This is a genomic window from Stieleria tagensis, from assembly GCF_024129865.1.
Taxonomy (GTDB): domain Bacteria; phylum Planctomycetota; class Planctomycetia; order Pirellulales; family Pirellulaceae; genus Stieleria; species Stieleria tagensis.
Window position 1 is genome coordinate 1 of sequence record NZ_JAMYFE010000060.1, and the last position, 57,671, is coordinate 57,671.

General features: G+C 55.2%; 35 protein-coding genes and 1 pseudogene (1 of these 36 running past the window's edge). 26 read left to right on the forward strand and 10 right to left on the reverse strand.

Annotated elements, in window-relative coordinates; all coding sequences use genetic code 11:
- From NHH03_RS15035 to NHH03_RS15050, 4 genes and pseudogenes are all read right to left on the reverse strand, one after another.
- Positions 1-445, reverse strand: a pseudogene (locus NHH03_RS15035) (hypothetical protein); the annotation flags it as partial.
- A gap of 379 nt (positions 446-824) precedes the next feature.
- Positions 825-1,247, reverse strand: coding sequence for a hypothetical protein (locus NHH03_RS15040; protein WP_253157467.1), 423 nt, complete (start codon positions 1,245-1,247; stop codon positions 825-827).
- Between the two features lie 785 nt (positions 1,248-2,032).
- Positions 2,033-5,032: a toprim domain-containing protein gene (locus NHH03_RS15045; RefSeq protein ID WP_253157468.1), complete on the reverse strand. Its 3,000-nt coding sequence runs from the start codon at positions 5,030-5,032 to the stop codon at positions 2,033-2,035.
- A gap of 510 nt (positions 5,033-5,542) precedes the next feature.
- Complete coding sequence (locus NHH03_RS15050; protein ID WP_253157469.1) at positions 5,543-5,725, reverse strand: hypothetical protein; 183 nt, start codon at positions 5,723-5,725, stop codon at positions 5,543-5,545.
- 761 nt (positions 5,726-6,486) lie between these two features.
- On the opposite strand from NHH03_RS15050, the gene NHH03_RS15055 reads away from it, so the two are divergent.
- Positions 6,487-10,101, forward strand: a complete 3,615-nt coding sequence (locus tag NHH03_RS15055) for a hypothetical protein (RefSeq protein WP_253157470.1) — start codon at positions 6,487-6,489, stop codon at positions 10,099-10,101.
- A gap of 150 nt (positions 10,102-10,251) precedes the next feature.
- On the opposite strand, the gene NHH03_RS15060 is transcribed toward NHH03_RS15055, so the two are convergent.
- A complete protein-coding gene (locus NHH03_RS15060) occupies positions 10,252-12,612 on the reverse strand; it encodes a multicopper oxidase domain-containing protein (protein ID WP_253157472.1) in 2,361 nt (786 codons plus the stop codon).
- Positions 12,613-13,564: 952 nt separating this feature from the next.
- On the opposite strand from NHH03_RS15060, the gene NHH03_RS15065 reads away from it, so the two are divergent.
- The 3 genes from NHH03_RS15065 (at position 13,565) to NHH03_RS15075 (ending at position 17,365) form a co-directional block, all read left to right on the forward strand.
- Entirely contained in the window at positions 13,565-15,415 is a 1,851-nt protein-coding gene (locus NHH03_RS15065; RefSeq protein WP_253157482.1) for a right-handed parallel beta-helix repeat-containing protein, read from the forward strand.
- Between the two features lie 79 nt (positions 15,416-15,494).
- Positions 15,495-15,665 carry a DUF5123 domain-containing protein gene (locus tag NHH03_RS15070; RefSeq protein WP_253157484.1) on the forward strand — a complete coding sequence of 57 codons (171 nt, stop codon included), beginning with the start codon at positions 15,495-15,497 and terminating at the stop codon, positions 15,663-15,665.
- Between the two features lie 41 nt (positions 15,666-15,706).
- Positions 15,707-17,365 carry an alpha-L-fucosidase gene (locus NHH03_RS15075; protein WP_253157486.1) on the forward strand — a complete coding sequence of 553 codons (1,659 nt, stop codon included), beginning with the start codon at positions 15,707-15,709 and terminating at the stop codon, positions 17,363-17,365.
- A 401-nt stretch (positions 17,366-17,766) separates the two neighbouring features.
- On the opposite strand, the gene NHH03_RS15080 is transcribed toward NHH03_RS15075, so the two are convergent.
- Positions 17,767-18,720 carry a LysR family transcriptional regulator gene (locus tag NHH03_RS15080; protein WP_253157488.1) on the reverse strand — a complete coding sequence of 318 codons (954 nt, stop codon included), beginning with the start codon at positions 18,718-18,720 and terminating at the stop codon, positions 17,767-17,769.
- A gap of 152 nt (positions 18,721-18,872) precedes the next feature.
- Between NHH03_RS15080 and NHH03_RS15085 the strand changes: the two genes are divergently transcribed.
- Both NHH03_RS15085 and NHH03_RS15090 read left to right on the forward strand, forming a co-directional pair.
- Positions 18,873-19,970 carry an alkene reductase gene (locus tag NHH03_RS15085; RefSeq protein WP_253157490.1) on the forward strand — a complete coding sequence of 366 codons (1,098 nt, stop codon included), beginning with the start codon at positions 18,873-18,875 and terminating at the stop codon, positions 19,968-19,970.
- Between the two features lie 67 nt (positions 19,971-20,037).
- Complete coding sequence (locus tag NHH03_RS15090; RefSeq protein WP_253157491.1) at positions 20,038-20,175, forward strand: DMT family transporter; 138 nt, start codon at positions 20,038-20,040, stop codon at positions 20,173-20,175.
- A 72-nt stretch (positions 20,176-20,247) separates the two neighbouring features.
- Here NHH03_RS15090 and NHH03_RS15095 read toward each other — a convergent pair whose 3' ends face one another.
- On the reverse strand, positions 20,248-22,287 hold the full coding sequence (locus tag NHH03_RS15095) for a glycoside hydrolase family 32 protein (RefSeq protein ID WP_253157493.1): 2,040 nt from the start codon (positions 22,285-22,287) through the stop codon (positions 20,248-20,250).
- A gap of 39 nt (positions 22,288-22,326) precedes the next feature.
- The gene (locus NHH03_RS15100) at positions 22,327-23,655 is read right to left on the reverse strand and encodes a sugar porter family MFS transporter (RefSeq protein ID WP_253157495.1); all 1,329 of its coding nucleotides are present in this window, start codon (positions 23,653-23,655) and stop codon (positions 22,327-22,329) included.
- A gap of 359 nt (positions 23,656-24,014) precedes the next feature.
- Between NHH03_RS15100 and NHH03_RS15105 the strand changes: the two genes are divergently transcribed.
- A complete protein-coding gene (locus NHH03_RS15105; RefSeq protein WP_253157496.1) occupies positions 24,015-24,263 on the forward strand; it encodes a hypothetical protein in 249 nt (82 codons plus the stop codon).
- Positions 24,264-25,281: 1,018 nt separating this feature from the next.
- Here the strand turns inward: NHH03_RS15105 and NHH03_RS15110 are convergent.
- Both NHH03_RS15110 and NHH03_RS15115 read right to left on the reverse strand, forming a co-directional pair.
- Entirely contained in the window at positions 25,282-26,826 is a 1,545-nt protein-coding gene (locus tag NHH03_RS15110) for an outer membrane protein assembly factor BamB family protein (protein WP_253157498.1), read from the reverse strand.
- Between the two features lie 18 nt (positions 26,827-26,844).
- Positions 26,845-27,249: a hypothetical protein gene (locus NHH03_RS15115; protein ID WP_253157501.1), complete on the reverse strand. Its 405-nt coding sequence runs from the start codon at positions 27,247-27,249 to the stop codon at positions 26,845-26,847.
- 452 nt (positions 27,250-27,701) lie between these two features.
- Here NHH03_RS15115 and NHH03_RS15120 point away from each other — a divergent pair, with 452 nt between their 5' ends.
- The 19 genes from NHH03_RS15120 to NHH03_RS15210 all read left to right on the forward strand — a co-directional run.
- A complete protein-coding gene (locus NHH03_RS15120) occupies positions 27,702-27,995 on the forward strand; it encodes a hypothetical protein (RefSeq protein ID WP_253157502.1) in 294 nt (97 codons plus the stop codon).
- 89 nt (positions 27,996-28,084) lie between these two features.
- Positions 28,085-28,630 carry a hypothetical protein gene (locus NHH03_RS15125; protein ID WP_253157504.1) on the forward strand — a complete coding sequence of 182 codons (546 nt, stop codon included), beginning with the start codon at positions 28,085-28,087 and terminating at the stop codon, positions 28,628-28,630.
- A gap of 53 nt (positions 28,631-28,683) precedes the next feature.
- The gene (locus NHH03_RS15130; protein ID WP_253157506.1) at positions 28,684-29,889 is read left to right on the forward strand and encodes a DUF58 domain-containing protein; all 1,206 of its coding nucleotides are present in this window, start codon (positions 28,684-28,686) and stop codon (positions 29,887-29,889) included.
- The gene (locus NHH03_RS15135) at positions 29,870-32,083 is read left to right on the forward strand and encodes a transglutaminase-like domain-containing protein (protein ID WP_253157508.1); all 2,214 of its coding nucleotides are present in this window, start codon (positions 29,870-29,872) and stop codon (positions 32,081-32,083) included. The genes NHH03_RS15130 and NHH03_RS15135 overlap by 20 nt, the downstream gene beginning before the upstream one ends.
- Positions 32,084-32,085: 2 nt before the next feature.
- Positions 32,086-33,033, forward strand: a complete 948-nt coding sequence (locus NHH03_RS15140; RefSeq protein WP_390895570.1) for an AAA family ATPase — start codon at positions 32,086-32,088, stop codon at positions 33,031-33,033.
- Between the two features lie 74 nt (positions 33,034-33,107).
- Positions 33,108-33,530: a hypothetical protein gene (locus NHH03_RS15145; RefSeq protein ID WP_253157511.1), complete on the forward strand. Its 423-nt coding sequence runs from the start codon at positions 33,108-33,110 to the stop codon at positions 33,528-33,530.
- Complete coding sequence (locus tag NHH03_RS15150) at positions 33,527-35,125, forward strand: permease (protein WP_253157513.1); 1,599 nt, start codon at positions 33,527-33,529, stop codon at positions 35,123-35,125. Before NHH03_RS15145 ends, NHH03_RS15150 begins: the two co-directional genes overlap by 4 nt.
- A 64-nt stretch (positions 35,126-35,189) precedes the next feature.
- A complete protein-coding gene (locus NHH03_RS15155; protein ID WP_390895571.1) occupies positions 35,190-36,227 on the forward strand; it encodes a DUF1559 family PulG-like putative transporter in 1,038 nt (345 codons plus the stop codon).
- A complete protein-coding gene (locus NHH03_RS15160; RefSeq protein WP_253157516.1) occupies positions 36,224-36,724 on the forward strand; it encodes a carboxypeptidase-like regulatory domain-containing protein in 501 nt (166 codons plus the stop codon). The genes NHH03_RS15155 and NHH03_RS15160 overlap by 4 nt, the downstream gene beginning before the upstream one ends.
- Before the next feature lie 307 nt (positions 36,725-37,031).
- Complete coding sequence (locus NHH03_RS15165; RefSeq protein ID WP_253157519.1) at positions 37,032-38,018, forward strand: DUF1559 domain-containing protein; 987 nt, start codon at positions 37,032-37,034, stop codon at positions 38,016-38,018.
- Positions 38,019-38,047: 29 nt separating this feature from the next.
- Positions 38,048-38,476 (forward strand): hypothetical protein, encoded by a 429-nt coding sequence (locus NHH03_RS15170; RefSeq protein ID WP_253157521.1) that lies wholly within the window; start codon positions 38,048-38,050, stop codon positions 38,474-38,476.
- Positions 38,477-39,014: 538 nt separating this feature from the next.
- A complete protein-coding gene (locus NHH03_RS15175; RefSeq protein WP_253157524.1) occupies positions 39,015-42,680 on the forward strand; it encodes an alpha-L-fucosidase in 3,666 nt (1,221 codons plus the stop codon).
- Between the two features lie 355 nt (positions 42,681-43,035).
- Positions 43,036-46,821: a DUF1553 domain-containing protein gene (locus tag NHH03_RS15180; protein ID WP_253157527.1), complete on the forward strand. Its 3,786-nt coding sequence runs from the start codon at positions 43,036-43,038 to the stop codon at positions 46,819-46,821.
- A gap of 85 nt (positions 46,822-46,906) precedes the next feature.
- Positions 46,907-48,193, forward strand: coding sequence for a DUF1501 domain-containing protein (locus NHH03_RS15185; protein WP_390895572.1), 1,287 nt, complete (start codon positions 46,907-46,909; stop codon positions 48,191-48,193).
- A 474-nt stretch (positions 48,194-48,667) separates the two neighbouring features.
- Complete coding sequence (locus NHH03_RS15190) at positions 48,668-51,538, forward strand: PSD1 and planctomycete cytochrome C domain-containing protein (protein ID WP_253157530.1); 2,871 nt, start codon at positions 48,668-48,670, stop codon at positions 51,536-51,538.
- Positions 51,539-51,599: 61 nt separating this feature from the next.
- Positions 51,600-52,991, forward strand: a complete 1,392-nt coding sequence (locus NHH03_RS15195; RefSeq protein WP_253157532.1) for a DUF1501 domain-containing protein — start codon at positions 51,600-51,602, stop codon at positions 52,989-52,991.
- A 259-nt stretch (positions 52,992-53,250) separates the two neighbouring features.
- Entirely contained in the window at positions 53,251-54,483 is a 1,233-nt protein-coding gene (locus tag NHH03_RS15200; protein WP_253157535.1) for a DJ-1/PfpI family protein, read from the forward strand.
- 171 nt (positions 54,484-54,654) lie between these two features.
- A complete protein-coding gene (locus tag NHH03_RS15205; RefSeq protein WP_253157537.1) occupies positions 54,655-56,298 on the forward strand; it encodes a family 43 glycosylhydrolase in 1,644 nt (547 codons plus the stop codon).
- A gap of 125 nt (positions 56,299-56,423) precedes the next feature.
- Positions 56,424-57,671, forward strand: partial view of a PVC-type heme-binding CxxCH protein gene (locus NHH03_RS15210; RefSeq protein WP_253157540.1) — the 5' end (the start) only. Its footprint extends 1,914 nt past the window's final position; the window shows 1,248 of its 3,162 coding nt (coding positions 1-1,248); its start codon is at positions 56,424-56,426; its stop codon lies beyond the right edge, outside the window.

A 57,671-nucleotide genomic window follows, 5' to 3' on the forward strand; every position in this document is an offset into this window, starting at 1 on the left:
TGGGTTCTGACAGGCATCGCACCCACCAACTGATGCAGGACAGACGGCTTTTCTTTACCTTCAGTGCGGTCTTGTTTTTGGTCAACGCCGCAATCTCCGCTTTAGTTGGCTCTTCAACATTGCCGTGCTCATCGCGACGTTTGGGGAACAGGGTCAGCCAATGCTTTGCAACCTCTTTGTCGCTCCACGATTTCGCTTTATCCGGGCGACTTCGCAATACGACTTGGATCTGGTTGCAGTGCACCGAGTAGGTCAGGCAATCGATCGCGAATATGGGGATGAGCACCTTGATACGTTCGCGAACCCATTCTTTGCGGATGCTGCAGTCTTCGCCAGTGATCGGATTATTTCCCAGTAGCGATGCAAATCGGACGCAGTGTTGAACACAGCGTACCACTTGTATGGTTTTAGGATCGATCACATTTGCACGAGCTTGCCGCGGCATCGGGCTGTTCCTTTTTCAGTAGCGATCCCGCAAGCATCGTCGTTGGAGCAAGCGAAGTCAATCAAAAAAGGGGACATCCGCCAAATGGTACCATTTGGCAAGCAGCATAGATGCTTATTTCTGTTTTTCCTGAATTGATGTGCCGTCAAAAATGAATTCGAAAGCAGCGTTGACTGCTGAGAGACTTCATCTGTTTGCCGACCGGTCGGCAAGGAGGCTGCCTGCGCATCTCGGCATCACAATTTGTGGAAGCCGCGGCAGTGCGTCTGAGAGTCTGTGTGAGACAGACGTTGCTACTGACTGGAGAGAAGCCAAGCAGGGCGGACAGCCGATATGGATGGGGATTGGTCATCCACGTAGGCATCAGTCAGGTCATCCGCTATCGATAAGCGATCGTCAAGCAATAGTAGCGGACGAGCGTCAGTCCAGCGGAGCGGTCGGTGAAGCATGCACAGCCGGCCATCTTCCTTAGCTGGGTACCGCCTGGACATTCCCTGTAGCTCGACAGCTTGCGGGAGTCGCAGGAACCGTTGCACAGCCAAACACCAAGGCGGCCGAAACGGTTGCAGAGCAATTGAGCTGATAAAACGGAGAGGCCGAAGCCTTCTGCGGTGAAGACCACTTCGGCGTGGTCATAAAGGCGATAGCCGGATCCAGATTGAAAGACGCGGCTTTCTCGGCATTCCAGTTCGAGTCGCAAATGATCGACGTAACCAACCGGCGAATCAACGGCATTGAAAGAGCCGAGGCGAGACGCAGATCTGTCGAACGGCCAGTTGGTGAATGTTTGGGTGGCATGCATCGGGATTGTTCAGTGAGAATAAGGAAGTGATCTCCCTCATTTCACCGCAATCTCCAGAATTCACCAAAATCACCCACCAGGTCTCGAACCGCACGCGCAGAGGATTGAATTCGATCTGCTGCTAGCGTTGGTTCTTCAGGGTCTGGCAGCCCAGATTCAGCGCCAGCAAACCTTCATCGCACTCAGGATGATCGACGGCGAACAATGCCTGGAGAACACTGGTCGTCGCGCAGTGTCAGTGCCAGCTGACACATTCCCAAAATGCCCGAAGACGCATTGATGGAGTCTGGGTGATCACCGAAGACAAAACGATCAAAACAGAGAACTGATTCGGAATTCCGATTCCGCTCATCCAGGATCTGCAGGGGATGCGATGTCCATCACGCAACAGGGGCTGATAGAACATCGATCTGAAAGTTCAACAGGTCTAGCAAAGTTCAACAAAGAGTTCAGCACGCATGTTTTCCCGTGTTTTACGGCACAAAACGTGAAATATGTTGAACTTGTTGAACTTTTCTAGTCCTAAGGTTTTAAAAGTAGAGTTCACTAACAATTGCTCCTGACCGTGTGTCGTGTCACTGCCCTCCGGCTTTGACGCGACGATGGTAAAAGTTCAGCAAGTTCAACATTTCCGTTCGTTTTTCCCGCAAATCGCCGGGCCAAACACCTTGTTGAACTTTTTGTTGAACCTGCTGAACTCGCTGAAGCTGTTTTACCTTCCTACATCGAATCAGCGTTTAGGCGGCATCGGTTGAATCCGTATACGTAATTGCCAACGCTGCTTTCTAGTTTGTCTTAACAAGCTTGAACCGTTTGGCGCGACCTTCCGTCACCTGAATCTGGTGGCCGTTTCTTGGTCGCTTACTCAACTTGCACAGTTCCGCTCCAAACGTCCGTGATGTCACTTTTCCGTTTTTCGAGCCGATGGCTTCGACCAACTCTCGCAAGGCGTCTGACGACTTGCCATTGGATAGCCGCCCAGATTTGGCACCGTTGACGCCGTTGGCGGTCTCGGCTTTTTCATATTCGCGGAAGATTTCCATGGCAGTCATGCCGCCACCGAAAGCACCTTCGACAAGGTTTAGTGACTCAAAGGCGGCAATCACCAAATCGTAGGTGTCATTGACTGCGCTTGCCTTGGTTAGCGTTTCACGCGTCAACAGCGGCGATGGCATTCCGCAGAACTCAACAAACCCACCAATGAATCGAGACCACGGTTCAAAACCGGGAAGCGTCCTGCGGGACGCAGGCTGCGGTTGTCCAGCCTGGATGTACACCTGCAAGCACGCGAGCAACGCCATGTATATCTCGCAATGCAGTCGTTGCGCCTCGACCTGCAAATTGACTACCTTAAACTCTCTAGAAGAATAATCCGGGTCTGTGACGTTCAAGCGAACGGGAAGCGTTCTTCTCAGCGTGTCAGGCGTAAACGTGGCGTTGTTGGCGGTGATAATCATCGTCGCCTTGTTGTGTATCGCAATAATATCGTTCCCGCCAAGTAGCCTGTCACGCCACACTGGGGCCGTCAGGAACGCGTCAAGCGTCGCACCACCAATTTCATCATCTGCGTTGTCCAAGATCAGCACCGTGTCACCGCTCTTGAGTGCTGACGTGATTGTCTTGCGCAACTCATCTTGATCCTTGCGGTACGCTAGGAATCGTGGGGGGCTTCCGAACGCGACAATGTGTGCCAGCGATGCTAGAAACGATTTGCCGGCTCCTTCAACATTGGCCTGGTGCACGAACAACGGTGGTCGGTCGGAGAAGAGCTGCGGGGCCATCAGAGTGACGACCTCAGCGAGAAAGGCTGCTTGATCTTGCAGCAAGTCCAACCAGGGAAATTCGTCCAGCAGTTTCCAGAGCGGTTCCAACGTATAAAATGGCGAATCGTCGATCTGCGGAAGTTCTGGATACTTGTCGGAGGACTTGACCAGGATGTGCAGTTCTGGATCGTAGCCATCACGCAAGATACTGCCGTCGGCTCGGAGAATTGGGGCAGAGCTTACCCGTACTAGGATCCTGACACCGAAGGTGTGTGCCCGGTGACTAGAACCATGGACGTGCGGGGCAGCCCAACCGGGGACGCCAGCCGGTCCAAAATCAACGGCCTCATTGATCCGGCCGGGTAGCACGCTTTGCGTTAACTCCTTGAACCTGAGTTTCCCATTGCTGTCGTGATAGACTTCTACCAACCGATCCCCACAGACGAATATTTCTTCTCGCCGTCCTAGTTCCCTAAATATCGTTTTGATATTTTCCTCCGATGCATTGCTGTGGGGCCCTATCTGGGATTTCCCGTTGGAGCTCGTTAGTATCCAGTCATTCGGATCGTATTCACCAGCCGATTCAATGACCTCGCGGAGCTTTTCTTTACCATGCTTGGCGATACAGTCTCGCGTGTCTGGTCCTTTCGATTCAACGATGTCGAAGGGAAGAACAGCGACTTTGACTGAACTGGCTCCAGCGTCCAAAAGGTCCTGTCTGTTCTTTGACACCGATCCTGCGGCGGCGTTGTCCCGGTCTGGTACAAGGATCACATGACAGCCTTTGAACATCAAAGGCAATTTCGATTTGAATGGTCCCGCGAAACACCTGGTCGACAGGCCTGCCGTATTGAGAAAGCCTGCTCCATGCATCGCTGCGGCATCCTTGACTCCCTCGACGATGTACCACGTTTCATTTGGCTGCGGTTTCCTTCCCGGCAGAAATAGCCCGTGCTTGGCGTGCCTTTTTATTTTTCCGCCGATCATCCTGGGATTTGCGAGTGACATGCGAAAATAGCCCTTCATATCAAAACCGGCCCAGTCGATTCCTTCTAGGTCGGCGACCTCCGGATACCACAGCGGCACTCTAATTTCGTTCGCACCGTGTTGATCCTTTGCCACTGCGGCGCCGAACGCAACCAACGATTTTGGCGGCATCCCTTTGAGTTTGGAATATTGGACGATCAGCGAGTCGATGACGGGCTTCTCTTTTCCAGCCGGGATCTCCTTTGCCGAAATCTTTTTCTTGGCAACCTTTTTCTTGGCAACCTTTTTTGTTGCAGTTGGGTGGGCGGCTTCTGGCTTGGCACTTGGCCCGATCGGCACCGACTGGCAAGCCGGATCAGCGGACGAGTGCGTTGCCATTTCGGAGGCGATTTCCTCCGCCGTAGTAACTCCGGTATTCAATTCCGCCGCACAGGCCTGGAGGTTGAACTGCGAACTGTAGACAGGCAAATCATTGGGATCAAGCTTGAGCATGTCCCATTCAATGTCGTCCGCGAGCAGCGGGGGAGTGCCGATGACACCGGATTCGAAAATGCCGTCGATCACTCCATCAATAACATCTGGATCATTCTGGTCCTCACCTCGAAGCATCGCGATTGTCTCGACCACATTGCGGGTCGACTCTTCACACTTGGAGCAGTAGACGCGGCCCCCGAGTTTGAACGTCTGGCCCTTGTCCATCGAGGAGTTTTTACCTTTACCTCCGTACAAGGCGTAGATGCTGCTTTCGGTGCCGCAGTGGTGGCATGGCCAATTTTTTTGCCCTTCGGCGGCGAATCCGGTTCGACGAGGATCGCTCCTGAGAATCTTGGAATGATCGACGACTGGCGGTGCGCCAGACGTGAATTCTTTGACCAACGTGTCACATTTCCGCCTGGCATGTTTGGCGATCCATTTGACAGCGGCTTGGCGTGCGCTGTCGCCGATCATTACCCCGGCTTTTCGCCTACGGGATGCAAGCGTTTGCGGAGTAGCTGTGCTCTTGGATTTTGTTTTATTAGTCGGTTTGGTTATCATTGATTTAGTTTCAGATTGGTTCTGGAATTGCTGATGGGTCGATCGAACCTGCTCTTAAAAACTGGGTTCGGTCGGCTCATTCGTTTATCAACAGGATCGATCTCCTGGTTGCATTGATTGGTCTGGTGACGGAATGTCCGCCGGGTGCTCGGCAGTTGGACTCTCTTTTTGGTGGTATTGTTTGCGGGTGCGCGTCTGTGCATTGGTGGGTGGCCAAATCGAATGCTTGGAATGCATCGGACGCGTCTTCGGCATCCATACCGGTCCGCAGTGACCTTCGGTCGGAGGTGAGACGGACGCTAGGTGAAGATTTGCGACGCGTTCTCTCAGTCGGCGGGTCAATTTGGTCTTGCTGCCGGACGCCCACAATGGCTGCCCACATGGGCAATTCATGGGCACGTCTTTTTTTTCACTTAGCGACAACTGCAAAAGTGTGAGAACACGCGCGCGTTTCAACAGACTGTTGACGACAGTGTCGACCAACAAATCAGTGTGCGCTGAACCGGCTCGTCACATCGCCGGGTGGCTGTCGGCGTCCGTCACTGGGGCCTGGGAGAGGGTGCCAAATCCTTTGCGTGGCAGCAGCGTGACGTGGAGATCAAGAAACGCATCACCGACTCGATTGCGATCATCCTCGCTGAGCTCATTCCAATGAGCTTGAATACTTTGCGAAATCTGGCGAAGCTGGTGCATCCATTGGTGCATCAGTTCGGCGGCATCTGGTTTTTCCCGACGATTTCCCGTCCCAAAAACGCATCGCTCTTTCGTTCGGGACGTAGAGGTCGCAAGTTCAAATCTTGTCGCCCCGACTCGATTCACTCGGCAAATCGCCGCCTAAATCGAATTCTTTGCCAATCGCTTGCAAGTGGCCATCTGGCCACATTAACCTATCTACTTGCATTCAAGTGGCCAGACGCCTAAACAGCAAGGCAGAGAGATGCCATGGACCCCCAAGTTGCGGTGGGAACAATCCGCGAACAGCTGGCGTGTCCGCTATAAGAAAAAGACTCACCGCTTCTCCGGTGGACCTGTTAGGAAACTAAAACGCAAAGTCCAGTCCCCGCTGCACCAGCACATACGAAGTGGCGCTGTCCAGCTAGGGGCAAGGAATAATCTCTGCCCCCTTCGTTGACAGCAAGGTCGCGCGTCGAGCTGTCCCATTTAGTTCGGCGAGTGTCCCGCGAGCTCGGCCATTCCCCCCAGTCCCTACAGTTGCTGCAATCGTTGCGACACGCCCCCTCTACATGACGGGTGGCAAAAAACCCTTGATCATTGCGTCCGGGGGGATGCCAATCCGCCGAACTAGAGGAGCAGAACCGCTTTAATCGTTCCAAGCGGTCCTTTCAACAAATCTTTGGTGCCTGGGGACTGCGAAGATGAGGTGTTTGATTGGGTTGGTTTCGTGTGGTTTGATACTTGCGTCTGTGATTGGCTGTGGTCTAGACGGCAGGCACATGCCTGACACGCGGCACGGCGACCGCTTGGATGCCATTTTTGGCCAGCGTCACACACTGCACGTCGAAAAGCACCCGGCGCCCTGTTCGGTTGTCTCGTTGGCGAAAGAGGTCACTGAAATTGAAGACGCGATCCGTCGCGATGGGAGCATCACCGTCAAACAACCCGATGTTTGGGGCGATACCAGCCTGACCCACTTTATCCAAGAATACGATCGGGAAATGGCCAAATCGGTCGACGCTTTCGAAGCGACCTTGCAGGCCTACATTGCCCGCAGCGATGCCTTGGAAGTGCAGAGTTCGACAACCCTTGGTTTGGCGGGTACAGAGGGCGAGGTCAACGTCATTCCGCCCAACGCGACACGGACCGCCGCAACGGCCACTGAAAAGGCGCAACTTCAATTGAGTGTCGATGCATCGAAGCCCATCGAGATTTCTGAGGCCGACTTTAAAAAGCTCGTCGACTTGGCCCAGGGAGTCAAGCTTGCCGGGTCAACCAATGCCGGCGTTGGCGTGGAACCGACGGAACTGGAGCGTCAGAAGTCTACATACATCAATGTCAATCAAGCTCTTCGTCGTCGCAATATGGGCGGTGACACCGCGCGTGCCGCCGGTTATGGGCTCTACAAATTCCGGGTCCCGGTCTCGGTGTTGCCCGGTCGCGAGACACACGAGGGTTACATGGCATTGGCTTCCATGCGGGCACGTCTACACATTGATGAAGCCAACGTACGCAATGCATTCCCAAAGATGTTTATCGCGGATCTCGTCGACGCGGTCGCCCCGCGTATTCGAGCGACTTGGGACGAGCGCACTCAACAAGAGAAAGATAGGGACGCGTACGTCGCAAACTTGAAGAGCCAATTAGCAAGCATCGAAAAACTTAACAAGACTTTGAATCTCGAGTCTGTAGAGAAGTACTCAGAGCTTTTGGATGCAGTCATTAACAAAGTTGATTCGGTATTAGCCTGTGGGAGCCAGAATCAATCGATGATCGATTTAGTCGCCGAGTTGGCGTTCGCGGGCGACCTCGTGGCAGACGCGGTGGGCACCCAATGTAAATTGGCGGCAGACCTGAATCCAGATCGAGTCAATTGCCTAGCCAATTCGTGTCAATTGAGCCAAATCATGGCGGATAACCAAGCTAACGGTGCAAACTTGCTGTCGTTGATTGATGTTGAACCAAGCCAGATCACAGATGCATTACGTCAGATCGAGTGTAACAAGGACACGGCGAATCGAATTGCAGCAAACATGAAAATCACACTAGAAGGGAATGGAGGTTTCTTGAACGCACCGAGTGGCGCGTCGTTGAGCCAACTAACGGTTCGAACTCGTGAGAAGCTATTGGAAAGAACGCTTCGAAAGCCTGAGTCGGTAGTTCAAGAGAAGGCGATTGCAGCAATCGATACCGCGCCATCCCATTCGCAAACACCGGAAAATGCCGCAGATTTGCGTGGCGATGTCGACTATCCAATCGTCTTGATCAACCAAAACACATATGACGTTGATTCTGTTCGCCTGGTTGCGAAACGATACTTCGATGAAAATGGGCACACAAGTGCTCCGAAGATGCGTGAACTACGCGAGTTCCTAACGGAGTACTTTTTCAAGGTTCACATCGCACTGGAAGAAAGCAAAAAGTACGTCGAGCACGCTGACCTGATTTCAACCTTTGCCGAAGCGACCGAGCGTGGGGAGTCGGTCGATGCGACCCGGATTCGCCCCCTTCAGCGAGGGAATTGGAGAAACCGAATGCTGCCTGAATACAGCAGCGAGTTTGTGTCGATCAGTTGGTTGGTCGCCTCCCAAGCGGGCGTGACGGATCGCAACATGAAACGCTTGCTTCGTGACCTGCGACGGCAGGGAAAGATTTCGGAGGAATCGTGTTTGGAATCCGATGCCAATACGTTCTACTTTTTTGCTTATGAGATCAATCCCGATACGACTTTGCGGCTCTGGCGAACCATGGTCGAGGGTGCGTTTCCAATTCATGTCTTCGCACTTGATCCGCAGGTGGAAGAGCAGAACTCGTTCGATGTCTTGAATCGTCGCCGCGAGTTGCAAACCGCGCTCGCCATCAGTGTCTCGAAGGGAAGATTTGGCCTTGGGCAACGCATCGCCGCAAGTCGGGCATTGGGGCTGGACATCGCCACCATCGATTTGAATCGAACCATTGTTGGTTTCACGCATGGAAACGACACATTCGGTTGGTACTTCCGCCCACGGGTTCAAACACCACCGACTGAGTCTTCGAACATTGCCGCGCTGGCGCGAACGATTTGGTCCACTGGCCCGACCGAACGTTACGATCTTCGCCACCGCCAATTGGAGCCAGGGGTCCGGGAATGCGAGGTGTTGGTGGTCATGCCCAGTTTCGTGACTCGAGTCGACTTTGACATCACCACAAACTGGGAAAAACTTACCAAGCCGGGTGTGACGAAACGTAGCTACGAAGAAATGATCGCATTGGGAGCACGGGTACATCAAGCTCAAAATCGCTTGTGCAGTTTCTGTGACGAACAGTGCGTACGGCCCGGCGATAGTGCTCGCCTGATCTCTCGCGTCGAACAACTAGAAAAGATGTTGTCCTTGCAAACGCATACTAGCAGTGTGCCGTATGAATTCGGCATGTCCGGAACGGATCTGTTCAGCCGTGGAGACAAGCAACTCCGTCCGGTGCTGTATGACTACTATGGGCTGGATTTCGTGTCCACCGAAGACAACAACGTTCAAGAGTTCTTTGTATCCGGTCGAAATTTCCATCCAACTTTGACACATGTCGTATTGGGCGGTGTCGAAAGTGACACCATGGGCACCGACGAGGTCGAGGTGCTCAGTCGTGAGTTAATTCGAGTTCGTATCGCCGGTTTGAAAGAAGAACTCTCCGGAGACAAATTCCATCTTCGGGTGGGCACTCCCTCCGGACTTTCCAACCGTTTGGACTTAGCAGCCAAAGCAGCCAAAGCAGCGAAGACTCCCGCTCCAGCCGGTTGGCAACTGACCGTCGAGAACAAGATGGCTGATTACTGCATCGGGTGCGATTACCGCACATTGATCTTTCCCGCGGTTAGCAGCAAGAAACTGCCGCTCAATTACGTCCCCAAGCCGCTTCCGTTGAAGCCGACTACCGGGAAAATTGTTGCTCGTTTTTCAGCAGCCGACTCAGCTGGCACCCCGATCGCAATCGCTCCGGCAACCGACACCCAGCCCATCGAAATCCATGATGCGGGTACACACCTGTATGTTGACGAACAAGCACTGTTGAATCAGATATCAATCCTGTTTAGCAGCAATGAAACGGGAATCTATCCCACAAACATCGCTGTTCCTGCTGGTGTCAATCAAATCAAGTTGACCGCAACGTTCTATGTGACGTTTGACGCTTGGCCGGTCAGTCAATTGGTCAATAAACTGGAGATCGAGGTTGCAGTAAGAAACAACTGTGCAACGGCTTCTATCCCGGCAGAAACGACTTCGATTTTGCCAGAGCCCGCAGCCCCCACAAGCACCGGTGCGGTATTCGCTGCTCCCGGGACCCCGACGACCGAATTGAATACCGATCCACCCGGCTCACCCAATGGCATTGGAGGGTTGTTGCCGTCGGGGTGGTGAAAGCAGAGCGGACGCTTTTTCTCGTCGACTCACATTCCGTAACAAGCAACCGGAACCAGAGTTTGAGGGGAGCCACGTGCCGCTCTGTCTGAACGACCGAGCAAATCCACACGGCACGGGTTTGCTTGGTGTAGGAATTGTCGGCGGAACTTATTGTTCAGTCCCCATGAGTTCGATCTCGTTCAGTAGGTGCTCGATCTCCATGAAGGGTTCGTCCGAGATTTCTCGCCAGCGGACGCGTCCTTGGTCGTCCAGGATAAATGCACCATGCAGGGGAGACTGATGTGTTGCGAGGTAGCATTCGTAATCGCGGAACACGTCTCGTTGATCTGATGCGTCGAACACGACGTGGTGCGGAAACATCGGTCCGGGGAAACCGGCTTCTTTCGCGCCCGGAGCAACGAAGACAATCTTGACGCCGTCGGGAATGCTGGCGTTGCTGAAGTTTTGGATCTGCTCGTTACAAGCCGGGCAGCCTTGGCTTTCCAGAAACACCAGAATCGTGAACTCTTCCCCCATCAAGTCCGTGAGCGACTGGTCCGTCCCACTAGCGTCCGGAAGTGTCCAAGAGCTGGCCAGGTAAGGCTTCGCGAGTTTCGTGCCTACCTCGTAGTTGTCGTTCACCACCCGAACCACTTTCATCATTCCCTGGTCCTCGTGGTCCAGAATGTGACAGTGTAAGACGAAGTCGCCGATGTACCGGCGGTAACGAGTGCGGACGTCGTAGGTTGTGCCCGAACGAACCAACAGCGTGTCTCGCCAGACTCCTTGCGGCGTGGTCATGCCGGCGGAATTGGTTTCCGAAACGAAATAGAAGGGATTGACGTGGATATGGAACGGATGACTTCCCAGGTCGGTGGTTAGTTTCCATTGATCGGCACGTCCCAGTTGCAAGGTGATTGGGCGTCCATCGGGATCAAAGGGTTCACCGTTGATGCTCAGAGACGGTCGCAATTGCAGCTTTATCGCTTGCAGACCGAATACTTCTCCGTCTGGAATCGGATCTGGTCTGCGGACATTGGAAAAGTCGTGTGCCGAGGGCCATGCGTCGGCACTTGATCCCTTGCTGGGCCGGACTTCAATGATTGCTAGAACGGCCGGATCCTTTTCAGCATCGGGGGCGGAGGGATCAAGGCTGACATTGCCAGCACCATCCCACATCAAATAACGCTGGGTTTGCGATGTGTCGTTGGTCAGCCGCACGAGTACGTCGCTGCGATAGCCTGGAAACAAAGAGATCGTTTCAGTCTTTCGCATGCGTTCCAATGGAATTCCGTCGACCGCAATCTCCCGCATTCCTTCTTCGTTCAACGCTTCCACATCGTATGGAAGGCTTTCGTCATCGATTGCAGACTCAAGGGGTATCGGTGCTAACTGGACTCGGATTTCATCTCGCACGCCTCCATGGATGAACCGGAAACGCTGGATCCGCCCCGATTCGATTTTGATTACCGGCTGAACCTGACCGTTGATCGTGGTCCGCCAGCCATCTTCCACCTTGCCTCGGGGCCAGCGTCCATTGGCAAATGCGGCGCCAAAATCTTCTAGCGTGTAGGTCGTCAGCCCGAGGATGGAGCCGACCGCCGCCACGACTGCTTCTGCCTGTTCCTGGGGAATTGGATCGGGGGGCCAGACCGATTGGAGGGCCTGGCGAAGCCGCTCGATCTCTTCCGGTTTGTCCGCTAAGTCACTCTCGCCAAGGTCGGCACTCTTCAATCCGGAGGCGTCGAATACCCGAAAATGCAGCTTGCCGGCAATCTTGGCAACGACCGCCAATCCGTTGCCTTGAGTTGGAAGGCTATCGGTATCAGGCGCATCGGGCAGCAGTTGCAATTGGTAGCCCAGCGGCTCCGGGAGAAACGAGACCTGTTGAAACAAGCAAATGCGTTCTTCGACACCCGCGATTCCTGGAACGGATTCAATAGACGTTTGGTCCCCTTTGCGGGGTTCAATAATCAACGCCCCGGCCATTCCGCTGGAGACCTGAATGGATGTGGCTCCATGGACGTGCGCGTGATACCAGAAGGTCCCGGGAAGATGGTCCGTTGGGATCGCGATTTCGCTTTCAAACTCCTGGCCCGGATGCACTTCCAACAGCACGTTGTCTGAGTTCGCCGCAGGTGAGACATGAAGCCCATGCGTGTGCAGATTGGTACGATTGAAGCCGTGCGGCGTATTGAGCGTGGCAGAATGATTTTCGGGCTTCTCCACCGGCAACTGGTTTTTCAGGTGAACCCTGAGAACGTCGCCCGCTCGAACTCGCAGTGTCGGGCCGACGGGCAATTGGTCATAGGACCGCATCCGCAGGTTGACGATACCGGCATTGTTTTTGACCACGAGATCGCTGTTGCCATCCCGCAGGTAGGTAGTTGGACGCCAGCCCTTTCGGTTGTCGTAGATGATCGCCAACGAAGTGTCCAGAATCCCATTTTCAGAGACACGCTCTTCCCCAGAACGAAATTCTGGATGCTGATACTCCGACCGTTCGCTCCGTCGCTGTATCTCGCGCACCGATTCCGTCTGAGGTGCTGCTTGACGAGTTGGTCCCAAAATCCCTTCCAGATCGGATCGATTGATTCGTTCCGCAGCACGGGAGCCGATACGAGTCAAAGTGCCAGGAGGGGCTGCCGAAAGCGTTGATCCGGCAAATGTACCCACCATCAACCCGAACGAAAGTGGTCCAAGAAACCGACTAAATCCCAAGATGTACATTGAAATTTTTCCGTGGAATATGATTGATCATGCCGTTGCATTGGCCTCCAGCGAAAGTCCTCCTCTTTATGAGGGAGGCCTGGGCGGTGCGCCCCTAAACGGAATCCTTCCGATAGCGAGTGGTCGTGGTTGGCCCGTTCCGATTGCTCGAGACGAATGCTGCGGTTGAAGACGGGTTTCTGCTCGGAAACATCGACACTGCAACCCAGAATAGCGCCGATTGTGATGGCTAAAGATCTGCATGATGCAAAACATGAAACCTCCACCTTTCGGATTAAAGTTTTCAACGACCGGCAATGCCACGAGCGGATTCTTGAGAGTCAGGCTCTCGCATCACCACTCGCGAGCGCAGCCAAGCCCCCCCCCCCTGCAGCATAGGCACCAACCGGCCCTGTGGAAAGGTGCGTCTTTTGTTTTTCAAAAGAAATCTGAGCTCACGGGTGACGGTGATTGTCTCGCCTTGCAACCGTCGACCAACATGGAGGTCGCGAGAGAGCAGTTGGCCGCGATGACAAAGTCAAGCTGATGATCCCCCAAGCAATGCTGAGCATTTCGAATTATTCTTGCGGCGATCAGGTCGGCGAGGTTCGCAAAAAAGCAATTGAGATAGTCAAACTAGAAGTTATCGACTGGCTCGGGTGTAAGGTTCCAACGATGCCGCAATCAACTGAGCTCGACTCATTCCCTCGTCAGCAAACGTACTCATGAATGAAAATACGATCCTGGTAACAGAAATGAGAAGGAAGAAGAGATGAAACAGCTCGTGACACTAATATTGCTTATCATGACTTCTGGTCTTTGTAATGCCGCTGGGACGGACGCGGATTTTTATGTATCGCCAAAGGGTTCCGATGCGTGGTCCGGAACTTCGGCTGAGCCTTTCGCGACGCTGGCGCGCGCCCGCGATGCAGTTCGGGAGTTGAAGAAAAGCAAATCGACGGACATCGTGGTACTGGTGCGTGGGGGAACCTACCGGCTTGACGAGACCGTGGTATTCGGGCTGGAAGACTCGGGCGGTGGGGAATCGACCATCACCTATGCCGCCTATCCCGGCGAGAAGCCCATCTTTAGTGGGGCACGGGAAATCACGGGCTTTCAAAAGGTGACCGGGGACCTGCCCGATTTGCCGAAGGAGGCTCAGGGCAAGGTTCTTGTCGCAAAGGTTTCGGGTTCTTTTCGTGCGCTTTACGACGCTGAAGGTCTGCTGCCACGCACGCGCTCAGTCGGATTCCGGACGACTGCCGGCGGGAGTCTCGACGAGTTCAACTTTCCTGAGGGAATGTTGAAACACTGGTCGAATGTGGAAGACGTGGAAATTTTGATTCGTGCGGGTCATCAGTGGATGATGAATATTCTGCCTTTGGTGTCCGTCGATGAACAAGCAAAAACCGCTCACACGTCAATCGATGCCACCTATGGCATGAACAGCCAAGGGGAGTCGTGCTGGGTTGAAAACATCCTGGAGGAACTTAACGAGCCGGGTGAATGGGCACTCAATACCAAGGAAGGCAAACTCTACCTCTGGCCACGTGCTGAGTCACCCGTGTTGGCACCACAATTGACGGAATTGATCCGTGTCGAAGGCAAGATTGATGAAATGGGGCCGACGGATATTCCGGTGCGTAGCCTATGCTTCCGCGGCCTTACCTTTATGCATGGTGATCGCTACTTATTTGACCAGGACGATGCAGGCGTGCAGCACGACTGGGATGTGGTCGACAAGGACAACGCGTTGGTTCGCCTGCGTGGAACTGAGAACTGCGTTGTTGAAAAGTGCCATTTTCTTCACAGCGGCAGTGGTGCGGTACGTGTGGATCTATATGGACAGGAGAACAAGATCTCCAACAACCGTATCGAGCATATTGGAGGCACGGGTATTTTTCTCGGCGGATACGGGCCGGGTACCAAGGATGTCAACAAAAAGAACCTCGTCTACAACAACCACATTCATCATGTTGGGGAACTCTATTGGCATTCGCCCGGTATCCTGCTCTGGCAGAGCGGCGAGAATCGCGTGGCGAACAACCTGATCCATAATACCAACTACTGTGGCATGATCATTTGCGGAATGGTGACCCGATTCATCACCCGTGATATTCGAGAGGTCAGTCGATCCATCCGGAGGCATGAAGTCGGGCAAGTGCCGGCCAATCCGACGATCGACGACGTCCGTCCCTTCCTGCACTCCCATGACAATCTCATTGAATACAATGAGATCCATCATGTCATGCAGAAACTGGGCGATGGCAACGGTATCTACATTCGTGGATCAGGCCCCGGAAACATTATTCGCCGCAACTATATTCACCACTTGGTCGCGTCGACTGGTGCGCAGTCAGGGATCCGAACCGATGGCGGACAGATGGATACCCTCATTGCCGAGAACCTAGTCTATAGGTGCACGTCTCAGGGATTCATCCTGAAATTGAACACCCGTGCCGAAAACAATATCATTGCCTACATCCTTGATGGCGCGCGGCAGGGGAAGGGAAAGGATGTTTCTTACGTGAGATTAGCCGAGGGACCCTCGACCGGTGGTGCGATTAAGCACAACATCTTCTATCATCACGGGTCGAAAGCGACTTTCTTTACCCCAAAGTAGAGAGGCAGATGCCAAGGATGGCGACAAGGACTACAACATCTATTTCAGTGCCGGCAATCCTGAAGCGAGTCAGGCCGCGTTGGCTAGGATGCAACGCGAGGGAGCCGATGCCCACAGCTTGGCAATCGACCCGATGTTTGTCGATCCGGAGAATGGCGATTTCCGCTTCAAACCGGATTCTCCCGCGCTGAAACTGGGCATCGTGCCTCTCGATTTGTCCAAAGTCGGCTTGCGTATCGACGAAAAGTAGCGCGCCGTTCGAACTTAAATAACAGAAGGAAGGTCGCCATCATGATAACACGACACCTATCATGCGCATGCAAAGGAAATAGACTTCGAATTCAGCTGCATGGTTCGGGAGTGGAGTTCATGAGACATAAACGTAGCGTCTTGTATAGTTTTCTATTGTTGATCAGTCTCTTGTTTTTTTCCCCAATTGCGGCATTTTCCCAGTCAGGCGTGCTCCATCCGCACTGGGCGCCCAGGACCTGGCAACTCAGGCCGGATGATATCACGACCGTGATGGGGTTCCGAGCGAAGCTTGCTGGAAATCTGAATGTTGCGGATCACCCGACCGCTGCGGTTATAAACAATGCATTCATTCGCGGTTTCATGACCGAAGATGACGTCATGACTTGGGAAGTGAATGCGCCTGATGAAGCGGTCTATAACGTATCCCTTCTCTATACGGGAAACAAAAAGCTCCTCGCGCAATCGACTTTAGAAGTCGCGTCCGGGTCGACGACCATCACCGAGAAAACCAACGTACCCAATTGGAATACCCGGCCGACAGTGCAAAGGCACACTCTGAAACAAGCGTTGCCACTGAAGAAAGGAATCAACCAAGTCAGCTTTCGGTTGGCGGATTTCCAAGGAACGCAAGCGGACCGAGAAGCTCTGGAAAACACACCGAATGCCCGTGGCAACCCGACTCCCTTTGCCTTGTGGTCGATTGAGTTCGTGCAACCTGAAGCGCTGGCTGCCATCAAGAATCGAGCCAAGGCGATGAAGGCCGATGTGCAATGGATGGTGGATGGAAAATATGGATTGTTTGTGCATTTTTCGTCCGGTTCAACGCCTTTTCATGGCGGACCGAGACTGGGGGATCAGTACCAGAAATTGGTGGGTCAATTTGACGTCGATGCATTCGTCGCGGCAGTAGTCGAAACGGGTGCGTCATGGGTCTGCTTTACCTGTGCCCATGGCACACAACATTGGCCGGGCCCCAGCAAGACCATCGACCACATCAAACCCGGGTTTACCTGCGAACGTGACTTGATCCGAGACCTCATTGACGGTCTGGCCAAACACGATATTCGCCTGATGCTTTACTACAATCCCAATAGTGGCTTGGACGATCTGTATGGTCCTACCTACGGCAAAGGCGAAAGCCCGGATCCAACCGGCTATTTCAACTTCTTGGAGTCGCTGTTTCGTGAGATGAGCCTCCGCTATGGCGAAGATCTTGCGACCACCGCCGGCTATGTCGACAGCTGTGGTTGGAAACTGTATCAGCATGATCCGCCTTGGGAGAAATTTGCCGCAGCGATTAAGGCAGGCAATCCGAATGCACCGGTAGGTTTCAGCCAGAACCTGTTTGCCAACCTGACACCCTTCAGTGATCTCGTTGTTTCAGACGGGGCCGGTAGAGAGCCGGAGATCCTGCCTGCGGTTTTGTTCGAAGAGGGTGGGCAACTGGAGGGGCAATACCCTGCCAACTGGTGTTACATGGATGGTTGGTCCAGCCGCGTACGCAATGGAACCTTTACCGCTCCCCCCAGGTTTTCCGCTGAGCAGTACATAGAATTTTTCAAGAAAGCGGATGAAGCTGACATGCCGATCACCATCAATCTGTCGATGACCCCGGACGTCTCAGCGGATCACCCATTCTTTAATCCGGTATGTATCGAAATCATGAAGCAGGTGCGTCAAGCAGTCAAAGGTTACTAACATGAGCACTGTTCAGCGGCAATTAGTTCTCCGCTATCCGAACAGCAGGTTAGGCGCCTATGACGAACACAAGAAGGAACTCTAGCTGAGATTTGTGACCGATGCTGCCACGGGGTTCATGCGGTTGAACGGGGACCAGTCCATTTCGCATGGCTGACACGCTCCAGCAAACAGATCAAGCCATTACCGTCGCAACATGGCTACACACCAGCAGTTGCGATGTTTACATCTCGATGACGCCGTGGCAAAAAGTTCTAACCGTGCCTTGTCGCCCCGACTTGAATTCAAGACAGCTCGTCGCATTGATTTGCGATGGGCTGTTTTTCTTTATATGGCAAAGATTTACGTGGATATCTTGAAACTGCATATCGATGTGCGTGACAGCGCTCCTTGACGACTCGCTACTTCCTGGATCTGTTCTTCTTCGCGGATTCGTGCACTCCAGGCTGCCGCACGAACTCTTGCTGAATTTCCGCTTTTCGTTCTTGAACGAGCCGCAGAAATGCATCTCGCGTTGGACTTTCATGATCTTTCTGGCTGCACATGACCAACGGGATTGGCTCCATCGCTGGCGCGATTGACACGAAGGAAATCTGCTGACTGCGAAGGTTCTGAACGCCTTCGGGCACGATGCTGATCCCCTGTTCGGCGGCTACCATCGTCAACACGGTGGCCATCAGATCGGCACCCCCAGCGACCTCGGGCGAAAAGCCTGCCGACGAACACGCTGCGATGATGTGGTCGTAAAGGCTAATTGCAACAACGCGGTCCAGTAGAACGAATCGCTCTCCGGCAAGATCACTGAGCCGGACTCGCCGGCGTGAGGCAAGCGAGTGGGTCTCGGCCATGACGGCAAGCAGACGTTCACGAAACAGAATTTCCGTGGCGAGCTCTGGATGGCCCGGCGGCAATGGTCGCGTAAAAGCTACGTTGATTTTGCCGCGTTCAAGGGCAGCCAACTGTTTGTCCGGCGTCATCTCGAACATCCGTACGGTGACTTCCGGGTACTGCATTCGAAATCGTCTGATCAGGTCAGGAAGAAACAACATGGTGGGAGCAGCAAAAAATCCGATGGACAATTCACCGAATTCACCGCGCGATGCACGTAGCGCTTTCAGCTTTGCTGCTTCGGCAGCCTCCAGGATGGCTTGAGCTTCTTTAAGGAACACGGCCCCGGCCGCTGTCAGACGTACGACTCGTTTATTGCGAAAAAACAGTGGGGTACCGATTTCCCGCTCCAAATCAGCAATCTGAGTGCTCAGCGCAGGCTGGGCAACCAACGACTTTTCAGCCGCCCTGGAGAAACTCAGCTCAGACGCCACAGCGACGAAATAACGAAGATGTCGTAGTTCCATTCGCCCCGTTATACGAAGAAGCAATTACAGATGCAACAATTATGTATTTTACAAATAGACAGATGGTGCCGATAATCCTCGTGCAACGGCAGCCTTCGGTGAAGTCATCGCAAGGACGCACCACTGGGACACTTACATCCAGAGGATTCGAAATGACGGCAAAACACGATAATGAGACGCTATTTCGACCACTCCGCATCGGTGCGATCGAACTTCCGCACAGGATTGTGATGGCTCCTTTGACAAGAGCACGTTCCACAGATCGCGTTCCGAATGCATTGATGGAAGAATACTATTGCCAGCGAAGAAGTGCTGCCCTGATCATCTCGGAAGCGACCGCCATCAGCGAGCAGGGTTATGGCTGGCACGGTGCTCCCGGCATCTACACTGCTGAACAAATCGAAGGGTGGAAGCGGATTACCGACGCCGTTCACGCGTCCGGTGGGCGAATGTTTCTGCAACTGTGGCACATGGGCCGAGTGTCGCACCCGGACTATCAAGGCGGGAACTTGCCCGTTGGTCCCAGTCCGATCGCGGCGACCGGCGAAGCTCACACACCCACTGGCAAGAAACCGTATGTCGTTCCTCAGGCCTTGAGTGCATCGGAAATTGCAAGCGTCATCGAAGACTATGCCAGGGCAACCGGACGAGCGCGGGATGCGGGATTCGATGGTGTCGAGATCCACGGCGCGAATGGATATTTGATCGACCAGTTCTTGCGAGATTCCTCGAACCAACGCGCCGACGAATACGGCGGCTCAATAGAAAATCGCCTGCGGTTTCTCCGCGAGGTCGTGACGGCAGTCACCAATGCATGGTCGGCGGATCGCACGGGTATTCGCTTGAGTCCCACCATGAGTGGCAATGGGATGGCAGATAGCGATCCCACTGTATTGTATTCTCGGGCAGCGCAGATGCTTAACAGGTTCCAACTCGCCTACCTGCATATCGCAGAAGCGATCCGACCGGGGCGACTCTACAACGCGGATGCCCCCCGCGTGACGCCTTACATCCGAGCCGAGTTTGAAGGCGTGCTATTCGCCAACGGTGGCTACGAAAAAACGACGGCGGCCAATGCGATACGAACAAGGGAAGCCGATGCCGTTGTGTTCGGCCAGAAGTTCATCGCGAACCCCGATTTACCCGAACGCCTGAGAGCTGACGCACCGCTCAACGAGCCTGAAGTTGCGACGTACTATGCACCTGGAGCACACGGCTACACCGACTATCCCTCAATGGTCAAGAGCTGACGGTCGCCATCACTCACTCACCTATCAATTTCCTGACACGCCCCCGGTTTCAACTCGAAAGTAAATCATGGCAAAACTGATCTGGATTCTCATGGCTCTCGCAGCAGGCTCCGCATTGCCGCTGCAAGGCGGTGTCAATGCGAAACGTGGAAAAGCGGGATCCAGTCCGGCTCATGCGGCCTGTCGGCTACGCTTGGTATTGTGAAAGGGATTCGAAGTCAGAAAACGCTTCGCCTTCGCTGGCGAATAGCATTCCAATAATATCGGGAGATAGAATTCACTTTCGCCAAATTGATTTGAGTTGCTGCAGGGTGGTGTCAGTGACTCTTGCGGATTCGTCGCCGGCAAAGACTTCGATCATCGGCTGATTCGCTGTTGGGAAGATGCGGTCGCTGATGACCGCTTCGCCATCGCCTGCAAAGACTTCGATCGACGAACGGTCGACGATGATTTGCAGTGTGATTGCACCATCGATCAGACGGGCTGGTGCCTCGTGGCGTCCGGCAAATGCTTTGTGAAAGTCGACGATTCCAGATTTCCTTCGATCCACGTAGACGACGCCCGGCTCACGGTCGTAGCCGACCTCCGTAAACTCATCCTCGCCCGTGCGAATCCGAAAGCCACACGATCGCGCCCCCGCGGGTTGTAAGGTTGTTTCAAGGACAAAGTTCATGTCGGTCAGAGCGCCCGGTTTCGTGACGGCAACGGGAGGCCAGGTCGCCGCATCGGTGTTTAGACTCAGTGTTTTCACGTCGAGTTGGCGAAGTTCTTTTACTGGTCGCTGCACCAGTGCGTAGATGGAGTCGCCAGTGCTGTCGAACGCCGGCACCTTACGCAGACTCAACGTACGAGGGATCGACATGCAGCTGCGCCAGGGTGATGTCGGCACTAGGCAAGTTTCCCAGTTGTTCAGCCAGCCAATCCAGATTCGTCGTCCATCCGATTCCGGAATGTTTGACCAACTGACCGGAGCATAGAAATCTCGGCCAAAGTCGACCCAACGAGCATCCTGGTTGGCGGTGAATGTCGTGCCGTCAAAGTGCCCGACAAAGTACTCACCTCCGCTGCCACCGGCGATGCTACCGTCACCCATGTCGACTTCCAAAACCCACAACTTTCTTCCCGGCTCATTTTCGACAGACAATTCAAACAAGTCGGGACATTCCCAATTCGATTTCCCCGTCGTACCGGCGGGCCCAAAGCGGCTAAGTTCTTCCCAGCTCTTTAAATCGCTCGACGCATAGAACATCAGAATCTTGTCGGCAGCCAGTGAAACGACCATGACCCAACGATTGCTGGGTGCATGCCAGAAGACTTTTGGGTCACGAAAATCAGGAATGTTATTGTCCAGGACCGGATTCTCGGCGTATTGAGTCCAAGTGCGGCCATCATCGGTACTGTACGCCAAATTCTGAACCTGTTTGCCGTGACCATGGCCGGTGTAAACAGCAACCATTGGCGGTTTTTTGCCATCGCCGAATCCGGACGTGTTCTTGTGATCGACAACGCAGCAACCGCTGAACGCCATCACGCCATCTTCTTCAGGGATCGCCAGCGGCAAGTGCTTCCAATGGATCAGGTCTCGGCTGACAGCATGCCCCCAACTCATGTGGCCCCACGAATTGCCCGCTGGGTTGTACTGGTAAAACAAGTGATATTCACCGTTATGAAACACCAGCCCGTTGGGGTCATTCATCCAGTTGATTTCCGGAGTGAAATGCACCTGCGGACGAAGCGGTTCATTCAGATAAACAGCGGATTGTCGGTATTCGGCAAGCTTGTATTGGAGGTCGAATCGCTTGGGCGGCAGATCTGTCTGGATGATGTGATCAACGGCGATGTGCCCCCATCCGCCGGTCGCCCTGTCGAATATCCTGAGTCGGGCCTGCTTGCCTGACAACTCGGACACGTCCCAGGATGACCACTCGAGTTCTTCCGATTCCGATCCCGTTGCGGCGCGCAGGCGTTTTCCATCCACCAGCAATTCGATGCCGACCGTTTCTTTATGCGGACCGCCCCCAACCAGGAATGCGATGTAAGAACGCTGGATCGTGATTTCGGCGCTCGTAGCAGTTCCAACCGACGCATCACCTCCGTGAAAGGTGTTCACCAATCCACTGCCTCGAAATCCGGAGACCGCCTGTTGGTTTGCCAGTGTTCCGCTAGCCGGTGCGTCACCGAATGCTTCGCCAGTGATGGTCCAACCTTCATACGATCTCGATTCGAAATCGGCTACTAAAAGGTCCTCGGCCCGCATCGGTCCCCGGCCTGCGATGAGACACAACACAGAAAATGCGAAGAAATACTGAAGCTTCATGAGAAATTTCTAAATTTTGGATACACGCAGGATGCCGTTTCATTCCGCTATCCCAAGGTCGTGTTCAATTTGCTCCAGGGGACGCCCCTTGGTTTCCGGCACCATGGTTTTCACCCAGAGAAGTTGCAATACCATCATCAAGCAGAAGAAAGAGAAAACGTACCCGGGAGCAAAAGCGGTGACCATCGATGGAAAGAACATCGTGAGCAACGCCGCGAAAATCCAGTGCGTAAAACTGCCGAGCGATTGTCCCTGGGCGCGGTGACGATTAGGAAAGATCTCGGAAATAAATACCCAGATCACCGCACCTTGGCCCACCGCGTGTGCCGCGATGAACGCAAAGATGCAAGCCGGTACAATGGCATAGCTCTCCGTGAAGAACGCCCACGCGCAAAGTCCCAACGACGCGATGTAACCGAATGATCCGATGGTAAGCAGCGTCCTGCGGCCCAGACGGTCGATTAGCCACAAACCGATGAAAGTGAAGATCAAGTTGGTAACACCGATACCAATAGACTGTAGCAGTGCCGCCTGCGCGCCCAAACCAGTCAATTCAAAAATGCGAGGTGCGAAATACAGAATGGCATTAATGCCGGATAACTGATTGAAGAAAGCGATCAGAAACGCGAGTAGGATCGGAGTCTTGAGACGTGCCGTCCAGAATCCACTGGTGCTGGATGCTTCATGAGCAACCGCTGAGATCTCTTCCACCTTCGCTTGGATGTCCCCCTCCAGTGCGTCCGGATGGATCAACCGCAAAACCGCGGCACCACCCTTGCGATCTTCTTTGTAACCGATCAACCAGCGCGGGCTCTCGGGCAAACCAAAGCACATGACACTGTAGATTAAGGCCGGAATCGCTTCGACCCCAAGCATCCAACGCCAAGCGTTTTCGCCCGTTCTGCCGATCAGCATGTTGGAAACAAACGCAACTAGAATTCCAAACACGATGTTGAATTGAAACATGCCCGCTAGGCGACCTCGATGCTCTGGCGGCGCGATCTCGGCGATGTATAAAGGCGCGGCAACGGTCGAAATACCAACGCCCAGTCCGCCAATAAAACGAGCGACCATGAAGGAGTAAAAATCGTTCGCGAGGGCAGACCAAATCGCCGACACAAAGTACAAGATTCCGATCCAAAGCAGCGTCTTCTTGCGGCCGAAATGGTCTGTCGGCCAGCTGCCCAGCAGCGAACCAATGACGGTGCCCCAGAGCGCCATGCTCATTGCCAGCCCATGATGGAAATCGCCCAGCTCCCATAGCGACTGAATCGTTTTTTCCGCTCCCGAGATCACCACGGTGTCGAAACCGAACAGGAAGCCGGCCAGTGCCGCAGTGAGTGACCAATAGAAGAGTCGTTGATTCAAGATTCGGCGCCCTGATTGCGGTTTGCGATGAATTTCAATTGTATTGTGGTATGTTTCGTTTCAAACATCTCTCGCTACGCTTTTCGTAACTGTTCACGGTTCGGCGCGTACGTTGAGCCAGCTGACTTGTACTGCTGAACCATTTTAGCCGGCGGAGAACAAGGGTGGCGGACGCTCGCTGCGAAAAAAGTGCTCGAGCGAACTTCGCAAGACGTCAAGTAGCGATTTGTCGTGTTCTGAACACGTCGCCATGACAGTTCAGATCCGTTCGAGCCAACGTTGTCCGCCTTCGCTCTGGCTGCCCTGGGGCACCTTGCGATCAATCACCCAACTCGTCACGCCGATGAGTGACACTGAACATGTCCCGGATCGCATCGATGTTCGGTGGTTTCGGTGCGGCTTACAATTTCGATCTGCTGGACGGTGGACACAGGGTTCTCGTGGTCGCTCGTCACTGGCCCACCACAGCACGGGCACTGCTGGTAGGCATACTGCGTCAACCAACCCAGTTCGTCTTCGAGAAGTGCTGGTCGGATCGTCCGCTGACGGACTTTCTGGCCGCCCTTTTTGCGTTTGCCGGGGAGACCTTCAAGGCCGGTTGGGTTTGACGATGCCCGAGGATGGCGGCTTGGAATTATTGGTAGAGTTCTTCATCGCAGCAGCCAACTTCCGCTCCAACTCATCAAACCATGCCGACAGATCCGCGAGTGCCTTTTCAAGACGCTCGCAATTCAGACATCCGTTCCCATTGCTCATGTCCGCCAGGTTTAGCCGACACCCGAAAATCCAAGAACATCAGTTTCAAATCCGTGAACAGCTACCTTCTTTAAAGGCGTCCCACCGCGCAGGCACAACCGATCGGTTTGGTCGGACCGTTGACCGATCGCACCGCGCGCGGCGGGACGTATGGGGTCGTTAGCCCACCTGGCGTCTGCGGCAAGGCGCGGATCGTCAGACAGTGGATTCAAAACGTGGTGGAATGATCTATGAAAGGCTTCTAGAGAGTCGGACAAGACAGGCTGGTGACCTATCCCGCGCGAAACAGCCAGAACCTAGACCAGGATCGGCGGACCGCGAGGATGCGCGATCAAAAGAGATGCCGACGCGAAGACGGTGTCGGCAGACAAAGCAACGGACTGTGATACACGACCAGTCGCAAGCGGAACAGACAGTTCCCAAACCACGCCACAGGGACTCACCAGCGACTGACAAATTATGCAGTCATCCGAATCGTGCTCGCGATGCGAGCCGCAATCATCCCCGAGTTGCAAGTGATTTGGGCCAGCCGATGCAACCACTTCATCATCGTGATGATGGCAACAGTGCGAACAAGCCGACACCGTTTCCTGGCTGAGAGCGGCAACTTCGTCGGCTTTCGAGTGAGAGTGCCCGTCGCAGGTGGCCACGTGCAACCAGGCTGGTGCATGCCCAAAGGCAATTACACAGCACAGAATGCTCGATAGAATAGGCCGAACCGGCGAAGCCATGACGACGTTCGTTTCAAAGAGTTTGAGTTGCAAAATGGTCCGACCAAAGACGATTGCTGCTGATTACGATGACTGCAACCGTTCGGTTCGTCAAGATGGTCGGGAAAGTTATCGAGAATTCGTTACTCGTCGATTCGATTCAGCTGCCGATCGCGAATAGACGTGTGCCGGTGCGGACGATGATGTGCCCATCGGATGCGGCAACGCCATAAACGATTGGGTCTCGGGACGTCGCAGCAGAATCTTTACGACGCTCGGCGAAACTTGCTGCCATCGCGTCAATTTCACTGGCATCAAGCTTGCCATCGCCATTGGTATCCACCCGTGAGAGCATCGGCCGAATCCGTTCGGAGATTTCGTCGCCTTGGAGGACACCGTCACCATTTGCATCGCCAGCTTTCATCCTTGCAGCCATGCCGCCGCCGGGACCGCCCGACGACGACGAGTCCTGTTCGTGTGATGAGTCCCGCGCGGTTTCGGTATAGGTTTCAGGCTTGGGTGGATCCTCTGAATTCCAGAGCGAATGGGTTGCCAACGTTTTATGCTCTGGACCCGCGATCACGACGTGGCAGCGACCGTTCTTGCAGAAGAAATACAAACGGTTTCCGCTAACGATTGGAGTTGCCCAACAGTCGCTACCCAGACGCTTGCGGTAGGCGACTTCGCCGGACACGACGTTCAAGCAATGCAGCACATTGGCTTTACTAAGAAAATACGCAAACCCGTCCACGATCACAGGGCTAGCGTATTCGCAAATCGCCTTGTCGGCCCGCCATAGGACTCGCGGTTTTCCATCGCTGATTTGCGACAGATCCAAACAGCAATTCGATTGCATCGCGCCGTCCTCGGCAAACTCCGGCAACCTGGCACCAACGACCAGATAATTGCCGGAAACGGTTGGGGAGGGCACCGAATTGCCTTCGATTCCCTCCATCATCCATAACATTTCACCGCTGGCGACGTCGTAACCCGCCACGGTTCCTCCGCTGCTGACGATGACTTGTTGCTGCCCGTCGACATCGGCGACGATTGGCGACGACCACGACTTTGACGACGGGCGATCGACGCTCCAAGTCGTCTCACCGGACGCCTTTTCGATCGCCAGCAAGAACGACGGACCACCGTGCTCCAAGTTCAAAAAAACGTGTGTTTCATTTTGAGCCAGTGAGGAACCGATCCCGTGGGAGTTGTCGAACTTGCCGGTGGCACTGGATTCGTCCCTTGCCCAAAGCTTCTGACCGTGCAAATCAACGGCCACAAAATCGCCTGTTTCAAAGAAAGCATAGACGCCGCGTTCGTCAACAACGGGTGTCGGTGCCGCTCGCGCGTTCATGTAATTCGACGGGTGCCCGTGAGTCGAATCGTGTTGATACGACCACCGCAGCTCACCGGATTTCAGTTCATGGCACTCGATCAGGCAGGTCTCGCACATTGGACCAATCACGCTGGTCGTGAAAATCAGCCCGCTGTGAATAACGGGTGATGACTGGCCGTACCCTTGCGTTTCAGTCTGCCAAGCAATGCCGCTACTGGAGGACCACTGCGTTGGCAGCGGTTCGCTGACCCGCGAGTTTCCGCCGTTGCGAAAGGAGGGCCAATCGGCTGACGCGGGCGACAAGCACAAGATGACGGCGATGCAACTCGCCACGGTTCTGATTCCGTTGCAGGATTGATGATGATTCATTTTGAGTGATTCTCGATTTCAGGGAGTGAGGGGGCGAATGGCACCGCGGGGCAGCTCGATTTTCTGTTGATCGTTGGCGGCGAACGGCTTCAACCGTAAATTGTTGCCGGCCGCTTTGGCGAACTTGGAATCAAGCATCCAGCCGCCATCGCCCTGCGATTGCAGCGCGACGAAATATTCGGTTGGTTCGGGCGAAGGAATCTCCGCGAAGTGCGCGCGCCCGTCGCTGGCCGAGATCGCTTTTGCCAACACCGGGCCGGCCAAGGTTGCGTGCAAGCTCACTTCAACATCAGCTAGCGGATCGGATTGATACGAGACCGCGACACTGGGGCCGCTGGGTGCAGACCCTACTTCGTCGCCATCCACGCAACCAACGACTGAAAAAATCGATGCGATCAAGCAAGCGCTGAAAGCAATTTTCATAGCGACACCTCAATCAATTTGCGATCATTGCGTGAGCAACGTCGGTGATTGAGTTCGCGATCGACCAGCAAATCAATGTTTGCGGTAGCGTCTACGCGATACATCTGATTTTGAGTGTTTGGGTTCATTTTGTTTTCTTTGTAGTGATTGAATAGAGGAACGAAGTGCTGCGCTGAAAGACGCGCGCAGCTCTAGCCCTATGCCGCGTGATCCGCGAAATATGCATGTGATTGCCCTGCAGAAGCGAGAGCGTGACGCGAGCCGTTGGCTCAAGCGAACGAGGGCGGTCCGCGCGGAGCGGCGACGAGTTGAAATGTCGCAATGAGAGTCCGCGGCGGAAGCGACACATGCGGCAGAGTGAGCATTTGGACGCCGATCAAAACGTCAATTTCCCACGTCACGCCACTGGCAGAACCGAGAGACTGGCAGATCGAGCAAGTGCCATGATCGTGATGATCAGCCGGTTGTTCGCCCTCATGATTCGCTACATCAGATCCCGCTGGTTCATCGTGATGATGAAGGCATCCATGTTCGCAAGAACCGGCAGTGCCCGTTTGGAGCTCGTCGGTTTCGCCGACACAACTCGCGTCATTGCAGGACGCGACGTGCAACCAGGCTGGTGCGTGACCGAGAGCGGCAACGCAGCAAAGTACGCCAAAGAGCAATGGTCGGAAGCGAGTGGGCACGAACAAAGTTCACTTGAAAGAAGTCGTTTGCAGTGTGGTCCGACCAAGGACAGACGATGAACACGATACGATCTAGCCCCTCGATGGGTTCGTCAAGTGGCAAGGCCGTTTTTTGTTGGATGCCCCCGTCCCAGATAGAACATCGGGTCATGGCACCTCGATCCCCAGATACCGAACCATTTCGATTGACACTGCGTAGCGATCCAGTAACAATCAAACAATCCTTGGTCGGACCGTTGATTTTGTCTTCACCTACTGGTGATGGCCCTTCTCGTGATTCAACGTTGGACACCGATCACTTGTTTTCGATTCGTAACCTGACGACTTACTTTGTCTTGACGGCATTGCTGTTTAGCAATGTTGCTGGCTGGGTTCACGTCGGCTGTGTTTCGGACAGTCATCAGGCGAACGCCGCTCAAGAAAATGGTGGGCATCGGTGCAGTTGCCACCACGACCATTGCAACAGTGGACCATCGCCGGCAGATCGAGAAACGCTGCCGATTGACGAGCATGACTCTGGTTCGTGCAGTATTTGCCAAAGCTTTTATGCATCGCGGAATGCCGTCGTTGCACGCGACGTTTCGATTACCTGGACGTCGGTGTTGGTGGCTCGACTGCGGGTTGTTTCGAGCAGCCTTCATCTTGAGCAAACCCGTCTGAGCGGACTCTCGGTCCGAGGCCCACCGAACGCATAACGCGTTTTGTGTTGAAAAAGTCTCTCAGTCCTCGTACCGAAGGTGCGCTCCTCATGGCTGTCGTCCATGCTGCGCCCACGGACCGAAGTCGGTTGTCACGCATGATGACGACGGATCTTTGTCATTGGGCAAACCGTTTTGTTTATTGGCTTCAAGAACCTGTCGGCTGGTTCGCGTTGGCAACCGCCGCTAGCGTGATGATTGGGCTGTACTTCAGTCCGATCGGCTGGGCGTTGGCTGCGTCGCTTGCTGCGATCATGGTCACCGGCATGGCTTGGCCGTGGATCGCCGTCCATGTGACACAGTGTGCATTGCAACCCGAAACCATCGCGGTTCACGAGGACACGCCGTGCCAGATGATCATGAGCGTTCGCAATCGGGCACCGATTCCCGTCTGGGGCTTAACGATCCAAGGCTATTTGGATTGCGACATTTCCGGCAAAGCGACACCCACGGTCGGTCTCGCATGCGTCCCGCCACTTTGCACGGCAGATTACCGAATCAACGTGACGCCGGCGATGCGAGGCCACTATCCGGCCAACGAACCCCAAGTCGCCTGTTCGTTTCCGCTGGGGATCTGGACGGCGCGACGCTCGCTGAAAGAAATTCACCCCCTGACGGTCTGGCCCAAACTATTTCCAATTCATGGCGTTTTACCGATCGTCGGCTTCACCCCTGCTGACCAAGGCGAAGGCAGTCGTGGCGGTCGCAGCGGCGATTTTGTAGGCGTGCGTACATTTCGTCGCAGCGATTCGGCCAGGCATGTCAATTGGATCGCGTCGGCGCGTTCGGAGACCCTGATCGTGACCGAACGAGGTGTCTCGCAATCGGTTGCGTTGGATGTTTTTGTTGACACAAAAAATCAATGCGGTCGTGAATCGTTGGCTCGGCAAATTCGAGTCACAGCGAGTATTCTGGCATCCCTTCACCAATCCCGCATCACAACGCAAGTTTGGATTGGTGACCGTCGTTTAACGTACAAGCACAATGCCCACGGACGCCGTCAAATGCTCGACGCTTTGGCGAGCGTTCCCGTCGATGGCAAATCCTGCGATCTGTATCAACCAGTCGGCTCGCACGCCAGCCTGGTAATCTCTCATGCGTCGTGTGGTTCCGTGCGTGTCTGCATTTCCAACCCGCGGAGCGGACGACGGGCGGGTGGCGTAAGTCGCCAGATCATCATCGGTCCGCGTGAAGACTTGGCCGCCGCCATCGCAACGCTTTGGACGGAGGTGCGTGATGGCCACGTGGCAGCTTGAACGCAAGCCAACCGAAGCGATCCTGTTAGCGGTGTTGTCGATCGTGGCAGTGGCGGCATTGCGGTTCCCAGTTGAAATGCAAACGCTGTTCATTGCGGAGATGTTCGCGATCGCTGGCCTTGTCGCAACAAAATTCATAAAGACTTTCAAATACAGCTACATCTCGCTTGCCGCCCCCGTGACGCCGATCGTGTTCGCAATCATCGCACGAACAATCGGGCGACCGATCGCGTTTGAGATGACGGTGCTCACCACGTTCGGTGCGGCGGCATTAGTGATGGCACTTGGATGCAATCGCACCCGAGCGATGTCGCTTGTCGCCTCCGGTTTTTTGACTCTGTTTGCGGTCACGATCTCCGACAACACCTCTGCAGTGCTACTGGCGATCACTTGGATGGCTGTATGCATTTGGCACCTGGTGGCCAATCATTGGGAACAGGTTGAACTGTGTTCCGCCGATCAAGTCCGTCGCGGATCAAGTGTTCGCCCTGTATCTGTATTCGTAGCAATCGCAGTTTGCATCGTCAGCGGGTGGGTGGTTCAAGACCGCTTTGGTGAATCAAAGCGGTTTGAGTTTGGGTTCATGCCAACCAGCGGCGGTTCACTGTGGTCGGATCCAGCGGCCCGTGGTGGTGTGGGAACCGGCGACGCGGCGATCGCCGCCAGGGATCACGCCGAGTCGTTCGGCGCGGTGGAGTCGGACTTGTTTCTTGAATCGACCGAGTCAACCTTGTTCGACATGTTCAGCGATTCAATCGGAGAACCGCAGAAGAAGACCAAGTGGGAACGCCGCCAAGGTTTAACGGCCGACCGAGTTTTGGAGGCTCATCAAAAGACCGCAAAGAGCGAGAAAGGGGGCAGCTCGTTTTCGACCGATCGGATGCCGCCAAAAAAGCATTTGCACCTAAACGACTCGGCTGAAAACGCTGTGGTCCAGTGGGCTGGACCGACGGGGATTCGTCTGGCGATGAATCGCTACGACACCTTCAACGGGGTTCAATGGACGAACGAGGCCGAACATCGCAATGAGAAATTAATTCGGCAGGAACTCGATGGAGCGGTTTGGTACTGCGACCCAGCGGCTAGACCGTTGGCAAAGTTATCGACGCAGGTGAATTTGCTGAAGGTGCTGCGATTGGATTCGACGCGGCTTCCGGTGCCGATGATGACGTCGGCGGTTCACATCAAAGACGTCGATCGACCAGACTTTTTTGCGATTGAAGACGACGGGTCCTTCTTTATGCCTGGGCGCGACAAGGTTCCTCAATTGACCGTCGTGAACATCGCCTCGGTCAACATCATGGAGGATGAACTGTGGAAGAAACTGACACGTGACACTCTCTCTGAGAGGATGAAACAGGATCGACCGGAACTCTTGACGAGTTCCGCTATGCAATGGACCGCCGATCTTGATCACCCTTACGAAAAGCTGCAAGCGATCGTCTCACACCTCCGCACCGAATTCACCTTCGATCGCGAGGTCGCGCTGGGCGATGAGAATTCCCTTGCAGCATTCATGCGAACTCGTCGCGGGGGCGATCACTTATTCGCAACCACGGCGGCATTGATGGCCCGCGAAATCGGCCTGCAATCGAGGTTGGTCACCGGGTTTTACGTTCGTCCCTCGGCGATCGATGTCGCCGCTGGTCATACAAACATTTTGCCAGCCGACGTTCACGTTTGGACTGAGATCCGACTCAACGACGGGCGATGGTTCGAGATCGAACCGACGCCGGGATATCGCGAACCGATCTACACACCGTCGACATGGTTGGTGGCGAAACAGTTTGCGGCGGCGAATTGGCCACAGGCCATCGGGATGACCGTGATCGCAGGACTGTTGTTCCTGACACGATTGTTTTGGATCGAACTCGGATTGACTTTGTTCTATCCCATCGGCTCGCTCGTTTGGCCCCGTGGCCGACTGACGCTCGCGATGCATGTATTGCAGACACGAGCGAAAGTAGCCGGTTGCCCTCGTCAGGCCGGCCGACCACAGCGAGATTGGTTGCTAGCGCTCACCGCCACCCAGGAATCGCTGCGAGAAACTGCGGGTCGTTTTTGCGATGCCGCCGACCGCGCCGCGTTCGCCGGAAACCATGACGTACCGCACGATCACAATCTCTCCAAAGAACTATTGATGAACCTGAAGATACGAATCCTCCGACAACTCGCCACGGAGACGTCCCGATGACGATGCTTGATACAACAGAGGATATCGAGGTGTTTGACAAAACGCTCCATGGCCTGCGACGCCAACTCAACCGTGTGTTGCTGGGCAAGCACGACGCGATTGAATTGGTGATTGCATGCCTGTTGGCGCATGGACATTTGTTACTGGACGATCTGCCGGGTACGGGCAAGACCACCCTGGCCAAGGCGATTGCGGCGTGCGTTGGTGGCAAGCTTGCTCGGGTGCAATGCACGCCCGACTTGTTGCCGTCGGACGTGACCGGGTTCAACTTGTTCAATCAGAAGACACGTGAGTTTGAATTTCACCATGGGCCAGTTTTCTCAGACGTACTATTAGCCGATGAACTCAACCGTACGACGCCGCGAACACAAAGTGCGTTGCTCGAGGCGATGGCGGAACGGCAGGTAACGATCGATGCGGTGCCCTACGATCTGCCGAAAACATTTTTTGTGATCGCGACGCAAAACCCGATTGATTCGCACGGGGCGTATCCCTTGCCCGAAGCGCAATTGGATCGATTCACAATCAAATTGAAAATCGGCTATCCCGATCGCGAGTCTCAGATGGGCATCTTGGAAGCGGCATCGAGTGTGGAATCCGCAGGGGAAGCTCTTTCGCCTGTGCTATCGCTCGATGAACTTGCTCGGATTCAGGAGGCGGTGCATACGATCACGGTGCATCCACAGGTCCGTGCGTACTTGGTCGATTTGGTCCAAGCGACACAGGGTGATGCGGCAATTCAATTGGGAGTCAGCCCGCGTGGCATGCTGCTGTGGCAACGGATCGCTCAAGCGTGGGCGATGTTGCAAGGGCGTGATTTTGTCACACCCAGCGATGTTGCTCACGTCGCCCGCCCGGTGTTGTCGGTTCGATTGTTGACAACGACCGATGACGTCGACGGCGTGATCGAGCGTTTACTGGATACCGTTGCCGCACCGGAGTACCGATGATGATCAAACATCCTGACAGTGAAAGGCGTCAAAAAGTTCGATCGCTCCCGTTCCTAGCTCTGCCGAAACTTTTAATGAGTTCCGTGACGTTGATATCCCTTGTCCTGACCGGCTGTGGCCCTCAAGACAGCGCCCCCAAAACATCGCTCTTCGAAGACGACCACGCTGTCGCGAAACATCGTCCCGATGACTTGGCCGACGTCGCTGTGAAGTTGCGTGAGCGAATCGGTCGAGAAGACGCCAGCGAGCAAACAAAGCACGAGATCGAAGATCTCGTCAGTTGGACGGCGGAAATTGCCGCCGACACCAATCTTTCCGAATTCGATTGGTTGCCGTTGTACCATGCCAGCGAATCGCTTGCGAAAAACCTGCGCTCGGTAGAGGGCACCCTGACTGACAAAAATCGCAAACAAATTGAATCGCATTGTGAGCTGGTGGATCAGACCGTCGGACAGATTCCAGAGCCACATTCAAGCCTCGTGAAAGACCAACCATGAACCAATCCGTTTCGGTAATGCTGGTCGGCGGATTGATTCGCGTTCTGCAAGGATTTGCGCAAGCCGCACCGACCTTGTTGGTCGGACTGTTGATCGCGTCAGTCCTGCGGTACTACCTGGGCTGCCCCGGCACGCGACGATTGTTCGGCGGTGATCGCTGGCGTTCATTGCCCCAATCGTGGCTGGTCGGCATGCTGTTGCCGGTTTGTTCGATTGGTGTGTTGCCGATTCTGTTTGAGATGCGACGCGCGAAAGTCAAACCCGGTGCCATGTCGGCGTTTGCGCTGTCCGCTCCCTTGTTCAATCCATTGTCGTTGCTCTACGGGCTGACGCTCAGCCGCCCGTTGGTCATCATTCTGTTCGCTCTGGGATCACTAGTCATCGTGACGGCGCTCGGACTTTTCTGGGACAGGTTTGCACCGTCCAATGAACCTACGACGCGAGGCGACGGTGGGGAAGACCTGAAATCCGATCATCTGATCGGACTTCGCCGCGTCTTTGCCACGATCGTTCACTTTACACGCGAAACCACCGGCGTCACGATGCTGGTCACGCTCGTTGCACTGTCGGGACTGGCCGTCCTCGCTGCGGTATTGCCGTACGGCGCCATGCAACACTCCGTCGAACGAGACGACTGGTGGGCACCGTTGAAAATGTTATTTGTTGCCGTGCCGGTCTATGCCACTCCGATGTTGGCGATGAGCCAAATGGGCATGATGTTCCAGCATGCTAATTCGCCCGGTGCTTCCTTCACATTGCTGATCCTAGGCGCTGGCATGAACTTGGCCACGCCCCTCTGGTTCGCACGTCACTACGGATGGAAAGCGGCGTCGATGTGGGTGGCGTCGTTGTTAGTGATCGTGCTGGGGTTGTCCTATGCGATCAACAAACCGCTGGTGCCTCCCGGCGTCGAGCCTGCCGGTCACACGCACGCGTTCGATATATACGCCAACCCGTTGTCGACGTATCACCAACTGAATGCGGCCACGGTGCTCGAAATGGTCTCCAAGGAGATTGACATCAGCGTTCTCGCTTCATTGATCGCACTGGCGACCGCCGCGTTTTTAGGTTTGGTGTTTCGTGGGCTGAATCTCAATGAAGCATCGCTCGTCGCCGGTGCCAAGGCGAGTTCGTTCGCTTCATCGCTGCAATCGACCGACAGCGAACCACGGCGAGGCCTGGATGTCCTTGTGCCGCCCGGCGTGATTGGCGCAACCATCCTGGCCGGCCTGTTCGCGTTGAGTGTTGTCGCCTGCTATGCCTATTACCCGCCACCGGACGAGTGCCTGGAAGAAATCAGGACGGCGCGGGCGGAATGTTTATCCGCGGCAAACAGTGGCCAAGTCGACCACGCGTTGTATTGGTTGCCGATTTGGGATGACTGGAGTCGACGGTTGGAAGTCGGCACGTTTCTGCGAACCGGCCAACTGCGTCCCTACCAACGCGTGCAAGGTTATTTGATCCGTAAAAAGCTTGAGTTGCTTGAGCATGAACTGGAACATGATCCGCACGAACCGGAGGAAACGCGGCGGGTTGTAAGGGATATCCTGGCGACAAATTCTCGCTGGGTTCGCTCATTCCACCCCACAGACTAACAATCGCGGCCCACCGTGATTACAATTCTTGGTGGTCGGACCGGACGACTGCACCCTTTTGCGGATGTTCCGTTTCATGTTAGTTGCTAGAAAACGTTTAACGAACGGCTTTACGCTGATCGAATTGTTGGTGGTCATTGCGCTCATCGGCGTTCTGATCGCGTTGATGCTGCCTGCCGTCCAATCAGCTCGCGAAGCCGCGCGAAGCACCGATTGCAAGAATCGCATTCGCCAGTTGGCTTTGGCCACGCACATGCATCACGATTCGCTCGGCTATTTTCCGCCTGCGCGTTACGAGTCACGCCCTGATGCCGCCCCCGCCGATCAGTGCGGCTTGGAAACTCCAACGTGGCTCGCTCGCGTGATGCCCTACATCGAACAGTCCGCGCTGGGCGCGCAGTGGGACCACTCAAAACCTTGGCACCAGCACCCCGAAAACGTTCGCACGGTCGTGCCCGATATCTTTCTGTGCCCCTCACGACGGTCGGGCACGCGACCCATTGGCACACGAAATCTGAGAACGACCGTGACGGGAGAGGGTGGTCGATTGCCATGTGGTTGTCCCATCCCGCCACGTCCCGTCGACGTGACGCTTAATGTCGAAGGAGCACTCAGCGACTACGCTGGCAATCATGGTGACCTGACTCCCGGTGCGACGGGTGCACCCACGGATTTTTACTTCGGCGGCAATGGCACGGGGGTCATCATCAGCGTGCGTCCAAATTGCAAATCCGGCAAAGCAATCTCACCATTGGACCGAATCCGCATGGCATCCGTCACCGATGGGACCTCCAGCACTTTCTTGTTCGGCGAAAAGTTTGTCTCATTGAACGGACTGACCCAATTCCCCGAAGACTCACCGGCCTACGATGGCGACCACCTACCCGCCTCGTGCCGTTTGGCCGGTCCGGGTTTGCGACTGGCAAATGGACCAAACGATGTCCTAGCCGATATGTTTTCGTTCGGTAGCTGGCATCCCGCAGGTGTTCACTTTGCGTTGGTCGATGGCAGCGTTCGGTTGTTCACGCCAGAAACCGACACGAAACTGCTCGGAACGCTGGCAAATCGACGCGACGCGCGAGTGGTGGAGTTAGCGGAGTGAACCGACATTGCCTTGCATCTTTCACGCTGGCGTTCATCCCGATGCTAATCATACCGGTCAGCGGATGCGGCAATTCGAAAAGTTCTTACCAAGGAAGCGTCCGTTTCGCCAATGGCGACCCCGTGCAATCGGGCAGTGTGGAATTTCGCTCGCTCGCCGACGGATCGCGATACGCCAGTCGTATTGCCAGCGACGGGAGCTTTGCGCTCGCCGACCAATCCGGCGCCCACCGATGCCCCCCAGGTGATTACGAAGTCGTCGTTGTCCAAATTGTACTGACCGAAGACCTGGCCGCTGACGCTCATGATCACGGCCAAACCGTGCCACGCCACTACGCCGACTACTACACCAGCGGACTTCGAATCACGAACCCGAGTGAGTCAACCACTCCTCTGCAAATCACGCTTGAAACATCCGACAAGTCGTCTGCGGTCACCAGGCCACGATATGAGGGCCATGCAAATTCAGCCGTGCGCCGCCAAGTTTCAACGCTCTGACTCCTGACACCCAGTTACACCCGGGGTTCCTGCCGAGCCTGCCTCCAGCAGGTGCGACAGTGCCCCCGGGCTAAGCTTCAGAGAATTTTGTTCATCCACACTTGCGGAAAAAAATCTCCTCGCCATACTTCTTGAGAACGAATCGCAACAAGCGACCCTCGTTGTCGACGACGCAGCAAGCAACGGGCTGCCGGTTCTTAGGAACCCGCACGTCACCCTCCAGCCAGCCACGCTCGATCCAGCCCTCGAAAACTTCTTCGAGAGCTGATCCTTCCATCCGTGTGCCCGCTTTCCTGGAGATTCACCCATGTTCCGGCTGTCTATACGTTCGCCTTTTAGTCACCTGCCCTGCGATTTTGGAAAGCAGGGGCAGCGTGCCAAAGATTCAAAACACTGCTCGCGGATCAACGATCGGCGTGCCTTCACACTCGTCGAATTGCTAGTGGTGATCGCGATCATTGGCATTCTGGTGGGGTTGTTGCTTCCCGCAGTCCAAGCTGCTCGCGAGGCTGCCCGAAAAATGTCTTGCAGCAACAACATGCGGCAGATCGTTCTTGCAACCCACAACTATCACGGGACGTTCAATCAGTTCCCTTCAGGCAGTATCCAAAGCAACTTCATAAGTCCGTTCGTCGCGGTGCTGTCGCATTTGGAAGAGTCAAATAATTATCAGCAATGGGACTTTTCTAAAAGCTACAGCGATCCCTACAACCGCGAAGTTTCGTCACAGAAAATTGCGACGTACCTTTGCCCATCGATGATCCTCAATCGCGACGCCCCCGACACGCGTATTGGAACAACCGGCAAGCCAGTGGAAACGGGTGCTCCGGCCAGTTACCTCTGGTGTGAGGGCACCGACGACTACATGAAAAAGGGAGACGGTTTGTTTGGATTGAACTGGCCCGGCTACGGCTACAACAATCCCCCCAACCGTTTTCGAGATTGTTTCGACGGGACTTCGTCAACGATCGCGTTGGGAGAAACGGTTTACGATTACAAGGACTATCTTTGGAGTGGTAGCTCATTGCCAGCCGGCATGGCAGGTACGGTGAAGTGGGGAACGGCCCGCTGGGTCGTCGGCTATCCGAAGATCGCTTTGGGCACAACGCTCTATCCACTCAATGTGCATACTGCGGCCAATATGGGTGGCTTTGCAAGCCAACACGTCGGCGGTGCGTACTTTGTTTACGCTGACGGCAGTACTCGATTCGTCACTGACTCGATCGACTACACCATCTACACCGCACTGGCCACCAAGAACGGTAGCGAAGTCATTGCCGGAGACGCGCCGTGATGTTGCACTTCAAAATCTGGAACAGAGCGATGGAAGCCACCATTTTCAGCTTGATCACTCTAACACTGTTTCTATCTGTCGGATGCTCATCGCAAGATGAAGTACGCATCGACGTCAGCGGAACCATTAGCACGGGCTCAAATCCCGTGCCGGACGGGACACTCGTCCTGACCCCGTTGGATCAAGGCGAAATGCCGGTCGCGGCGCTCATCGAGGCAGGGAAATTTGCGTTCGACGCAACGACCGGTCCGAAGCCCGGCGAGTACCTCGCTCGTGTCAACGCTGCGGAAGCCACGATTGAAGAAATATCGGAGGCTGCACAGCAAGACCCGCGTCAAGCAGCAAGGCAATTCAACGTGAATCGCACGTCAGCCAGCGCTGGTCAGTCTCGATCTCCAGAGGCATCCATCGTGATCGGTGACCAGCCCGGTCAAGTGATTGCAATTGAATTAAAATAGCGAGCGGGAAAAACAAAGAATCCTGCCACGTCTCGCCAGATGCAATCGGTACCGGAGCCGAACGATGGCAGCTCTACTTGACCAGTCCGTCGTCATTTGCCAACCGGTGCACCAATCGCCGACTTGGAAGCCGCTGCCTTCGATCTACCGGACGAAGTCAGCAGCTTCGGCGTTTCGCTCCAACGGCAGTTCGTCATCGCGGGACCAATTGTCGGTCGCGAACATCCGGTGCGCGATTGAACGATGCGGAATTCTTCGCTCGCAAGCACTCGTCGCGCAGGCGCTTCACTGACCTGAAGTTCCTGGTCGCCCCTGCTGCAGTCTTTCCAGTGGCCATGATCGCCTCGTCTTCTTGCAGCAAATTCATGATCTGATTTGGCTTCTGCCGTTTTCGTTTCTTTGTCCGCGAATGTCACTTTTGGCCAGAATCGGCAGCTAAACTGCGATAACACGCGTTCCAGAGTTTGGACAGCACTGCAGTTCAGCCCTAAGCTGGACAGGAAACTCCGCCAACCACGAACCAACGAAAGAAACTAAATTGAAGAACGTTGAAATCAAAGTCCTCATGAAGATCTTGGCCAGTGCTTTTGTTGCTTTGACATTGTCCGCCTCATTGGCTCGGGCTGAGACACCATCGCCCCCGTACGACGGAAGCTGGGAGTCGTTGCAAAAGATGCCAGTGCCGGCTTGGTTCGACGACGGCAAGGTCGGCATCTTCATTCATTGGGGCCCCTACAGCGCAATTGGTTATCGCAAGGGCGGGCGCGGTTATGCGGAACATGTGCCAAAGATGATCTATGCAGATCCTACGCACTATTACCCCTATCTGAAACAACGCTGGGGTGCTCATCCACCGGAGTTCGGCTACAAGGACATCATTCCTGAGTTCAAGGCGGAGAATTGGAACCCGGACGATTGGGCTGCGTTGTTTGCTGAAGTGGGCGCAAAGTATGTGGTGTTCACGGCGGAACATCATGACGGTTGGGCCAACTGGGATTCGGACCTGACGCCATGGAATGCGGTGGATAAGGGACCGAAACGCGACCTGGTCGGCGATCTCGGCAAAGCGCTGCGAGCCAAGGGTTTGAAATATGCCCCCTCCTATCACCGCGAACGTCACACCGGATTTTTTGCGATAGAGCCGTATGTCGTGCACGGCGAGCCGCGCCCAGATATTGTCGAGGAAATCCGCCGTGACCCTGAGGCGCGGATGCTATACGGTCCAGAATTCAGCTACAGCAAAGCTTATGTGGACAACTATGTGGCGCGTTGGAAAGAAATCCAGGAAAAGTACCAGCCCGACATGCTGTGGATGGATGACTTTCCCATCTACACCCGCGATGGCAATCACGTTCGCATGGGAATGATGAAACCGGAGATCAAGTATTTCGATGATCAGGTCCGAGGCATGATCACCGATTTCATGAACGATGGCGCCGCCCGTGGAGCGGAAGTTTATGTGAATAACAAAGGGAAGAATCGTAACTGGCCGGACGGGGTGGGTTGTCTCGAAAAAGACAATCTAAAACTCAATGTGATCGGCCCCAAATGGCAGAGTTGCACCACCTTTGGCACCTCGTTTGGGTATTTGCAGGGCGATCAATACAAGAGCATTAACAGTGTCATTCATGAAATGATCGAGGTGATTAGCCGCAACGGAAATTTCCTGGTTAACATCGGGCCGATGGCCGACGGATCGATTGCCCCTCCCCAACTGGAACGTCTGCACGCAATGGGCGACTGGTTGCGGATTAACGGAGAAGCGATCTATGGAACCCGCTACTGGAAGATGTCCGATCAGAAAAACGAGCGTCTTGCATTCACCACCAAAGGTAAAAAACTTTACGCGATTAAGCTGCAACAGCCTTCCTCGCCATTTGTTATCACGGGCACGGCAGGCTGGAACGCCGAACAAGTAAAATCGGTGACACTTCTCGGCGCTGATTCGGATGTAAGCTGGAAAATGACGCCTGCCGGATTGCAGATCAAGCCGCCGGCTGATTTGGGTTCCAGTCAAATTGCCTGGTCATTTGAAATCGTCACCGATCGTGAACAGCATGTTCCGAATGTGATTCAGAAAGACGCGACCGAAGCCTTGAAGGGCACGAAAGCGGTTGATCTCGAAGGGAGCGTGGAAAGCGCGTTCAGTGAGATCCCTGCCCCGAACGGAACAATGATCGAAGTCGAAACTGCTTTCGCCGCGAATGGGTTTGCAAAATTGCCTGTTCCACCCGCGTCTGGAAAAACGGTGATGGCCAATAGGAAGACCGGGCACGAAAAAATCGAGACGTTGGTTGATGGCAAACTAAGCGAGAGCTTTGGCCCGATTTTTGGAAACGCAATTCACAACGGTGCCTATAAAATGGATCTGGGCAGCGTACAATCGATTGCCGCCATCACGAGTTGGTCGTTTAACATGAAAGGATTTCGTGGCCCTCAGAAACTCACACTGTACGGTAGCGATTCGGCCACTGACCCTGGCTGGGATTTATCTAACTTCACTTCGATCTGCACGATTGATACGACCGGTACCAAGAAAGCGAGTTTCACTGCGGCATCGTTACGCGCGCTCGAGGGGCAGTCGATCGGGCAGTTCCGCTGGATCGTCTGGGACGTTTCTCCTATCACAGAAATCGGCGAAAAAACGGCCTTCCAAGAACTGGCCGTGGAGTTGGTTCCTGCGGCGAAGCGACCGAACATTCTGTACATTGTTGCCGATGACCAAGCCCCCTTTGATCTTAAAATCTACGATCCGAAATCGGCGCTCGACACGCCAGTCATTGATCGCTTGGCCGCCGAGGGATTGGTGCTGGATGGTGCTCATCAGATGGGAGCTTGGTGTGGCGGCGTGTGCACTCCGTCACGCCATATGATCATGTCCGGACGCACGCTTTGGCATGTTCCGGACAAACCCAATTTAGCTCGCAATCCGATCGCCGCGGATCCGAAACATGTCCCACCGAACCTTGCGGATCACACCATGGCAGCGGTTTTCAACGCCGCGGGGTATGACACCATGCGAACCTGCAAGAAAGGAAATAGTTACGCCGCTGCGAATGCGAAGTTCACGGTCGTTCATGATTCCACCAAGCGAGGTGGCACGGATGAGAGCGGCAGCGCATGGCACGCGAAACAGGTGCTCAACTATCTCGACCAACGCGAGTCATCCAACGACCAAGATCCATTTTTGATCTATTTTGGTTTTTCGCATCCTCACGATACTCGGGATGGCAAGCCTGAGCTTCTCGCCAAATATGGTGCGGTGAACCATCGAGATAAAAGAAGTCTCCCTCCGGCTAATCCAAAACAGCCCAAACTTCCGCACAACTATCTCCCAAAGCACCCGTTCAACAATTCGGACATGAACGTGCGCGATGAGGTAAACGTCAGCGGAGTCTGGACCAACCGTGATGAGCGCACCATTCGCAACGAGTTGGGTCGCGAGTTTGCATGCAGTGAAAACATCGACATTCAGATCGGCGCAGTTTTAGCAAAGCTGAAGCAGATGGGCGAACTGGAAAACACCTATATCTTCTACACGTCCGACCACGGAATGGCGATCGGTCGGCACGGACTGCAGGGCAAACAGAATCTCTACGAGCACACCTTCCGTGTCCCCTACATCGTGAAGGGCCCCGGCATCAAGCCAGGATCCCGTGCGGTGGGTAATATCTACCATCTCGACACGCTCGCAACCTTGTGCGACCTCGCTGGGATTGAAACGCCGAAGACAAGCGAAGGCATTAGTTTTAGGTCGGTTCTCGAAGGGAAGAAGGATACGGTCCGTGAGGTGCTCTATGGCGCGTATTGCGGTGGTGCAAAACCTGGAATGCGTTGCGTCAAAAAAGGCGATTGGAAACTGATTCGCTGCGAATCGGTGGAAGACGGCGTGAGTGAAACCCAGCTTTTCAACCTGGCCGAAAACCCAGAGGAACTGTTGGCCGAACACCACGATCCGAAAGTCATTGCGTTAACCGGCTACACGCCAAATCCGAAGCAAATCAATCTCGCGAGTGATCCAGCCTATGCTGGGAAGCTCAAGGAAATGGAACAGATTCTGCTGGACGAGATGCGCGATCACTTCGATCCGTATCGTTTATCCGGGCAACCCGACGATGGCTTGAATACCAGAGGCAGCACGGATTCGCCAGCAAGTAGTAGTGAGCCAGCGAAGAACCGTAAACACAAACAGCTCGTCAATTAGGGCTGGTCTCTTCAGAAGCCGCCAGAGAGGAAACCAATTCCAATCACCCGCTGCTGATCAGATCGATGCGCTCAGTCATACTTTTTAGAAGCAGATCATCAATTTCCGCGGACTGGCAATCGGGATCAACTTGTCCGACCTTGGTATGCTACTGGCGTATCAGTGGAAAAGCTTTTCATTTGGGACGTGTCTCTCGCCGGACTGCCGGACTTGAAATGAAATGGGCAATCACGATGGAAGCGTGCTGATCGAGACACGGGCGAATCACCACCAACAACATTTGCATGAAATTGAAAGCCCCTCCCAAACAAATCAACCAGAACGAAGACCGAGCGTTTACGGAGATAGTTGCGTCATGAGTATCGGCCGCCAACCAACCCAATCGAACGCGCTCGCATCGGGCATCACGCGATCGACGTCTCGCCAGGTGTGGACCGGAGCGATCGCTGCTGGCTCAGTGCTCGCAATTCTATTTACCTGCGGTCTCACGCCAACGATTGCTCAGGATGCCAACAATTCTGATGAAGTTGCTCGCTGGGACTTTGGGGCTGAAGAGACGACACCGCTATTCGCCAGTGGCAACGTGCAACGGGATCAGGCGGGGCCTCGTCCACCGGAGTTTCCCGACATGCCGGCAAATAACACTGCCGTGAAGCTCGATTCCGGTGCCTACCTATCCCTGGCCGACACCGGGTTTGACAGCGAATTTGATTTCACCAATGGCGATGCGATCACGCTGGAAGCATGGGTCAATCCGACCAGCGTGCGCGACGGCCAGGCGCAGTACATTGTCGGCAAGGGGCGAACGGGATCGCCAAAGGTTGCTCGCGACAACCAGAACTGGGCATTGCGGATCATGGGCAAAAATGGGGAAGCCCGTGTCAACTTTCTGTTCGCATCGAAGCTCTCCAGCGGTGACAAGCACTGGCATCGCTGGACATCAACGCTTGGTTTTCCCGCCGCAACCGGGTGGCATCATCTCGCGTTGACGTACGAATTTGGAAAACCAGAATCCATTCGCGGCTGGGTCAACGGCAATCCGACCGACGGCACGTGGGACATGGGCGGCCCGACAACAGAACCGCCCGTCGTCGATGATGACGAAATCCGCATCGGCAATCGGTTTGCGGGAATGCTTGATGCCGTTGCGATTCATCGCTCGGTGCTGGACGACAAGACGCTGTCCGCTCGGTTCAACCGCATGGGCGACGAGCGCGTGGTAAAACTTGCACCGGAAGTGATGCCCGATCTGGGTGAGATTCCCGCTGGTCGCGTGCTGTTTCAGATCAGCGAAAGTATGCCCGCAGGAGATCGTTGGCTGCATGAAAGTGAATCTTGGCCCGCAGAATCAATTCGCTGGCTGGGTGATTCGTTTCTGTTGCCACGGATTCCGTTGCGTTACGACGACTGGGGCATTCGCTCAAGCTGGAAGGCACCTCTGTTGCTGCGAATCGCCGGCGACATTGAATTGCCATCCAGCGAGCATCATTTTCTTGTGCGCGCCCGATCACTCAGTCGGTTGTGGATAGATGGCAAACCGGTGGCCCGTACCAAGACGGTTCGCAGCCGAGGCGGAAATCTCGAACCGATCGTGCCGATTCCCGATCCGCTGGTGCCCGGCGCCCGCCTGTTGCCGTTCCCGCAACAGGAAACCTTCACATCGATTGAAATCCCAGCGGCTGAACAAACCCAAGCGTCGGAACAAAACGGTCCGCGTACCGCACGCGTGGTTTTGGAAGTCATGGTGGGTGGCAACGGCGACCGCACGGAATCCGGCGAAGTCTGCGTGGCGATCCAACCCAATAGCGAAGGGTCGCTGTTTGTACTGCAGCCTGACATGTCGTCGCCGTTAATGCTGTCGGACGATTCGATCGAACGGGCCGTGCGTCAATTCGAATCCGATCTGATCGCGTTCGAAGACCAAACGCGCCGCACAGCCGCCGCCTCGCAAGACGTCTTCTGGCAGCAACGGCACGAACTTGCTCGGGAAACCGTCACGCCTGAGAAATCACCCGCCACCGTTTCCGACTCACATCCCATCGATCGGTTTGTAACTGAAAAGATCTCGCAAGCGATCAGCCAAGCTGCCAAGACCGACGAAGCGACCACCGCCCAGTTCCACAACGAAGTCCTGCCGATCCTGCGCGAACAGTGTTTCCGCTGCCATGGTGAAAAAGAACAGGGCGGTCTGCGGCTCAATACCCGCGAGCACGCGTTGGCAATGGGCGAGTCCGAATTGCCGGCCGTTGTGCCGGGTGATCCGGACGCCAGCGAATTGATTGTCCGCATTCGTACCGGCGAGATGCCACCGACCGACGACGGGTTGACGGAAAAGCAGATTGCCACCCTGGAAACTTGGGTGAAAGAAGGTGCCGTGTGGCCGAATCCACCACTTGCATCGGATGCGGTTGCATTGGCTCCGGTCGTCGATGACGCATCGTTCCTGCGCCGCGTCTATCTGGACTCCGTGGGCGTCGGCCCCAGTGCCGATGAAGCACGCGAATTTTTGGCCAGCGATGATTCCGACAAACGCAGCAAACTGGTCACCCAGTTGTTGCAGGACGAACGGTATGCGGACCACTGGGTCAGTTTCTGGATGGACTTGTTGGCCGAAAACCCCACGCTCTTGAATCAATCGCTCAACTCGACCGGTCCCTTTCGATGGTTTTTGTACGAATCGCTGCGGGACGGCAAATCGCTTGACCGCATGGTGACGGAATTATTGCTGATGCGCGGCAGTGCTCACGAAGGCGGGAGTGCCGGATTCGCGATGGCTGGGGAGAACGATTCGCCGATGGCGGCAAAAGGGCACATCGTGGCCTCGGCCTTCTTGGGCATCGAACTGCAGTGTGCCCGTTGTCACGATTCGCCCTACCACAGCACGACTCAAGAAGACCTGTATTCGGTGGCAGCAATGTTGAACCGAAAATCGCTAACGCCCCCTAAGACCAGCCGCGTTCCGGATGCATTCTTTGAAGGCATCGGCCGCGAGTCATTGATCCGAGTCACGTTAAAACCGGACGTGCAAGTGTTACCCAAGTGGCCATTCGCATCGTTCACCGGCGTCGAGGACGGCCCCCATATCGACACTCTGATGCGCGACCCCAAGGACTCACGCGAACGGTTGGCGGCTCTGATCACCGCGCCCGATAACCATCGCTTTGCTCAAGTGATCGTCAACCGTTTATGGAACCGCTTACTGGGGGCTGGTATCGTTCAGCCGGTGAATGACTGGGAAGGCAAGACCCCCAGCCACCCGGAACTGCTGCAATGGTTGGCCGACCAGTTGGTTTCCCACAATTACGATCCGCGGCATGTTTTGCAACAAATCATGACTTCGCAGGTCTACCAACGCCAAGCGATTGGTCGCAATCAACGGGCGGCCGCCCGGCAACGATTCTTCAACGCACCGGACCCGCGGCGCCTCGCGGCGGAACAGATTGTCGATTCGTTGTTTGCCGCGTCGGGCCGTCACATGGAGACGGGTGAACTGACGTTCGTGCACGACGGGGCCGAACCGATTGCCAAGCGGCAGAGCTTGGGCGTCCCCCAGCGATCCTGGATGTTTGCCGGGCTCAATAATGAACGCGACCGCCCCAGTTTGTCCCTGCCACGAGCTCAACCGATCGCCGACGTGCTGGAGGCTTTTGGTTGGACCGGTACCCGACAGCAACCCATCGCGGAGCGTGAAACCGATCCGAATCTGTTGCAGCCGGGCATCCTGGCCAACGGTACGCTTTCGATGTCGCTGACCCGCGCGGCCGACCATAGCCAGTTGGCCGAATTGGCTCTCGAGGCCGTATCGCCCAAGGTTCTGTTAGACTCGTTGTTCCTGCGGTTCTTGACGCGCTATCCCAGCGAACAGGAACGGTCGGACCTGATCCCGGCTTTGGCTGACGGCTTCGAATCTCGGACGGTCTCCCCCGACCAAGTGCAGCGGCCAAACGCCTTGCCACCGCTGCCTCAATCCACCTGGTCCAACCACTTGGTGCCCGAAGCCAACGACATTCAGGAACAGTGGCAGCGCAGAGTGCGCCGTGGCCCAGCTGTCGATCCACGATTGCGGCCCGAGTGGCGTGAAGTCTACGAAGATATCGTTTGGAGCTTGGTAAACCATCGAGAGTTCGTCTGGATTCCCTGATCCCCCTGTTCCTTGTGCTCGCGTCGCCGAGATTGCCCCTTTCCACCCCCACCGTATTTTCTACTCCACGAATCATAGGCGAGCCATGCACGATTCCACCCGACGACAGTTTTTGGCTAGCGGCATGGCGGCCGCCGGTGCACTGAGTGTCGCGCCGATCGCTCGAGGCAGCGCACCGCAAGCGTTGCTGCAAGGCAAAGCAGAACACGTGATTTCAATCTGGCTCGGTGGCGGCATGGGACAGATCGATACGTTTGACCCCAAAGTGAAAGGTGATCCCAAAGCCAAAAAACCAGGTTCGTATTATGATTCGATCGACACCGTGGTGGATGGCGTTCAGGTCTGCCAGCACCTGTCCTCGATGGCCAAAGTGATGGACCGCGTGACCGCCGTGCGGACGGTGAATCATGGCGTGATCGACGAACATGCCGCCGCCACCAATCGCATGCATACCGGCCGCGCGATCAGCGGAACCGTGACGTATCCCTCGCTCGGCTCGCTGATCGTGCACCAGCGCGGACCGGCCAACGCGGACGCGCCGCCCTACGTTCTGATCGGTTATCCCAATGTGACGCGCGGCCCGGGCTTTCTAGGAGCGAAATACGGCTACCTGTACCTGACCGAAACTGGGCGCGGCCCCGCTGGACTGTCTCGCCCCGACATCATCACACCACAACGTCAGAGCCGACGCGAGCGATTCCTCGCATCGCTGCGCAACAACGCCGAATCCACTGCCGTGCCCGAATTGGTCGACTACGAAGCCGCAATCCAGCAGAGCATGAAGCTAAGTGGTCCTGAGTTCAATCGCGTCTTCCACCTTGACGGTGAACCAGATGAACTACGCAATCGTTACGGGGGCGAATTTGGACAACGCTGCCTGCTGAGTCGACGATTGGTCGAACGTGGCGTGCGGTTTATCGAAGTCAGCCACAACCTGAACTTCCTGAACGGTTCGGGTTGGGACGTTCACAACAGTGGCATCGTTAACCAGCACAAGTTGATCGAAGAAATGGACACCGCCGTATCGACCTTGATCGCTGATCTCGAGGACAAAAATTTGCTGGACAAAACGCTGATCGTGATCACCAGCGAATTCGGCCGACCGCCGGAATTCGACAGCGGTGGTGGACGCGGTCATCAGGGTTCGACTTTCAGCTGTGTCCTGGCCGGCGGTGGTTTGGCCCATTGCGGGGCATGGGGGGAAACCGACGAGTTGTCCAAAAATATCGTTGCCGATCCGGTCAGCGTGCCCGATTTCTTTGCGACGATCTGTGGTTGCGTCGGCGTCGACTACACCAAGCACCTGTACGCGGGAGACCGGCCGGTTCCCGTCACCGACCAGGGAACCCCAATTGCCAGATTATTTTCCTAGAACGGTGCGAGATGCTGAACGATTTGAATCAGCCACTTCAACAGCGATACGCCACCGCTATTGTGCGTCGTCCTAATCTATTTGCTGTAGACAGGTTGCTGTAGACAGGGGCCCGTGGCTGAGGATTCCATGGGGCACTCCCAATCAAGCGACTTAGGAGTTTTGTAAGCAAACGCTCCGCTGACTTAAGTCTGCTAATGGGAAATCGCATTCCGTAGTGATGCTCGGCAGAGCGTGCAAGGCATCGGGGACGCTGCTAGAATATCGCTCCCACCCCATCGCCGAGACTGCCCAACCGGTCGCGTTCAATTGGCCGCAGGACTCATTCAACCTGTCCGCTGGGCGAAGTTGAATAGTCGTGCGGCGCGTCCCGCCAGCAGAAGCTCTCGCTCCCACCATAATTCCTCGTTCGGCGAAAAGGTTGCGGGTCCCACCCCCGGCCATTAATCGCACTGGAAGTAGATGAGGCGTTCGATGACAACTTGCCGAGTTCCCATCTGCTGCGCGGCGACCCGAATTTTGGTTTCGCTATGCTTGGCCGCCTTCTGCGGATCGCGGACCACGGCGAATGACATCAGCTTTAGCAGCGACGTGCGACCGATCCTGGCGGAGTACTGTGTGCAGTGCCATGGTCCGGACGAACAGCATCGCCAAGCCGACTTGCGGCTGGACATCGCTGACCATAGCACGGCATCCGCGATCGTGATTGGCGACCCCGATACCAGCGAAATGATCGTGCGGTTGACGACCGAGGATCCTGACATGCGGATGCCGCCCCCGGAAATGCAAAAACGGCCCTCGGCAAAGGAGATCGATGTCCTGCGACGATGGATCGCCGAGGGCGCGGAGTTCGAGGGACATTGGTCTTATCAACCAGTTCGCAATCCCGATGTCCCCAAGCCCTCCGGCCCTGCGTCCACCGATATCGATCGTTTTATCGTTGCAGCGCTGGAGAAAAATGGACTGACACTTGCCCCGCGACTGGACCGCCGACGGCTGATTCGGCGAGCAAGCTTTGACTTGGTCGGCCTGCCCCCTTCGCCCGCAGAAGTTGACGCGTTCGTCAACGACGCCAAAGAGGACAATGACGCCTTCGCAAAGGTTGTCGACCGACTACTCCAGTCGCCTCGTTACGGCGAACGTTGGGGGCGACACTGGTTAGACATCGCTCGCTATGCCGACACACACGGTGGTTCAGCTATTGGCTTCACGCGATTTCCGTTTTCGTACACCTATCGCGACTATGTGATCGGCGCCTTCAACGCAGACCTGCCCTACAACGAATTTGTTCTGCAACAACTGGCGGCCGATCAACTGGAATTGCCTACCAACGATCCCGCCCTGGCAGCGCTGGGATTCCTGACGGTCGGTATGCAGTTTCGCAGCGTGCATGATTTGATCGACGACCAGATCGACGTGGTCACGCGTGGACTGATGGGTGTGACGGTCGCCTGTGCCCGCTGTCATGATCACAAGTTCGACGAAATCCCCACCACCGATTACTACGCTCTGTACGCGACCCTTTCCAGCAGCGAGTCGCCGAGCGATTTGCCAGTGTTGGGCGAACCAACGCTGACCGAGCAGCTGCGTGACTACCGACTTCAACTGGAAAAACGGCAAACGATCAATCGCGATATGGCCCGCGACCAGACGGAGGTGATGCGAAACCGTTTGCGCAGCCAAGTCGGTTTGTATTTAACCGATTTGGCCAAGGGTGTGCCCGAACAGGACCTCTCGGCGGCGTTCTTGTCGTATCGCACCGATGATGTGCGCCCCATCGTACTGCATCGTTGGCGTCTCTATTTGAACACGCTTAGCGAACAAGATCCCGTGTTTTTTGCCTGGGTCCGCCTGCGCGATACCCCGGCGGATCAATTCCAAGCTGTGTGCGAACAACTGGCACAGACATTGAAAGCGGAGAACGGCGATCCGGCGCAGTTTAAAGATGTGCACAACATGAGCGTGGAGGCGCCGAAATGGAATCCACGAGTCCTCAGCACGCTCGAGGAAGCCAAGCCGGCATCGCTGATCGAATTGGCGGAAGCCTACGGCAAACTATTCGCGGACGTACACCTTGGATGGCTCACGGCATTGCACGAAACGTCACTGGAAGCGACGCCGGACGCAGAAATTTTCACGGATGAAGATCCACGACACGCCCAGATCAATAGTTCGATCAATCAACAGTTGCGGCGACACCTGTACGAAGCCGGCACCCCGACCGACGTGCCAGACGACGTGGCAGCCAAGCTGCTAAATCGCACGGTTTCAGACAAACTCTCGGGCAAGCGCGGGACCATCCATGACCTGCATCTGAACTCACCCGGTTCACCGCCGCGCGGCATGGTGCTGGCCGAATCGAAAACGCCGCCCGAAACCCGTGTGTTCCTCCGCGGCAACCCGACCAGTCGTGGCGAACGGGTCGAAGCAAGGTTTCTGACGGCGGTGGCTCCACACGACACCACGCCCTTTGCGGATGGACAGCGCCGCCGCGGTCTGGCCGAAGCCATCATTGATCCCCAGAACCCGCTGACCCGCCGCGTGATCGTGAACTGGATTTGGCGACATCATTTCGGATTGGGCCTGGTCCGCACGCCCGATGATCTGGGGACTCGCGGAACGCCGCCCACGCACCCCCAATTGCTCGATCATTTGGCAACTGCGTTTGCCGATGATGGTTGGTCGATCAAAAAGATGCATCGCCGGATCATGCTGTCAGACGTGTACCGACAGGCTTCCGTCGAAGATCCCGATGATCGCGGGCGTGATGCCGAAAACCGCTTGCTGTGGCGGATGCCGCGTAAACGCTTGGAAATGGAATCGATGCGGGACGCGCTGCTGGCGGTTTCAGGCGAATTGGACACGACGACCATCGGCGGTCGACCATTCGATCTGGAAACCGATCCGGCGGTCCCCCGCCGCAGCGTTTACGCACTGATCAATCGCGACATCATCTCCAATCTGTCCAGCACATTTGATGGTGCGGACCCGACGTCGTGCACGGTCAAACGTCCCGACACAATGGTTCCCCAGCAAACGCTATACGCTCTGAATTCCGCGTTCATTCAAGACCGGGCTGCCGCGGTTGCCAAACTAGCCATCGACGCGACCGCAGCGGATGAAGACCGAGTGGATTGGTTGTACCGGCGAATTTATTTGCGCCAGCCCGACCAGGAAGAACGCGCCCTGGCAGTCGCCTATGTCACTCGTCCGCAGCCCGTCGAAAACACGGCCAACAGCGACACGAGCGAGGCAGCAGCCAATATTGGCGTCGTAGGCACCAATCGATGGGCCCAGCTGGCACATGCCATGCTGGCGTCCAATGAGTTTGTTTTCTTGGATTGACCGGCTTTCCGATTCAACGAATCATCCATCGCGAATGGATCCTTCAACGAGCAAAATTATCATGGACAATTCCTTCACCTTCCCTCGCCGACAGTTTCTGCGGCGTTGTGGTTTGGGGGTCGGATCGCTGGCGCTCGCCGACATGCTGATCGGCCAGTCGGCAACCGCCGGGCCGGCAACGCATTTCCCGGCTCGCGCCCAGCATGTGATTCACATTTTTCTCAACGGCGGGATGTCGCAGGTAGACACCTTCGACCCCAAACCGGAACTGACCCGACGTGCCGGTCAGATGCTGCCGTTTGATAACCTGCAAACCGAACGAAAAACGGGGGTGGCGCTGCCGTCGCCGTTTCAGTTCAAACAGCACGGCGAATGCGGGATGCCGATTAGCGACTTGTTCCCGCGCGTGGCCGAGTGCGCAGACGATTTGGCAGTGATTCGTTCGATGTACGCCGAATTGCCCAGCCACGAAATGATGCTGATGCTGATGAACACTGGCCATTCCCGATTGGTTCGTCCAAGTTTTGGATCGTGGTTAACCTGGGGTATGGGCACCGAAAATCAGAACCTACCCGGATTCGTCGCCCTCTGCCCGGGCGGCTTGCCGGTAGCTGGCGCTGGCAACTGGCGGTCCGCGTTCCTGCCCGGCAGCTACCAGGGCACACTGGTGGACACCGCCCACTCCGATCCGACAAAGCTGATTCGTCACATCCGCAACGAACGCTTATCAAAATCGGATCAACTGGCTCAGTTAGAAGTCTTGCAGGCACTCAATGCTAGGCATCTAGCCCAACGTCCCGACGAAGCTGAGCTTGAAGCACGGATTCAGTCATTCGACTTGGCGTACCGGATGCAGATGGAAGCCACCGACGCTTTCGATACCAACCAGGAACCGGAACATATCTTGAAAATGTATGGCGAAGGGACGCAAAATCGCCAACTGCTACTGGCCCGCCGGTTGGTCGAACGCGGCGTGCGATACGTCCAGGTCTGGCACGGCGCCGGCCAACCTTGGGACAGTCACGACAACATCAAGGACTCCCACCGCAGTGTCGCGAATCAGTGTGATCAAGGTATCGCGGGCCTGATCAAAGATCTTAAGCAACGCGGCTTGCTCAGTAAGACATTGATTTTGTGTAGTGGCGAATTCGGACGCACACCCTCAGTGGAAATGGGGCAAAACGGATCGGGTGCCAGCCAGGGCCGCGATCATAACCACTGGGGATTCTCGTTGTGGATGGCCGGTGGAGGCATCAAGGGAGGCACGATCTACGGTGCGACCGATGAGTTTGGATTCAAAGCCGTCGAGAATCCGGTTTCGGTGCATGACCTACACGCCACGATGCTACACCTGTTGGGCTTTGACCACGAGCGATTGACCTACCGTTATGCCGGGCGCGACTACCGCCTGACTGATCTGTCCGGTCGCGTCGTCAATGACGTCATCGCGTAACACCCGGATTGCAAACTCCCCTGACCGCCTGGGAGGAATCTTACGACGACAGGCAAGAAGACCTCTACCGCGAGGTATCCAACATTGGCGATCGTCAGAACTTTGCCCGAGGTGTTTGGTCAGGTGTGACCAGCGACGTGGCGGACGATGAAACCGGTGCACAAGAGGGACCACGTCGGCGCACAGCAACCCGCTAGAATAGGACAAAGCGGGCGGTCTTGTGCCCAAAGTGCGACACAAATCAAATTGCGAGTTCATCATGCAACCCTCGAAACCACTTCGCCACAAATACTTTCTCGCGCTGCTGGTCGCTGGAATGGCGATGATGTCGACCACTGCACGCTTGGCCCCCGCCCAGCACGTCGACGCGAAACCGGCCACTCAACAGCCTCAAGTGAACGTCAAAGTGCTGAGGCAAGATAAGTACGAGGGCAAGATTGATGGTGAAGAGACGACAGCAACGCTGGTCGAGGTGACACTTGATCCCCTAGCCGAAAGTCCACCGCATCGCCACCCGGGGCCGGTCAGTGGATTCGTCGTCGAAGGCACGTTTGAATTCCAAGTCGAAGGAGGAGCGATCAAGACGTTCAAAGCAGGTGACTCCTTTTTTGAACCCAAGATGATCCTGCACAAAGTCGGGCGTAATCCGGACAAAGAAAAACGCACGCGTGTCCTCGCCACAATTGTACATCCGTCGAACGCAAAAACGATCATGATGATGGAGCCAACGAGTGATCCAAACGCAGCGTTGACGGTGAAGCCAACGACGGAAACGTTCGAAATCTGCGCGGTACCACGGCCCCCCGCACCAAAGAATGAAACCAACACCCTGAATTCCGGTGTAAAAGCTCCTGGTATCACCGCAGCATTCACGCCAAAGCCACTGGTCGATGGTTTACCCGTGATCGGACTGATCATTTACGATGATGTGCTACAAACCGACATCACCGCTCCGATCGATGTTTTCGCCAAACCCTCCGAAGACGGCAAGCAATTGTTCAACGTCATCACGATCGCGGAAACCTACGATGTGATCGTCAGCGAAGAGGGGCTTAAAATGCTGCCGGACTACACGTTCGACAACTCACCGAAATTAGAGATTGTGATTGTCCCGAGCGCCTACGACATGACCGAAAATGTGAAGAACAGCCGACTGGTACAGTTTGTAAGAAGCCAGAACGAAAACACACGGTACACAGTCAGCAATTGTGCTGGCGCATCGTTACTTGGCGAGGCCGGTGTCGCGGATGGACGGAAAATCGTGACTTGGATCGGCGGCGGCAATGACTTGCAAAAAAACTATCCAAAGTTAAAGGTGCAAGACGACGCCAAATTGAGCTTCGTTGAAGACGGGAAATTCCTCTCGTCCAATGGCAATCTGACGTCGTACATTTCTGCGCTTGAACTGCTTGAAAAATTGACCAGCAAAGAACATCGCAAGTTTGTTGAGTCCTATCTGTATCTGGAAAGACTACAGAATTGGAAGAACTGACCAACGGACCGAGTGGTCGGAGAATGACTGGTCGTACCCATACAAACCGTTGACAATCGAAATGACTGAATCCACCAACGCCTGGATCGACCAACAATGAATGCATGTCTCTACCAATGGGCGATTACTCGCTGCTATCTGGTTCTTGCTCTGGCGATTAGTGGAATCGCGATGAGCTCCAACGCGAGTGCACAGGAATCCACGCAGCCGAATCGCGAAACTCAGACCGCGCAACGATTCAGTCGCAGCGTGACGTTGCATCAGGAATTGAATTATCTTCTGCACCTGCCGAACGACTATGACGCCGATCGGCAGCAAGGGTGGCCACTGATGTTGTTCCTGCATGGTGCGGGCGAACGCGGCGACGACTTATCGCGAGTGAAAGTTCACGGCCCGCCAAAGTTGGTTGAAAACGGTCACAACTTTCCACTGGTGCTTGTGTCGCCTCAATGTCCCGCTGACAAGACGTGGAACGTTTCGACACTGTCAGGATTGCTGGACGATGTAATCGCGAACCACAACATCGACGTCGACCGAGTCTATCTGACAGGACTGAGCATGGGTGGCTACGGGACTTGGAGCCTTGGGATGAGCGAGCCGGAACGATTCGCAGCGATTGCGCCGATTTGTGGCGGCGGGGAGACACTGAAAACCTTGCTTGTGACGGAGTCGCGAAAAGAGACGCTCAAGAATCTTCCGGTCTGGGCGTTCCATGGGGGGAAAGACCTGGTCGTTCCACTCAGTGAATCCGAGCGGATGATTGACGCTTTGAAACGATTGGGCGCGAAGCACGCCAAGCTGACGGTCTATCCCAAAGCCGGGCACGATTCATGGACAAAAACGTACGACAACCCTGAGTTCCTGGAGTGGCTGTTGCAGCAGAAACGTACGTCGTCAAATGCAAAGCAGCTTTCCGGCAATCCGGTTTTCGAAGGCTGGTATGCTGATCCCGAAGGAATCATCTTCGGCGACACTTATTGGATCTATCCGACGTACTCGGCACCCTATGACAAGCAGGTTTTTTTTGATTGTTTTTCGTCCAAGGACTTGGTGAATTGGAAGAAACACTCGCGAATTCTCGACGCCGACGAGGTGAAGTGGGCGCATCGCGCGATGTGGGCACCGTCAATCATTGAGAAGAACGGAAAGTATTACTTCTTCTTCGGCGCCAACGACATCCAGAATGACCAAACGGTCGGCGGAATCGGCGTTGCGGTGGCCGATTCCCCTGCCGGTCCATTCAAAGACCACCTCGGCAAACCGCTCGTCGACAGGTTTCACAACGGTGCTCAACCGATCGACCAGTTCGTTTTCAAAGACGCTGATGGCACGCACTATCTGATCTACGGCGGTTGGCGACATTGCAACATCGCTCAACTGAATGATGACTTCACCGGTTTCGTTCCGCTGGACGACGGAACCATCTTCAAAGAAATCACACCGGAAGGCTACGTCGAAGGCCCGTTCATGTTCATCCGCAACGGCAAGTACTATTTCATGTGGTCAGAAGGCGGCTGGACGGGGCCGAACTATAGCGTGGCGTACGCCATCGCGGATTCTCCGTTCGGGCCGTTCAAGCGAATCGCCAAAGTGCTCCAGCAGGACCCCAGCGTCGCCACTGGTGCCGGTCACCACAGCGTGATTCACGTTCCCCATTCGAACGACTACTACGCCGTCTACCATCGTCGTCCGCTCGATGAAACGGACGGAAATTCACGCGTGACCTGTATTGACCGCATGACGTTCGACGAAAATGGATTGATCCAACCGATCAAAATCACGAACGAAGGTGTTGTCGCCAGACCGCTCAACTGATGCAGATCCAAATTGTATTGCGAACCGGCAACCGACAATCGCCTGTCCTCCTACCGAACGAAAACTTGTTTGCATCTCTATTTCCCCGCTAAGCAGGACATGCTGTGCCAGTTTTGAACCAGATTATGAATGAAGCTCGATCGTCACCACTGCTGACACTTCTGCTGACAGTCCTGCTGACAGCGGGGATGGCTGTTGTTGCTTCTGCTGCGGAAGTGAAACTTGGCAAACACAATTTCCAATTGCCCGACGGGTTTTCGATTCAGCAGATCGCCGGACCGCCATTGGTTGATCGGCCAATCTGTGCCGACTTCGACGATCAGGGGCGGCTCTATGTCGCCGACTCGTCGGGTTCAAACGCTGCGGTCGAGGAACAGGTAAAAAACCCAACGCATCGTATCGTGCGACTGGAGGATTCCAATGGTGATGGGCAGTTTGACAAATCGACCGTATTCGCAGATCGGATGATGTTCCCCGAGGGGACGCTATGGCACGACGGATCACTGTATGTTGCCGCGCCACCGAGTATCTGGAAGTTGACCGATACCGACGACGACGGTGTCGCCGACCAGCGAGAAGAATGGTGGCAGGGACAGACACTGACTCACTGCGCCAATGATTTGCATGGCCCCTACCTGGGACCGGACGGCTGGTTTTATTGGTGCAAAGGAGCCTTTGCCGAGCAAACTTATGAGCGAGAAGGTAAACCGCCCTTCGTTACCAAAGCCGCTCATCTGTTCCGCTGCCGCCCCGATGCGCCACGTGATCCGGATACAGGAAGCGTGCTCAGCAAAGCAATCGAACCGGTGATGACCGGTGGCATGGCAAACCCGGTCGATGTCACATTTACGCCGGGCGGAGAACGTGTCTTCACAACAACCTTTCTGATCCGTCCCCAAGCCGGCCTGCGAGATGGATTGATCCACGCCATCTATGGTGGCGTCTATGGTTCGCAAAATGCAGCCCGTTTAATGGGGCACCAGCGAACCGGTGATCTAATGCCACCGCTATTGCACATGGGGGCTGCAGCGCCCTGTGGATTAACACGGTATGAATCGGACGTGTTTGGCAGCGATTATCGCAACAATCTGTTTGCATGCCTGTTCAATATGCGGAAAGTGACGCGACACGTTCTTCAGCCGAATGACGCGACATTCAATTCCAGTATGGAAGATTTCGTGGTTTCCAATCACCTCGACTTCCACCCCACCGACGTGATCGAAGATGCTGACGGAAGCCTGATCGTGATCGACACGGGCGGCTGGTACAAACTTTGTTGCCCAACGTCGCAACTGGAAAAGCCAGACATTCTGGGTGCGATCTATCGTGTACGTCGCGACGATGTGCAGCATGCGGCCGACCCTCGTGGCTTG

Bases quoted from the DNA above. Each gene is read 5' to 3' on its own strand.
- NHH03_RS15200 (WP_253157535.1), top strand. From the start codon at position 53,251: ATGCAACCCTCGAAACCACTTCGCCACAAATACTTTCTCGCGCTGCTG.
- NHH03_RS15065 (WP_253157482.1), top strand. From the start codon at position 13,565: ATGAAACAGCTCGTGACACTAATATTGCTTATCATGACTTCTGGTCTT.
- NHH03_RS15165 (WP_253157519.1), top strand. From the start codon at position 37,032: ATGTTCCGGCTGTCTATACGTTCGCCTTTTAGTCACCTGCCCTGCGAT.
- NHH03_RS15120 (WP_253157502.1), top strand. From the start codon at position 27,702: ATGATCAGCCGGTTGTTCGCCCTCATGATTCGCTACATCAGATCCCGC.
- NHH03_RS15090 (WP_253157491.1), top strand. From the start codon at position 20,038: ATGGCAAAACTGATCTGGATTCTCATGGCTCTCGCAGCAGGCTCCGCA.
- NHH03_RS15155 (WP_390895571.1), top strand. From the start codon at position 35,190: ATGTTCCGTTTCATGTTAGTTGCTAGAAAACGTTTAACGAACGGCTTT.
- NHH03_RS15180 (WP_253157527.1), top strand. From the start codon at position 43,036: ATGAGTATCGGCCGCCAACCAACCCAATCGAACGCGCTCGCATCGGGC.
- NHH03_RS15135 (WP_253157508.1), top strand. From the start codon at position 29,870: ATGGCCACGTGGCAGCTTGAACGCAAGCCAACCGAAGCGATCCTGTTA.
- NHH03_RS15150 (WP_253157513.1), top strand. From the start codon at position 33,527: ATGAACCAATCCGTTTCGGTAATGCTGGTCGGCGGATTGATTCGCGTT.
- NHH03_RS15040 (WP_253157467.1), bottom strand. From the start codon at position 1,247: ATGCATGCCACCCAAACATTCACCAACTGGCCGTTCGACAGATCTGCG.
- NHH03_RS15205 (WP_253157537.1), top strand. From the start codon at position 54,655: ATGAGCTCCAACGCGAGTGCACAGGAATCCACGCAGCCGAATCGCGAA.
- NHH03_RS15190 (WP_253157530.1), top strand. From the start codon at position 48,668: ATGACAACTTGCCGAGTTCCCATCTGCTGCGCGGCGACCCGAATTTTG.
- NHH03_RS15110 (WP_253157498.1), bottom strand. From the start codon at position 26,826: ATGAATCATCATCAATCCTGCAACGGAATCAGAACCGTGGCGAGTTGC.
- NHH03_RS15095 (WP_253157493.1), bottom strand. From the start codon at position 22,287: ATGAAGCTTCAGTATTTCTTCGCATTTTCTGTGTTGTGTCTCATCGCA.
- NHH03_RS15045 (WP_253157468.1), bottom strand. From the start codon at position 5,032: ATGATAACCAAACCGACTAATAAAACAAAATCCAAGAGCACAGCTACT.
- NHH03_RS15050 (WP_253157469.1), bottom strand. From the start codon at position 5,725: ATGCACCAGCTTCGCCAGATTTCGCAAAGTATTCAAGCTCATTGGAAT.
- NHH03_RS15140 (WP_390895570.1), top strand. From the start codon at position 32,086: ATGCTTGATACAACAGAGGATATCGAGGTGTTTGACAAAACGCTCCAT.
- NHH03_RS15170 (WP_253157521.1), top strand. From the start codon at position 38,048: ATGGAAGCCACCATTTTCAGCTTGATCACTCTAACACTGTTTCTATCT.
- NHH03_RS15105 (WP_253157496.1), top strand. From the start codon at position 24,015: ATGTCCCGGATCGCATCGATGTTCGGTGGTTTCGGTGCGGCTTACAAT.
- NHH03_RS15185 (WP_390895572.1), top strand. From the start codon at position 46,907: ATGCACGATTCCACCCGACGACAGTTTTTGGCTAGCGGCATGGCGGCC.
- NHH03_RS15085 (WP_253157490.1), top strand. From the start codon at position 18,873: ATGACGGCAAAACACGATAATGAGACGCTATTTCGACCACTCCGCATC.
- NHH03_RS15055 (WP_253157470.1), top strand. From the start codon at position 6,487: ATGCCTGACACGCGGCACGGCGACCGCTTGGATGCCATTTTTGGCCAG.
- NHH03_RS15125 (WP_253157504.1), top strand. From the start codon at position 28,085: ATGGCACCTCGATCCCCAGATACCGAACCATTTCGATTGACACTGCGT.
- NHH03_RS15130 (WP_253157506.1), top strand. From the start codon at position 28,684: ATGGCTGTCGTCCATGCTGCGCCCACGGACCGAAGTCGGTTGTCACGC.
- NHH03_RS15145 (WP_253157511.1), top strand. From the start codon at position 33,108: ATGAGTTCCGTGACGTTGATATCCCTTGTCCTGACCGGCTGTGGCCCT.
- NHH03_RS15195 (WP_253157532.1), top strand. From the start codon at position 51,600: ATGGACAATTCCTTCACCTTCCCTCGCCGACAGTTTCTGCGGCGTTGT.
- NHH03_RS15075 (WP_253157486.1), top strand. From the start codon at position 15,707: ATGATAACACGACACCTATCATGCGCATGCAAAGGAAATAGACTTCGA.
- NHH03_RS15115 (WP_253157501.1), bottom strand. From the start codon at position 27,249: ATGAAAATTGCTTTCAGCGCTTGCTTGATCGCATCGATTTTTTCAGTC.
- NHH03_RS15080 (WP_253157488.1), bottom strand. From the start codon at position 18,720: ATGGAACTACGACATCTTCGTTATTTCGTCGCTGTGGCGTCTGAGCTG.